The sequence below is a fragment of the Legionella sp. W05-934-2 genome, from assembly GCF_964199965.1.
GTDB lineage: Bacteria > Pseudomonadota > Gammaproteobacteria > Legionellales > Legionellaceae > JAFIFT01.
Window position 1 is genome coordinate 1 of sequence record NZ_CAXMZT010000014.1, and the last position, 57671, is coordinate 57671.

The window sequence follows — 57671 nt, forward strand, 5'->3', positions numbered from 1 at the left end:
TGAACGCCTTGGAATTGTTTAAAAACCGGGCTCGGGCTCGCTCACGCGCCCGGGCCCGATTTGTTCCGTGAAAAGTTGAGCATCACGTTATTGTTATAGGATCATGTTGGGAATCAAGGAGTGCAGATTTTAAAGATTGTCCTGCACAAAGATGATGATCATTAAGGCAGAATATTTTAATATTCCCTTAAGCAAATTGATCTAATATAAGCCGGATAAATTGTTAAAGTGAAAATAGCTCATGTCTTATAACAAAGAATTACAATGTCTGACTCGATATATTGCCATTCCCGAAATCAATGCCTGTTTAGAACTCGCCTATACTGCAAAGTTAACCTCAAATCCCATCCCTACTGAAATTGAGAAACTGCGTGGGGAGTTATTGCGTACAACGGAGACTTTGAGAAAATACAACCCGAAGTCTTGGTCTGCGTTGAAATCCGTCTACGTTGGGTTTACAAATTTATTCTTCTTGCCCTGCACCCCAAACCATTTCAAACAAGTAAACAATTACCAGTACAATGAAATCGAGATGAACTTAAAAAAATTGCTACATCAATTGGCATTAGCTTATCCAACCAACGAGAATGACCTAATTGATCTTGAACCGCTCCCTAGCAATTTTGATGAGCGATTTATTACCTTACATGGCTGCCATTATCGACTCAATAACCTCGTCGAGTGGGTAAGGCATGCAGGCCAATTCACCTATCCTGATACGAATAAAGCGATGGATGCCTTTGATAGGATAGCTTTGACGAATCAATGTGAAACACTTGGATTATCCTTGCAGCCCTACCCTAAGCATTTAGATATATTCAACGAGGTACTTAGCCAAGTCAGATTGACCTTTGAGGATATTCATACACTCAATGTCCCCTATTATCACGAAAACCATTTTTTGGCGTTGGTATTCCTGATAAAAAACCATCAATATACTCTTCAAAACGCCATTGCTGAGATACAAGGACTGCATGGTGAACAAGTATCAGCCCTGATGAATTTGTTTCATTTGGGTCTTCGAGGCGATCATTTAAGAAATCTAGACATTGAAGATGACGATTTCACAGCCCATCATGAAGCCGTTATCCAAATTCTTATTGAAAAATATGATTTTTCTTTGGAGGAAGCCCTTGCTTATGTATCCAACCGTAGTATGGATGAAGTTCAAGAGGTCTATTCATGGCCTAGTCAAAATCGAGTTTGCTGAATCGAATTCGGATAGGGTGTATGGATGTTAACACCAATTGTCTAATGCCCCCTTTTCTTTCTCAAGGTGATTTGATTTAATTCTCAGAGCACATACGCTACACTAATCATTTTCAATAATAGCAAAACTTAGGCAACACCACGTGAAATTGATATTTTCCCCTGAATTCAAACGCGCATTAGAAGCGTCTACCCCAACTTTTTTTGCCTATTTCCCACTCGGGCTTTTATTTGGTGTTCTTTTTACGCAAACGGAGTTTCATTGGCTTGGTGCCCCGTTGATGAGTGCATTAGTGTATGCTGGGGCTGTGCAATTTGTGGTATTAAGCATGATGACTAATGATGCGTCATTGTGGGCGATTTTATTGGCGAGTTTATTTGTTGCTTTTCGCAATTCGTTTTATGGCCTGAGCGTTTCAGAGCGTTTCAAACCTGCGCCGAGATGGATGAAACCCCTATTGATTTTTGGGCTAGTTGATGCAGCGTATGCGGTTTTTGTTAACCGACCTATCTACGATGACATTGATGATAGTTGGTTTTGTTTTTATACCACCTTGTTGATGTATGGATCTTGGGTTGGAGGCAGTTTTGTGGGCGCCTTGTTTGCAAAAGCCATTCCCGATGTCAGTGGCATGGGTTTTATCCTCACTGCGTTTTTCTTTTTAATTGTCTTGGAATATTTTAAAAAAAACCAATCGATCGATGCATTAATTATCCCAGTGATTGCTTCGACCATTGCTTGGTTAATAGTGCCCCAGTATTTCTTGTTAATCGCAATCAGCTTGTGCGCTGTATATTTGCACATCAAAGTCAAGGTGATGCATGGCTAATCAATATTGGATAGTCACTCTGTCGTTATCCACCGTCATCATCCTGACTCGTTCGCTGCCATTTCTCTTCAGCGACAAAATGGGTGATGCATTCAACAAAATTGGCAAATTGCTGCCCGGCTATATCATGTTATGCCTGGTTGTATATGAAATTCACCCAAAATCGTTCACCCAACCACCTTATGCAATTCCCGATATTCTAGGGCTATTTATGGTGTTTTTAATTTTTAAAACCATGCACAACATGGTTTTTAGCCTAATTCTAAGCTTTGTGGTGTATCTGTTGTGCAGGCATTGGCTCGGTTGATCGTTTCATTATGCCGACGTCCCTGTCGTGGCATGGATTTTCCTAGGAAATTGATTATTATTTATTCGATAACCTGACCGTCTCATCGGCATGGACAATCGTGGGTGCTGGGACTGCCTGAATGAACTTAACAACGCTAGCCGTTCGACTGTCCATATTATCATTGGCAAAATTCAATACTTCCGACCATGTGCTAATCTCGCCCGATGCCAATCTTCGCCGCATGATGTCAAGTGGGTTAAAGAAGACATTTTTCTTCACTTCTTTGTTATACAAATCACAAAATCGAGCAAATTTTTGTTCATCTTCACTAAAGATAGTGTTAGTTGGTGTTAGATTAGGGACCTGACAAAGGGTAATCAGTGCTTCCAACTCAAATGCAGTGTGGTCTTGCCAACCAAACAAACATAAGATAGCTTGCCACCAAGAATCCACTGTATGGAATAAATGATGCAAATTATCTGTTGGAGTGTGGGCGCGAGTCATAAAGTTTCTTGCCAGTTCATGATGACCCGATAGGTAAGCTTTCGCTTCACGGAGCAATTGCTGTCGATAAGGGTGTAATGCTTGCGCTTGTTTATCGCTTACCCTAGCGCCATGGGCAATGAGTCTTGCAATCCCTTTTATTGCATTATCTTTTTGGCTATTCACATTCATTTGAGCTAGGAGAAAATCAATGGCTGTTTGATGTGTCACATCCGCCTCATTCAAATTTAAACCGACCGCACTGGGATGGGTCAAGATAATCTCTAACAAATCGATGTTGCCTTGTTGCGCAATCAATAACAAGGGCGTGCATTGCTCATTCATGCAAGGATAAGAACGATTTTCTTTGGTTAATAATTGGATAAAGGCATGTCGGTTATTCTCTAAAATGGTGAAGTGTATCGGATGCAAGAACACTGTCTGGTTGTTCTTATCTTGCCTATAGCAAGTCGCGTTAATGTCAGGATGGTGTTTTACGATACGATCAAATTGCCGCTGATCACCACAATGAATGCCATATTCCAATAACGTTTTACCGTAAGCGTCTCGGGCATTAAAATCAACGGTTAAATTTAAAGCAGACTCCACCGCACGCATCGTTCCCGTGTAGACTGATTTAACCACTTGTTTTGCTTTGTTGGAGAAACCTTTTGCTTTCTCAATTTTGCCAATCTCATCCTCTAAATTAACCCCATCATTAGCATCCAACAGCGCACGGGCAATATCAAATTTTTTCAACCGCAATGCACGGTGCAGCGGGTTATTGTCCCGTAAGCTCACCTGTTTGGTCAAAATAAACTGAATAAAAGGCAGCATATTGGATTCACAACTATGCTTTTCAATAAGATAGTCTAATAAAGTCAGCTTTTCAGCATTGATTAAAAAGTAATTATCTAAAAGCTTTAGATCTTGATTAACCTTTTCTTTAAATGCATCCACACCGGATTCAATCAGGGCATCGTGGGTGTTGGGGTTGGTAATTAACATGAAATGCTCCATTTTTAAAAATGGGCAATATTAGCACATAGCAGCCTCGAAACAAAATTTACTTGCTTATTAGAACGATATTCTCCTTGCACCCGCAGATCTTTAAGGTAAGTCGTCGTTGCGAACGTAGTGAAGCAATCCAGAGCAGATTTATGTTTGAGAGATCGAACTGGATTGCTTCGCGAAGCTCGCAAAGACTGGCTGTTCAAAAATATTTTAATGTAAAGTAACATAAGGTCAATCAATATTATTTTTATTAAAAATCCCTTCTTAAGAACCAAATAAGCTTGCCAACCGTACCAACTGTCGCTTCCTACCCCAATTCCCCACAGGGCCCTTAAAAACACCAGCAATTTGGAAGCCGCAATGCAAACAATGACCGCTGTCATCTAGCTGATAATCTAAAATATCATACCAATCTCGCTCAATGATGCGTTGATGGCATTGTGGGCAATACGTGCTACTGCCCTCTGTGTCATGAACATTGCCTGTGTAGACATAATGTAATCCCGCGTCCAACGCAATTTTTCTTGCTCGCTCAAGCGTGGCAGATGGGGTGTGGGGCTTGTCTTTCATTTTCCAATCCGGATGAAAGGCGGTAAAATGGAGCGGAACATCGGGCCCCAGTTCGGTGATAAACCAATCGCTTAATTTTTCAATTTCTGCATTGGAATCATTTTCATCTGGGATTAATAAGGTAGTGACTTCAAACCAAACATTCGTTTCTTTTTTTAAATAGATTAAGGTATCCAACACCGGCTGAAGATGAGCACCGGTTAATTTATAATAAAATGATTCAGTGAACGCTTTTAAATCAATATTAGCGGCATCCATGTATTGATAAAACTCTTTTCGTGGCTCAGCGTTAATATAGCCTGCGGAGACAGCCACGGCTTGGATGCCTAATTGATGACACGCTTTGGCCGTATCCATGGCATATTCCATGAAAATAACGGGGTCATTATAGGTATAGGCAACGGAAGCACAATGGAGCGCTTTTGCTGCTTGGGCGATATCTTCTGGCATGGCTTTGTCGGCCAGGGTATCCAGATCACGAGACTTACTAATATCCCAGTTTTGACAAAATTTACACGCCAAATTGCAACCAGCGGTCCCAAAGGATAACACCGGGGTGCCAGGCAAAAAATGATTCAAAGGCTTTTTTTCGATGGGATCAATGCAATACCCGCTGGAGCGTCCATAGGTGGTTAGTTTGATCTGATCATCCATATTTGCACGAACAAAGCACAAGCCTCTTTGCCCTTCTCGAAGCTTACAATTACGTGGACAAACATCACACTGAATGCGTCCATCGACTAGTTTATGCCAATATTTGGTTGGAACGGTATCAAACATCAGACTCTCGAATTAAATAAAAATCACACCAGAAGAACCCAAAAAAACGAAATTCTGAATCTCGGGTATACTTACTATAATTATAGTATGGTTTAATGTTTTCAACCCAACCGATTCAGGATGTACTATGACCGATTCAACCATTCGCCTCCCGGCTGTTGCGGGGTTATTTTATCCAGGCGATCAACACACGCTGCAAACGATTGTGGATGATCTATTACAACAATCACCCCGCTTTACCTTACAACCCAAAGCCATGATCGTTCCTCATGCCGGCTATATGTATTCAGGCAGCACGGCTGCAAGGGCTTATTCGTCGTTGGATAAGTTTGCAGACACCATCAAAAAAGTGGTGATGCTTGGACCAGCGCATACGGTCTATTTCAAAGGCATTGCCTTGGATTCTGCCAATTATTTTGCAACCCCCCTTGGCGATATTCCAATCGATGAATCATTACGAAGGCAAGCGCTAAAATTGCCTTTTGTGCAATCGCTTTCCCAAGCCCACAGCAAAGAACATTGCCTTGAAGTGCAACTTCCTTTTTGCCAACGTGTCTTAGGTGATTTCACCTTACTCCCTTTTGTCGTCGGCGATTGCAGCAAAGAACAAGTCATGCAATTGCTTGATGTCGTATGGGGTGGACCAGAGACGTTGATTGTTATTAGCAGTGATCTAAGCCATTATTTACCCTATGCAGTGGCGCAACAAAAAGATAGCGAAACTTGCTTATTCATTGATTCGTTGGAAGAAGAAGCCATAGGCCATGATAGTGCCTGTGGCTATTATCCGCTAAGAGGGTTTCTAGCTTACGCTCGTCAACGGGGAATGGTGGCCAATCGTCTTGCCTTATGCAACTCTGGCGACACCGCCGGAGATAAATCTCGTGTTGTCGGCTATGCAGCATATCACTTTTATGAACAACTTCGCGTTAGCGATTATTGTGGTGAGGAGCTGTTAGCGTTAGCAAACCAAACCATTGAAGCCCAGGCGATAGAAGGGAGATCGTTTGAATATGAACCTAGCCATTATTCCGATGTCTTAAACCTTCTTATCCCTTCATTCATCACCCTCAGCAAACAAGGGCAACTCCGAGGATGTATGGGCAGCTTAAAAGCGCAGGATAATCTCGGCAGAAATGTGATTCATAACGCCCATCAAGCCGCGTTTGCTGACCCGCGCTTTGAACCAGTCCAAGGGCATGAAATAGAAGAGTTATCCATCTCAATTTCACTTCTTACCCCGCTTGTCCCCGTACAATTTAGTTCTTATGAGCAATTGTTAGAACAGGTGAGGCCCGGTATCGATGGCCTATTGCTGCAATACCAACACTATCACGCCACCTTTTTGCCGTCAGTGTGGGAAACATTACCCCGTAAAGAGGAATTCATCCACCACTTGTTAGTGAAAATGGGCTTGGCAAAAAATTTCTGGTCACCCCAGATGCAAGCTTGGACATACCAAACAGAGTATATTCAAGCAGCCAATACAATTGCCTGATTTTGTTCAAAGAAGGACTGACAGGTTGACCATTTGTATATTCCTCATTAACCCTCTATATTTAAAGAAAAATACAAGGATTAGGTTATGACCATACTATTCATCCTCATCGCAATCTTAGTGGCGTACGCCATTTTTGTTTATAACAAAATGATTATGCAACGGAACCAAGTCAAAGAAGGTTGGAGCGGCATTGATGTTCAATTAAAGCGTCGACATAATCTCATACCCAATCTGGTTGAAACCGTACAAGGGTATGCTGGCCATGAAAAATCGGTGTTTCAAGAAGTGACCGAACTGCGAAGCCAAATCCAATCAACCCATGATATCAATGAAAAAGGAAAGCTAGAATCGGCGTTATCGCTGGGATTGGAGAAATTAATCGCGGTTGCCGAAAATTACCCGGATTTAAAAGCAAACGAGAACTTCATCCATCTTCAACAAGAACTTAGTCAAATTGAAGATCAAATTCAGATGGCTAGGCGTTATTATAATGGCGCTGCCCGTGATTATAACACCACCATTGAAAGCTTTCCCCAAGTGATCATTGCCAATTTTTTTGGCTTTGGCCACTATGATTACTTTGAAATTGAAGACGATTTAGAAAAAGAAGTGCCGAAAGTTTCTTTTGGTAAACAAAAATCTGACGATAACAAGTCATGATCCGAACGTTCGTTGCAGTCACCTTATTGCTTCTAACTGGCTGGACACAGGCTCAAACCACTGTGATCAATCGCTATGATACGCTTTTAAGCGTTTTCAAAAATTCAGACATGACCGTCACAGAAACCATCAACATCACAACCGATGGCCAGCGAATCAAGCATGGCATTTTTCGCGACATACCGATTTACTATCAAACCAAACAAGGCGCTAATTTCAATATAGGCTTTCACCTCTTAAGTGTTAAACGCGACAACCAAGATGAGCCCTTTTTTATTCAGCAAAAAAGCAATGGTATTCGCATCTATATTGGCTCTAAAAACAGACTACTCCCACCCGGCACTTACACCTATGAAATTGCTTATGCCGTTGACCGGGCTATCGGCTTTTTTGACTCGCATGATGAATTATATTGGAATGTCACCGGCAATGGCTGGGATTTCCCCATCACCAAAGCAACGGCTCTGTTGATCTTGCCCTCAGACGCCAAAATCAACCGCGTCACGGCCTTTACCGGCGCGTTTGGCAGCCGCGCGGGGAATGTTGATATCAGCTTCCCTAACACCAATGAAGCACAATGGGTCACCCAAGCGCCACTTCCCCCTCATCATGGCTTAACGGTGGTGGCTGCTTGGCCTAAAGGAATCATCACTAAACCGAGTTTTGCTGATCAAATTGGCTATTTTGCCCGGGATAATAGTGCGTATCTCTTTGCCGGTCTTGGCTTAGTCTGCCTAATCGGATTTTATTTCATTGCTTGGTTCTATATGGGACGAGACCCGAAAGCAAAAACGATTATCCCACTGTTCGAACCGCCAGAAGGCTTATCCCCGCAAGCATTACGGTATATCAAAAAAATGCGCTATGACAATAAAATGTTTACCGCAGCCATCGTTAATATGGCAGTGAAACATCACCTGACTATCCATAAAACAGGGAAAAACTATACTTTAGAAAGAATTAATCCAGATCAAAACAACTTAAGTGTGGCTGAACGTTCCCTGAGCAATGCCTTATTTGAAACCCAATCAAAAATTGTCATCAGTCAAGATAACCAACCGACCATTGCAAAAGCCGTCGATTCGTTTAAGAAAAGCATGAAAGCGGAATTTGAAAATAAATACTTTATTCGCAATAGCGCCATCATCATCGTTGGTATTATTATCAGCCTTCTAAGCCTATTCCCCCTATTTCAGCAATATACTCAAATGCTTGTTCCCATGCTAGCTGGCGCTTTTGCCGTGGTTTTATTGATCCAAGCCTCTATTACCCTGCGTGAAAGTTATCAAGAGAATGGTTTGGGTTGGGCAACCCTCTCGTCGGCAGCCATCTCAACTTTTATACTCATCGCCATTTTCTTTTTCGTCGCCCAAGATTTTTTTCGCAGCGCTTTGTTACTAATGGGCATGGCTGGCTTGTTTGCTTTGGTAAATACGGTTTTTTATTATTTGATGAAAAGACCCACCATGCTAGGTGCTAAAGCTATCCACCACGCCAAAGGGTTTGAATTATTCCTAAAAGCCACCGAAGAAGACCGGTTAAATTTTCGCAATCCGCCTGATAAAACCCCCGAATTATTTGAAGCTCTGTTGCCGTTTGCCCTCGCATTAGGCTTAGAGCAGGCCTGGTCCAATCAATTTGCCAACATGCTTGCTAAAAGCCAATATCAGCCTAGCTGGTACACAGGCACCTATTTTGGCGATTTCAATCCCGCGAGTTTTTCTCAATCCGTGGGCAGTTCCCTTAGCAGCGCTATCAGTAGTGCCAGTGTCGCCCCAGGGTCAAGTTCCGGCTTTAGCGGCGGAGGTTCCAGCGGCGGCGGCGGTGGCGGCGGTGGTGGCGGCGGCTGGTAAACTCTAACCCCTTCAACGATCTCAAATTGATAAATCTAGTCAATTTATATTCACTTTGCCGTTATTATGTGTTATTATTCTGCCACCTGTGCATTATCTGATTACATAAGAGGCTTTATGGGCAAGTATCTGGATGATTTGGACAACAAACTAAAATTAACACATCAGGATGATTATTCCCGCTACCAATACCAGTCGTTTATGACTGGCCCTGAATGGCGCAATGTGGAAATGGCTGAAGAGTTTGCGCAATTTTTAAACGATGGCAACTCTTACTTCTTTTTCCCATTTTTCCGACAAACCGCTGGCTTATGGCGTGTATTTTGGCATAGCTTTCGCGCGGCACGTCAATATAATTCGTTTATGGAAGTGGCCACATCCGAATACATGCTCATGGATTTATTCGTTTGCATTTTCACCACCATGGAAATGCTGCCCAAAGGAATGATGTCGTTGCTGTTGTGGCCATTTTTGAATAAATCAAACCCAACACCAATGCAGCAACACCTAGCCGAAGCTGCCAAAAAATATGCGGCAGATTTACAAACCGTTCCATTTTATGATCATGACTATGATTCAATGCGTCGCGATCTAGCTCAAAAATATCAACAATGCCAACCTGTGTCCTGGGTCGATTGGTGGAGTTGGAAATACGTCTCCCTGGAACTTTTCGCTCGAAAATGGATTTCCAAACCATTGCAATGGATCTATTCGGCCGTACCCGAAGGCAAAGAAGGCGAAGAAGCAACACCGGTAACGCAAGTTCCCCCCGTGACAGATGCCATTGTTAAATTAAAATTACCAGGCCAAGTCCCAGAAGCGGAAGCAAAAAAAGCCATGACTGACAAGCTTAGTAACATACTCGGTGTGGCTGTGGTTGACAACCATGTCTTTGTCAAACCAACCAAAGAAGAAACGAATGAGACTAGTATTTATGCTTATGTCCGTGTACCACGCTATAAAGCATTCATTCAAACCGTTAAGGCCATGAAAGAAGAAGATATCCATTTACGTCGTATAGCGGGACAAGATCGCATCCAGATCAAATGTGAACAAACAGCGTCTGAACAATTGACTGATGAAGTGCCCGTTGCGGCAACGAAAAGCGATAACGAGGCTAAAATCTTGTATTCCTATGGTGATTGTTTACATGCCAATCGTCGAATATTAATGTTTGATGCACCGATTAAAAATTTAGATCAAACCTTGGATAAATTAGAAAGCCAAGACGGAACACGCATTGAATTTATCCATAATTTTTAAAAGAGGTTACTTATGTCGATTTTTTCTAAATTAATGAGAACCCCCTTAGGGCGCCTTTCCAGTATCCCTGCAGATTATATTGATGAAATTTATCTGAATGATACGGCAAACGGTTGGTTAAGTAGCTTAACCCGATTTGTGAAATTACGTCTCGTCTATACGTTTGCATTTATCCCGGCAGTATTTATCGACATGATAATCGCCTTACCAATCGCAAGCTTTTTTGCATTCCGCTCACTTTTTACCAGTGATGAAACACAGGATGCCCGCTTGGCAACGCAAAAGAAGTTCGCCACCATTTTTAGTAAATGTTTGTATGCACTATTGGCCACCTTACCCGGCCTTGTCAACCCGAAGTTGGTCGCATTTTACTTTACCTCAGAGAAAAATAACGACCAGGGTGTTCACGCAGGTGGCGGCTACTATCACAATGAAAATGCTCAATTGTCCAAACCCGATAGTGTTGACGACTTGGCAGCAATCATTAAAAAAGCCAATGAAAACGGCCACCAAGTGATTCCCGTTGGTGCTGGTCGAAGCCAAGGAAAACAGTTTTTACCGGCTGAAAATGGTAAAAAATCCGTGGTCATTGACTTAAGCGAACTGAATACCGTGTCCATTGATTCTCAATCTAAAACAGCCACCGTTGGCGCCGGAGCAAAATGGTCGGACATTCAACTACAAGCCAATAACCATAAGTTAGCATTGCAAGTCATGCAAGCATCCAACGTGTTTTCAGTCGGCGGTTCGATTGGTACCAACATCCATGGGTGGGATCATCACATGGGAATGCTATCGAATACCATCGAAGAAATGCAAGTCGTTACCCCAACCGGTGACATTAAAACGATCACACCACAAGATGAGTTATTCCATCAAATCACCGGCGGTCTTGGCTTATTTGGTATTGTCACCCAAGTAAAATTAAAATTAACCGATAATGAGGTTTTGAAAGAAACGGGCGTTAAAGTCGATCCCAAAGACTACGTGAAATACTTCCAAGACACCGTCCAAAATGACGATGACACGCGCATGCATTTATATCGACTCTCATTGGATCCAAATAACTTATTGGGTGAAGGCGTGGCAGTGAATTATAAGCGTGTGCCTGAAAAAACCAAGCCTGTCAAAAAAGATAACCTATCGATGGAGTCTCATACCGGCTCACGATTTAATATCGTTGTTGTTAACATTATGCGACGTATTGGGTGGCTACGCAAACTGTATTGGAACTACGAAAGCGGACGTGTTTTAGCCAACAAAGAAGAGCCTATTAGTCGTAATGAAATCATGCAACCGCCGATTAATGCCATGTTTAATTCATCCGTGAGTGAAAGCGAGTGGCTGCAGGAATATTTTTTACCCGGTGATAAGTTGGCTGGATTTTTACAAGAACTCGGTCAATTATTGACTGATAATCAGGTTGTCTTATTGAATGCCTCGGTTCGTTATGTGAAAGAAAATAACAACTCGCCCATGTCCTATGCCCAGAACGGTGATAAATTTGCCGTTGTTTTATGCTTTAATCAGTCGCTACAACCCGACCAGGTGATTAAAGCGCAAAAATGGTTACGCAAAGCACAGAATATGGCGGTGAACAACGGCGGTACCTTCTACCTGCCCTATCAGCATGTGACCAACCCAAAAGATTTCGCACAATCTTATCCCCGTGCACAAGAATCAATAAACGCCAAACAAACGGTTGATCCAAAGCATGTGATGGGTAGTGGCTTTGCAGCAAAATATTTGTCGAATACACCCGAGCCTGTGAATCACTTTAAAGTGATCATGCGCGATAAAGACACGTTTAATCAGTTTGCTGGCTTCTTAAAGGTGGTGCTAAAGCGAGTTGATTCTGACGCGTTATACCATTTGTTAAAAGACATCATGGAATATAAAGATACCCACGAAGAAATTTATCGGGAGCTTTGCCAACGCTTACCGGAAATTACGCCGGGTGCCCTGTCTGATATCGGCAATCAGTTGCAATCGTTGTCTGAAATCAAACATGATCTAGCAGAGCAAGCACAAACCCTGTTGCCTAGTGATCTGAAAGAAATCAATGGCATGGTTGAAATTGGCTATCCTGGTCGTTTTATCAATGGCTTTAAAAAGAAATACCACGTCACCGGCAATCTGGTGGCAATGAAAGAAACACAACCCGGCTTAATGGATTATATGCAAAGTGGCATTCCAACCTCTTACAAGCAATTTGAGCTATTGGATTATGCCAATCCTAGTTTGAAAGCCTTACCCGATAACAGTGCCGAAGTGATTACCTGCTATGTGGGCTTGCATCACTTCCCGGAAGAAAAAGTCGATGCTTTCTTAAAGGATGTGGCGCGCGTGTTAAAACCCGGTGGTCATTTCTTGTTAGTGGATCACGATTGTGACAATGAGTTAACCCTCAGTATGGCACATATGGCACATAGCATCTTTAACGCGGTGAATGGTATTTCCGTTGAAGAAGAATTAAATGAAACACGCCACTTCCATGCGATGTCATACTGGCAAGGTAAGCTTAAAGAAGCAGGACTTGCAGGCGACATAAAAGGTGCCGATGTGCCAATGATTCGCGAACATGATGCGAGCCGAAACCGCATGGTGAGTTTTGTTAAGCCATCCCCACAACTTCAAGCGATACAAAAATTAGGCGCACCTGAGCAAGATACCAGTTCAAAGTCACCTGTGACCAGTAGCCCTCAGTCTGTTCACCTTTCTGGACTTAACTTGTTTGCTTCACAAGTCCCTTCTGATCCAAAATCAGTCGAACAAGTGAACACTGATCAAGTAACTTACCAATAAAAGTCGCACTCCCGTCGTTGCGAGGAGTAAAGCGACGAAGCAATCCAGATCGATGCATCATTTGACATTGTTCTGGATTGTTTCGCAAAGCTCTTAACTAACTTCACAATTTGTTTATTATTTGAACTCATCGATCTTCTGGGCTGCTTCGCGTTGCTCGCAGTGACGACGAAGTTAGTTCAGTACGTTTTTCAAGATCTGTATAAAGGCTCGCAACGACTAACAATTATGTTTCTACCCAATCCTGAAGATACTTCAGGCCAAAGCCCTTCGATTCTATTAAAATAGGATTTGTCCAAGCCCAAAATTCCCGCTACACTAATCGCTATCACTCACATTTGGAAACGACGGATGGGCAGCCACCATAACCATGATCATCATCACCATCATCCGAGTGAATTTAATAAAGCGTTTTTTATCGCAACGCTTGCCAATAGCGTCTTTGTGGTCATTCAAATAACCTACGCCCTCATCGCCAATTCCAATAGCTTACTCGCCGATGGCTTTCACAACCTAGGTGATGTGTTAAGCCTTATTTTGGCTTGGATAGCAAACAGCTTGATACAGCGAAAACCCACCCAAACCGCCAGTTATGGGTTTAAAAAAAGCTCAATATTAGCTGCATTCGCCAATGGCGGACTACTCATTTTTACCTGCGGTATCATTGTCACCGAAGCGGCTTATAAATTTTTTACACCCGAGCCGATTGAAACCGGAATCGTCCTCGTCGTTGCCAGCATCGGCATCCTCGTCAATGGCGCTACCGCCTTACTCTTTTTAAAAGGCCAGCACGATTTAAATATTCGCGGTGCTTATTTACACCTGCTTTATGATGCCTTGGTGTCTGTTGGGGTGGTCATCGCCGCACTATTAATGATGTTAACCGGTTGGTTGTGGTTAGACCCATTAATGGGGTTACTTATCACCTATGTCATTCTTAAGGGCACTTGGGCCTTGTTTAAAGATAGTTTGCATTTAATGATGGATGCCGTGCCTAGACACATCTCTCTGGCACAGGTCAAATCCCTGCTTGAATCCTTACCCGGTGTCCAACAAGTGCATGACGTGCATATTTGGGCATTAAGCACCCAAGAAAATGCCTTATCCGCTCATCTTTGGATGCCTAAAGAAACCTTATCCGATCAAACCCGTGCTGCGTTAATCGAACAACTCAAAACGGAGCATCATATTCAACATGTGACCATTCAAGTGGAAAAAGAACTGCTATATTGCGAAGATAGCTGCACAACGCACAGCTCTTGCTCTTAAACACTACTCCTTTAATTTAATCCGTTTCACAATCTAACAATCCGCCATTAGCGTCAATGCTGTTTGATAACGCATGCCGCATCACATGGAAGCACGAGAAAGATTAATTAACCACAGTGTACATATTTAAACACGTGTGTTACTATCCGCCGTTGTGGTTATTTTATAGAGAGTTATTATGGCAGAACACTATATCCTTGATTATTCCAATGCAAAAGGCTTTTCACTTGTGACGAGTAAAAGTTCTGAGCCAACCGACTATGTGCACTTAGCGCTTGATTTTAAAGATAGTCCTACCCAGGAACATATCCAACAACTTGATAACACATTGAAAGCAATACGCTTTGATGATTTAGAAACATTAATGTTAAATGTTAATGCTATTTATTTTTCTAAACCTGATATAGGTGAAATTAAACCGATCGATCAAAAAGCTTTTGAAGAAGCACTTTTAAAGCTAATGAGTATCCTTACCGCAACAACAATTAATAATATACATGTTGAATCTCTTGACCGTTATAACCAAGCAATCATTATCGCTATCCTAAAGAACCTACCAAAGGCAATTGTTAAGCTTAATATTGTAGCGAAAGACTTAGTAGAACTTAATTTAGAAGAATTAAATACCGCATTAAAAGCCAGTCATTTAACAAATATTCTATTGGCTGGATCACTTTCCCAGTTAAGCGAAAAACAGGTTAACGAATTAGTGGCTAGTCTTCCACAAACAATACAAGAAGTTCGGTTATATAATGAGAATGGTTATGAAGATGAAAGAACCCAATTGTTTGCCAACTTAGTTAGCCAACGATCATCATCCATCAAACTAGAGTTGGTGAATAACCCAAATGACTTTGACTTAACCACAGCCTTAGCCAAGGGACTTAGTCAATTGTCAAAATCCATGGCACCGCATTTTACCACCGCTACAAATTATTTCTCTGGTTTGCTTAATAGCTGGACTGGGGCACCGACATCTATCGAACATACTGGGCATGTACCAACAACTAATGGAGAAACTATGAAATCACCTGTTGAAACTGAAGTGAAAAAATCACCCGTTCAAGAAGAAGTGAAAAAATCGCCTGTTCAAGAAGAAGTGAAAAAATCGCCTGTTCAAGAAGAAGTGAAAAAATCGCCTGTTCAAGAAGAAGTGAAAAAATCGCCTGTTCAAGAAGAAGTGAAAAAATCACCTGTTCAAGAAGAAGTGAAAAAATCACCTGTTCAAGAAGAAGTGAAGACATCGCCTGTTCAAGAAGAAGTGAAGACATCGCCTGTTCAAGAAGAAGTGAAAAAATCGCCTGTTCAAGAAGAAGTGAAGACATCGCCTGTTCAAGAAGAAGTGAAAAAATCGCCTGTTCAAGAAGAAGTGAAAAAATCACCTGTTCAAGAAGAAGTGAAAAAATCGCCTGTTCAAGAAGAAGTGAAGACATCGCCTGTTCAAGAAGAAGTGAAGACATCGCCTGTTCAAGAAGAAGTGAAGACATCGCCTGTTCAAGAAGAAGTGAAAAAATCGCCTGTTGAAGAAGAAGTGAAAAAATCACCTGTTCAAGAAGAAGTGAAAAAATCACCTGTTGAAGAAGAAGTGAAAAAATCACCTGTTCAAGAAGAAGTGAAAAAATCACCTGTTGAAGAAGAAGTGAAAAAATCACCTGTTCAAGAAGAAGTGAAAAAATCACCCGTTCAAGAAGAAGTGAAAAAATCACCTGTTCAAGAAGAAGTGAAAAAATCGCCTGTTCAAGAAGAAGTGAAAAAATCGCCTGTTCAAGAAGAAGTGAAAAAATCACCTGTTCAAGAAGAAGTGAAAAAATCGCCTGTTGAAGAAGAAGCGAAAAAATCACCCGTTGAAACTGACGTGAAGAAATCACCCGTTGAAACTGACGTGAAGAAATCACCCGTTGAAACCGACGTGAAGAAATCACCCGTTTCATCCTCCCTCGTATTCGGCTTTTTCAATGTGATGAAAAATGTGAGTATCGTGCTTGCTACTGTCGTGGTTGGTGGTTTAATCGGTGCGGCTGTTGGTTTAGCGGTTTCTACTATTGCCGCCCCTGTGGTTGCTACCGCAGTCGGTGTCGCTGCCGGCATGTTGGCAACATCGGTGACCCTTCCATCAATGTACCGCTTCTTTTCATCGACTAAAAATGCTAACGACGAAGATGTAAAGGAATTGCACAAAAGTCCATCGTTATAAACACCTCAGTCGTAGGTCGGGCCTTGGCCCGACGATTCTGTCAATCATTCCCCCAATCAAATAATTGTCGGGCCAAGGCCCGACCTACATTCAGAGCTGATCTCGGTTAATAATGACAAGTAGCGGTTGGCTGTGTGAATTTTTCAATCAGCTTAGCCCCATATTGGCTTTGCATATGAGCCTGATAACTTGGTAATTTTCGAATAGCTTCAGGGATCGTTTGCTCATAAAAATCCACTAACGAATCTTTTTCTTCTAAACCGCCCAATAAAAAGCTCAATGGCCTCATAACTTCAAAATAAGAATGATGCCCCAAAGCTATCGTCGATGCCGCAATCAAAATACCCAAGATTTGATAATCGAATTTTGAAAATGACATAATCGGCAAAAGCTTGGCGATAGCAATCCCTATTCCACCCGAAGCACCTGAAATCACCGGCAAATGATGTTTTCGCAACCATATCGCCATCTCACTGGTTTCGTTAGGTTTATAGAATCCGCGTGCAGGCGATTCATTTGCCCTTTTAAAATATTGCTTTAAATCCACTGGCGTATCTTCCCCTGATAAAATACCGAGAGAATGAGTCTTTTCTTCAGAATTATCGCCTTCATCCAATTCAATCACACCTCGATTTTTTGGGCAAAACAGCCATCCTGGTCTTAAGGTTTTTCCAATTAAATCCATGCTCAAACCTGGGTCTTTAAAAAGCGAAAGCTGGCATTTTTGGGCTAAAGAAAGGTCTTTTCTATTTGATAAACCCTGATATTTTGGAAAGGTAAGTGATCCAAGCCCCATGGCCAGTTCGGTAAACATTTTCAAAAACGTTTCGAATACTATCAGTGAATCACACGTTTTTAACTGTTCTAAATCCTTGATGCGTTTATCATACTCTTGCAGCGCTGAGAATACGGAAAACATCGTTCTATCAAATAATAGGTGTTTTGAGTTGAGCTTGCAAAATTGGTCAATGGCGGTGATTATGTTATCCATTAACGGCTTAAATAGTTCCACATGCTCTAGAAAATACTTAGCCATGTAACTTTCAAACAAACAAACATCAATCTCATTATTCTTATCATCAACAGGCATCAAATTTCCTTAGGCAATGGTAATGGATTATGAACCATATTTTACCCGAATCTGTCGACAAATTGTATTTTTATTTTAATCACACTGTACAAATATAATAAAATATGCTACCATGCAAGTCCTTGGTTCATTTATTGAGACGTATTATGGCAACAAATTACACCCTAAATTATACCAACGCCGATGGCTTCACCCTTAATGCTGAAGAGATCTCCGAAAAAACTCCCTTCGTTCGTCTAATCTTAGACTTTGATGACAGTCCTTCTCCAGAAAGCCTTGATACCCTTGCTGACGTAATTAAAAACGTTGAACCCAATGGCAAAGACGGATTGTTATTAGATTGCTTTTATCTTTGCCTAGGCGAAGGTGAAGAAGTTGGCACGATGAAGCAACTTGGTAAAGATGAAGAGGCATATGAGTTGCCGGTCTTAGATAGTAAATCTGTGCAAGATTTCATGGCAAAACTGATGAGCGTTCTTCCAAAAGGCTTTACCCAATTCCATGTGGAAGACATTGATGGTATCAATTCTGAAGCAATGATTCCCTTTTTGACTGGCTTACCAGAAACTGCAACCCATTTAAATTTAGCTGCCTGTAACTTAGATGAAGTGGATCAATTGGAATTCAATCAAGCACTTGCTTCTAAAAAATTAAACGTCATTTCTTTAGCTAGCGCCCTTGATGATTACAGCGAGGAAAAGCTGCAAAACCTGGTTACTGCACTCCCTGAAACTCTTGAAGAAGTTGTTTTACATGACAATGGGGTAGAAGACAATGACTGGAAAATGGGTCAATTGCTTGCTCAACTTCGACCAGCTATCAACGTCAAAAAAATAAAAGTTGCTCAGCCTAGTGAAAACACTAGTGAAAGCAAATGGGTAACTGCAGGTAATTTGTTGAGTGGCTTAGCAACAACGCTTAAAAATGGCTTTCTGTATTTAGCAAATGTTGGCCAACCTGGGATGGGTGAGTTACTTGAAGAAATGGGCAATTCACATAAGGTTGCTGCTGTAAAAAAATCACCTGTTGAAGAAGAAGCGAAGACATCACCTGTTGAAGAAGAAGCGAAGAAATCACCTGTTCAAGAAGAAGCGAAGACATCACCTGTTCAAGAAGAAGCGAAGACATCACCTGTTCAAGAAGAAGTGAAGAAATCACCTGTTCAAGAAGAAGTGAAGAAATCACCTGTTCAAGAAGAAGTGAAGAAATCACCTGTTGAACTGGAAGATTTACTAGCTTCACCTACTAAAAATACCGTTGAACAACCGCCCGTCTCCTCCTCCTTCCTACTTGGCTTTTTCCAAGTCATGAAGCACGTGAGCATTGCCCTTGCAGCACTCGTGATTGGTGGCCTGGTGGGTACCGCAGTTGGGTTAGCGGTGTCTGCCGTTGCAACACCGGCTGCTGGTATTGCCGCGGGTTTGGTTGCCGGAACTGGGGCAGCCGCACTGACCGTGCCTACGTTATACAGCTTCTTCCCATCTGCTCCGTCAAAAGCGGCTAAAGATGAAGAGGAAGAAAACGATTTTGGCTTTACCAAAATTTGACGATATATAAGCTGAAAGCTAGGAAACCTAATAAAACCCGGTGTTGTCCCTCCGACACGCCGGGTTTTTTTGTATTCTGGCCAAAAAAGGTATATGATTCACATAGAAGTATTTAAAAACAGAGGTTTGAAATGAAGCCAACTCAGCACAAAGAAAAAACCACCCTCAATTGGGTCACCACCTTATTTTTAACCATCAATCCAATGGTTGCCATTATCGGCACCATCGTATTAGGCTATTACCATGCGATTACCTGGCCTACGATTGTTCTTGGCTTGGTTTATGGCATTGCCACTGGCCTAAGTATCACCTGTGGATATCATCGTCTATTTTCCCACCGAGCGTATCAGGCGAAACTTCCAGTGAGGGTCTTCTTCGCTCTTTTTGGCGCCGCTGCATTTGAAGGCAGTGTGCTGGAATGGTGCACCGATCATCGCAATCATCATAAGTACACTGACACCGATAAAGATCCCTATAATGCCAAACGAGGTTTTTGGTATTCGCACATTGGCTGGCTATTTACATTAAATCCCAAAAAACGCGATTTCAGTAACGTCAAAGAGCTACAGGCCGATCCCTTTTTGCGTTTTCAGGATCGCTATTACATCCCCGTTGCCATTGTCATGGGCTACTTTGTTCCCATGCTCATAGCTGGCCTGTGGGGTGACGTGCTTGGTGGACTCATCATTGCCAGTGCCTTACGCATCGCGCTAAATCAACATATCACCTTTTGTGTGAATTCGGTTTGCCACATCTTTGGCAAGCAAACCTATTCTGACCATGTGACAGCAGTTGATAATTGGTTTACAGCCTTCTTCACTTATGGTGAAGGCTTTCACAATTTTCACCACAAATTTCCTTTAGACTATCGTAATGGCATTCGCGCTTATCATTTTGATCCGTCGAAATGGGTGATAAAAACCCTGTATTATCTGGGACTTGCCTCTAATTTACGCATGGTCAGTACCAAACGAATCGTAGAAAGTCGATTGCGCATGGATGAGCTACGTTTGAACGCTAAAGCAAAAACAGGTAATTTAGCCAATCTACTGCCTATGTTAACCCGAACTAAAGAATCCGTCCTAAACTCGTTGGGTAAATTAGAGGAGCTAGAACGAGCATATTCCAATTTAAAGGATAAAAAGGACGAGTTCATTCGCGAGCAAAAAGCCTTATACCGCCGCAAAAAACAAGAAATTAAGCAAACCATCAAACAAGCACGCCGAGACTTAAAGCGCTCATTAAGCATATGGTCCATAGCGTTGAAGCGGTCGTTGAGAACGGTGTAGTTCTTCTTGGGCGGTCAAGCCCTGAAGACATACTGCGGCTTGTCCCTGAGGGATCGACACGAATTTTTTATGTAATTTAATGTTTTTTAAAAGAATTTCCAATGCGTCCCGACGTGCCGCGACTCGTTCGCGGCATCCAGGAGATGCTTATTAGGGAACCAATAGTTCTGGTTAAAACGGAATATCGTGCTGGATACCGCGCATAAAGCGCGGTACGTCGGAAGTTTTAATTTCGTGTGGATCTCTCGGGGGGCAAGCCGCGGTACCTCGGCGTTTAGTAAGAAGCTTATGTATTAAAAAAAGTACCTACCCCTCATGGCCTGACCGACTTATCCCCCAACCGCCAAGCAAATAAAATCGCCATATACAACAAAACGTTAATGATTAGAAAGGTATGTTCATACGAAATTTGCTTGGATAAAATCCATCCGGTTAAGGATTGGAGGATAGGGGCGCTGCTCATTAATATCATGTTGGCTGTTGCCAAAGAAGCCCCTTGCGTTTCTTTGGTGGCACCTTCTTTCACCACCGCAAATATTTGAATGTACGTTGATGAAAAAAAGCCTAGGAAAATGCAAACGATTATCATCCAACCATAACTCAACGGAAGAAACAACATAATAGAGAATAAGATAGCGGTGATTGCGGCGAATAGAATTAATACTTGCCTACGAATCGCGTACCGCTGACTCAACCATGCATTCGTTGGGCCGCCAATCGCTATGCCAATAAACACCATTGATGATACGAAACCGCTCATGCGCAAACTGATAGCAGGGTATTTTTGTAATAAATACGGTATAGACCACATTGTCGCAAAAACATTAACAATGGAAACCGTGGCAAACCCATATAACGCCGCTAACCATAACCGCCCATTACCTAAAATTAACCGAAGCTTATGTTTACCATACGTGGGTTGTTTAATAATGTTCTTTTTTCGGCGTGGTCGGTCTTTTATAAAACAAAACACCAACATGCAAAGTAGTAATGCAAATACGCCTGCTATCTTGAGGGTTATTTGCCACCCGTAGCATTGCACCAGATAGGCCATCATCACTTCACCCAGTGCAACCCCTAATAGGGCAATGGTTTCAGCAATGCCGATGAGTAACGCAAAGTATTTTGGCCGAAACCAGGCAGCCGTGACGTAGAGCATCCCCACAAAGCCAAAGGCACTGCCTGCGCCCATCAACACCCGAGACGCCAACGCCTGGCTATAATTGGCGCTATATGCCAATCCCCAAATCCCACAAACAAGCAACAGTGCGGCGATATTTAAGACTTTTCTAACACCGTAACGGTCATACAATAATCCTACCGGAATTTGTAATAGCACGTAGGAAATAAAGAAGACACTGGATAAATAACCAACTTGCGCACGGTCAAGCTGAAAATCAACCATCCACGCTTTCGCCATGATGCCCGCAACGGTTTGCAACAGAAATTGAAACACCACAAAGCCTGTGACGATGAAGTAGTTGACCCAGGGGACATATTTTTTAGTCATCTTGATACACCCGAGATTCCCCCTTTTCCACGCAGGCTTGTAGCGCAGAATGACTGATAGCCGATGCGATTACTATGGGTTATTACCCGATGGTTTGCTATCAACCTGATGAATTAAGAAATCTAAAATTGCAAAGAAGCGGTCGACTTTGCCAGCCATGGATAAATCCACTTTGTAGCGGCCGTTAACAACCACCGCAGGCACCCCGCGAATACGATATTTAGCCATGGCTAAATTGCCCTGATTCACATCCGAATCAATGGTAGGACTGCGAAAGAAAGCACTTTCAGCGGTTTCTTTATCCACGCCTTGCTCAACAAAAAAATCAACCATGGCTTTATCGTTATCCAGCTTCTTTTTATCTTCTTGAACCGCTTTAAAAATAGCAGGCCCTAAGGTATCCAATTTATTTAATCGCTTGGCAGCATAATAGGCTTTTGCATACACATTCCATCCAGGTTGGAAGACAACTGGCACTTGTTGGAATTCAACCTGCTTACCCTGTTTATTGATAAATTCGTGCAATGGTTTATTTAATTGATAACACCACGGACAACCGTAGCTAAAAAATTCCGCCACTAAAACAGGCTTTCCTGGCTGAATTTTTGGGGCATCCGACAATACCTCATAATCCTTGCCAGCAACAAATCCTGCGGCCAAACACATCCCGGAAACCAGCGATAATACAAGTGCGACAACACGTTTCATAAATCCCCCAGCATTCATTTAATGGCCGGAAGTGTACCATGTTAACAACCGGTTGTCATGGTAAGCAACGCGCTTACCATCAGGACTTACGAAAAACCCCAATCTCTTCGTTATAAACATTTTTCAATTCGGTCATTTAGTTAGTCTAAACTCCCTCATCGAAAAATGTTTATGCCTCGATCTTGAGGTTTTTCATAAGTCCTGACCATTTAACAACAACCCAAGCCTTTGTTGTTTTTTTTGACCAATTGACTTATAATGCTTCGAGGTCAATTAATCGGTAAGTCCATGAAAAAGATTTTCATTCCCCTCCTCCTATTAATCGCTACCATCACGGGGCTTTATTTCTTTCACCCACAAACGCCAAAATCGGACAAACCGATAGTGACGCCCGTTTCCTTCAACGATTTACCGAACTGGGGTGGAAAATCTTTCAAACAATCGTTTCAGGTGTTTCGCAACAGCTGTGCCGTATTCATCAAACAAGATCCTAACAAGTCATTAGATACCGAGATTATCAATCTTTCTGTCAAAGACATGTTGCCAGCCTGTAAAAAAGCCTTATCTCAAAAAAAAATCACTTCCAAGCAAGCTGCTAACTTTTTTAAAACCTGGTTCCAGCCCATTGAAGTCAAGCAACCCGACAACAGCCCAACCGGCTTATTCACAGGCTATTACGCGCCTCTTTTATCAGGAAGCTTGAAAAAAACAGACAAGTACACAGTCCCTATTTATACGCTACCCAAATCGTTAATTCGATTGGACCTAAGCAAGTTTGATGCGAATCTTGACAAAAAGACGTTGGTAGGCCGTATCCAAAATAATGAGTTTCTTCCCTACCATGACCGAGAAGCCATCAACAAGGGCGCATTAAAACATGTACCGGTGCTTGTCTGGGTCGAAAACCGGGTCGACCGATTATTCTTAGAAATTCAAGGTTCGGGTATTATTCAGTTTGATAATGGCAAGCGCATGTATGTTGGCTATGCGGGTCAAAATGGCCAACCCTACACCGCCCTTGCGGGCGTGTTAATCCGTGAAGGGGTGATGACCAAAGATAATGCTTCCATGCAAGCGATTCGTCGCTATTTTGAAGAACACCCTGAAAACATAGATGGCTATTTAAACCAAAACCAATCGTTTGTCTTCTTTAAAGACTTAAAGCAAAAAGCAGCGCTTGGGGCACAAGGCATTGCCTTAACTGCTGGTTACTCACTAGCGGTTGATAGACGCTATGTTCCCATGGGACTTCCAGTTTGGTTAAGTACCTCTTACCCCGATAATGTCAATGATCACCACCAACCGTTCCACCGGTTAATGATCGCCCAAGATACCGGCGGTGCGATTAAAGGTCCTATTCGTGGGGATGTTTACTGGGGTGCCGGCGAAAAGGCCACCTACACAGCCGGCCATATGAAAAACCCGGGTCGATGGTGGCTCCTCATACCCAAACAACGATGGTCTGAGCAGCCAAAGCCTTCGCATTAAGCAGACTTTAAAGCAGAGTCCATTTCATCTTCTGATGACTGCGGCCATTGAACAGTCGCCAGTGTTCGCAGCAAACCAACCACTAAACAGCATTGTGCCGCATAATAGGTAAGCATAATGGCAAAAAAGTGCATTTGAGCATGATAAAAAAATTCATCCATAGCAACAAGGCAATCCGAAATGACAAATAATCCCGCCCCGATTGCGCATAATCGATGAACACGCATCGCCAAGAGTGTCATGGTTAATATAACCGCCATGTAAACTAACACGGGGATTAATTTATCACCGAGAAACGGCCATAGATAGACAATGAATAGTGCGGCACCGATTAGGGCAACACTCGTCCACAAGCGTGTGGATACTTGCTTTATCTGAGCATGTCTTGGCGATTTGAGAATCCGTTGATAGAGCATGATGTAGCTAACATGGGCGAATAAAAAAGACCCTAACCCTAATTCAAGTTGTTTCGCAAGTGGCAAGGTTAAAGCAATATCCCCTAAAGCGGATAAACACAAAGCGGCCATCAGTAAATACTTACCGTTAGAGGGCAATGTTGACAAAGCAACGATGAATAACAATGCAACAATAGGTAACGGCTTTATGAGGGTGTTAATGGGGAAAGGCCATGTCCCAAAACTACTTAAATAAATGATTGCCAATACTATAAATGAGGTATATCCCCAACGTTGGTATGAAGTCATCGCTTGTCCTTGTCTATCATGCCCTCTAGCTGCTAAACTTAAAATAATCAGGATCTAGGGGCGTTCCTAGGCTTTACTCAACCCACTTATCTATTCATTATGTCAGAAACTATTTTTATTGCCACTGCCAATCGAGGCAAAATCGCCGAATTTCAACAAATGTTAACCGATAAAACCATTGTTAGCTTTGTCGACACTAATTTCCCATCGCCAGAAGAAACGGGGTTAACCTTCATTGAAAACGCGCTCATCAAAGCACGCTTTGCCAGCGAACAAACGAAGCTTCCCGCTTTAGCCGATGATTCAGGGTTAGTGGTGCCCGCGCTACAGGGAGAGCCCGGCATCTATTCAGCTCGCTATGCCGGCGAAGATGGGAATCACGCTGCCAATATGGCGAAGTTATTGGAGAAAATGGATAACTTCCCACCTGAAAAGCGACAAGCGTATTTTGTCTGCGTGTTGGTCTATCTTCAACATGCCCATGACCCTATGCCACTGATTGCCGTCGGTGAAATGCAAGGTCGGATACACCACCACCCACAAGGCCAAGGCGGCTTTGGTTATGACCCCATTTTTTTTCTACCTGAGTACCAATGCACCGCTGCAGAAATAGCCCCCAAGCTTAAAAATGCCATTAGTCATCGCGGCAAAGCCTTAGCGATTCTTCGTGAGAAACTCTATGGGGGATAGCATTGAAACACTGCTGCATAAAGCGCAACATTGGCAACATCAACAACAATTTAACCAAGCGATTGACTGCCTAAAACGCCTTCTATCAATCGACCCCAATCAGGTTGAAGCCCTTCATCAACTCGGTTTAGTATATATTCAAACGGATGATATCGCCAAAGCCGTTGAGGTATTTGAAAAAACAGTAGCGCTCGATACGGATAACCCCAACGCCCACCATCATCTTGCCAATGCTTATAAGATCCAACATCACTTTGCAGAAGCCGACAAACATTATCAAATTGCCTTGTCTCTAAACCCTGACTATGTGGAAGCACACCATAATTATGCCGGATTATTGATGCACTATGACCAGTATCAAAGTGCCCTGCAGCATTTTCATAAAGCATTACAACTTAGACCCGATTTCCATGATGCGCATTTTAATTTAGGCTTATTATTCTTAAAGCAACAAAACTGGGACGCAGCAAGGCGCCAATTTAATAACGTCTTAGCATTAAACCAAAACAACCTAAAAGCCCATTTTTATGCAGGCGTACTGGCCTTACGAAACGAGGATTTACCGCTAGCAAAAAATCACTTGTTGCAGGTCATCAAAGACAACCCGGAGCATATTGATGCGTTAATAAATCTGGGGGTTATCGCCTTAAAGATGAAACAAGAACAACATGCCGTTGATTATTTTACCAAAGCACTGGCTATTGATAACCGTAAAGAAGAAGCTAAAAGTAATTTAGCGGCCACCTTTATCCATCATCACCGCTATGAGAATGCATTAATCCACTATTTGGAGTTGATTAACGACCATCCAAACAACCTCGAGTATCTCTATAATACGGCGGTTGCTGAAATGGCCTTAGGGCAACTTAGCAACGCGGAGAAGCATTTTCAGCAATGCCTAAGGCTCGATGCGAACCATGCGGCTTCGATCAATAATTTAGCCGCGATATGCATGCGTCTTGATAAAATTGACGAGGCAAAAGCATTATTAAACCGGGTACTAGAAATTCATCCGGATGATGTCATTTCAAAACACATGCTGGCCGCCATTAGCGATGAAAATAAACCCCAGCCGACATGCGTGGAGTATGCCAAAAATTTATTTAACAATTACGCGCTTTATTATGATAAACACGTGCAAAATCAACTTGACTATCAAGTTCCCCACGTATTTAAAACACTGTTACAAACCCATCATCTGACCCACTTCGACCGTGCTTTGGATTTAGGGTGTGGCAGTGGTTTATTGGCTGAGGCAATTCACCCTTTTTGCTCGGAAATAGACGGGGTGGACATTTCTGAAAACATGATTGAATTGGCAAAAGCAAAACAATACTATCATACCCTCTACTGCGATGAGATGATTCATCATCTGCAGAGTCATTCCCAAAAATACCAGATCATCTTTGCGGCCGATGTGCTACCATATTTTGGCGAGCTCGAACCACTGATGAATTTAATGGCTGATAGGTTAAACGATAACGGTTTTCTGCTGTTTAATACTGAAGTTTCAGAAACAAGGCCTTGGTATCTTCAAAAAACCGGACGGTTTGCCCATAGCCAATCCTATATCGAACAGATTAGCCAAGCCTTTAAAGTGCTCGATCTTCAATCCGTTTTTGGACGTAAACAAGCCAATCAATGGTTAACTGTCAATGTTTTCTTACTGAAAAAACTATAACACCGTGTGAAATTTTAACTATACCCATGATCATCCAAAACGCGAGGATTTATGCGCCGTTAACGTTTTGCAGGGCGAAAGAGAAAAAGTAGAAAACTCGCATTTTCAATGATCACAGGTATATAATTGATAATTGATGAAAACATGGCAAGGTATGTCACCCATGGTAAAACGCAGCAAGAAAGCCTGGCAAATAGCCGCAATAAGCCTCTCTTTTATATTCTTTATTGTCCTGTTATATATCGATCATAAAAAAGGACATGCCGATTATATCGGTGAATTACACCAACTGAACACTGAAATCCGCCAATCGTTTGACTCACAGATACAATCCCTGGTTGATAAATTGCCAACCCTTACTAACACCATCGCTCCTTTAAATCAATGCTCAAAGAAAACACTAGAAGCGTTAGGCAATTATGCCTTTGCCAATCCGCAATTGTCCACCATTGCGGTAAAAAGCAAAAGCCTTTCGAGCTGGTGTATTAGCCCCGAATTTCGAACGTTAATTCAGCCCAAATTAAGGGGTAACACAACCAAATTAATTGGCCCAGTCACCCACACCAAGACAAAGGAAACTTTCTTTATCCTCCAATATCCGGGAAATGATGACATTACCTATCAATTATATATCCTAAAATCCGTGCTATTAAATGCCATTAATCTCCCAAGCCCTTTGATTAACAGTACCGCTTTAATAACCAAAGATGAACGCATCCTCCTCGAAACAAACCCCTCGGTCAATGATGCAAATCAGCATGCTTCGCTAGAAAGCTCCGAACCGTCAAAACTCTTACCCAATATTCTTATCCATCTTGACGCCGATGAAGCATATATTCAAAGTGGCAATAGTAAAAAATTGTGGTCATTGCGACTTTTAAGCATTGCCGTTGCAGGGCTGTTTCTATTAGCTCTATTACTTCATATCAATCGTAGTTTTTCCTTAGAAAGCATCATTAAACAGGCACTGCGCAACGAGGAGTTTTACCCGGTTTTCCAACCCGTCATTGATGCAAACACCCGACAAATCATGGGTGCGGAGCTGTTAATCCGTTGGCAAGATAAGCATGGCGAACACATCATGCCCAATCAGTTTATCGAGGAAGCAGAGCACAGCGGTCAAATTGTGCCCTTAACGATCCAATTAATTGAGAGCGCGTTTCAAATGTTAGGCAATTACCTGCAGGAAAATCGTTCATTTCATTTAGGCATTAATCTATGTCATGCCCATTTTGCCGATGAAACTTGGCTACAAACGTTGATTGCCCTATGCCAGCAGCATGACATCGAACCCAGCCAAATCATGCTGGAAGTAACGGAACGAACGATTATGGATAGTGGGGAGCTGAATCTTTCTCAACACATGAAAGCGATGAAGGACAAGGGCTTTCAATTAGCTATTGATGATTTTGGTACCAGCCATGCAAGCATCAGTTATCTACGCCATTTTCCCCTTGACTACCTAAAAATCGACATGATGTATGTCCACGCCATTGGAACGGGTGCTGTCACCGAAGCCTTGCTACCACCCATTATTTTAATTGCCAACCAGTTAAACTTAAAGATAATCGCCGAAGGCGTTGAAACAGAGGAACAGTTTAACTACCTCAAAGAGCGCCAAGTTGATTACATTCAAGGATGGTATTTTTCCAAAGCGTTGGGCGCGGATGATTTGGTTAAGCGGATAGTCCATAGTGAGTCGGCTTTGCCGAGTGATTGATCCCCGGATTTCGGCTACGCCTTCATCCGGGCTTCGATTCTTAGGTCTCTCAATACAATACTTACGACACCAATTTGCGATAATCTTCGGCAATCGCTTCTGCATCGTGCGGTGCTGTGAAAAATGCGTTTAATTCACCTTTGGGATTAAAGACAATGATTGCCCCGCTATGCTGAATATCATAGTTTTCAGCAGGTTTCCCTTGCTTGGGCAATACTTTGGTATAAACCACGCCCATCTCACGAGTCATGTGTTTAATTTTAGCTTGGCTGCCCCGTGCCCCATAAAACCGCTTATCAAAAGATAGCACATAGTTCTTTAGTTTTTCTAAGTTATCCCGGGCAGGGTCAATGCTTATCATCACCACTCGCGGAGCGGGATGAATTTTCTTTTCCAGGATTAATCGATACGTTTTTCCGAGTTCTGCCATGGTAGTAGGACAAACATAACCACAATTGGTAAAACCAAAAAACACCATGGTCCACTGCCCCTTCAAATGCTCATTATCAAACGTCTGACCATCGGTTCCAGTCAGCTCAAACGTGCTAACTGGCCGAGGCTGCTTTAAATAGGTGCCATGAAAGGTGTTAGGATCAATTTCTTTTTTGAATTGAATATGTTGAAAGAGAAACACGCCTGCAAATAAGGCTGCCAATCCGATTAAGGCAACAACGGTCGCCGTTTTACGTGTTGAATTGAGAGACATAACAAATTCCTATAGATAATGATCAACCAGCAATAGAACAAATAATATCATTAAATAAACAATGGAGAAGCGAAAAGTCTGCATTGCTATGCGAGGTTGATGGTGACGATACAGCCGCCAAGCCCATTGCAAGAAGCGACCACTTAACAGGGTCGCGCCAACAGCGTAGACCAAACCGCTCATACCAACAGCATACGGTAATAATGTCACTGAAAACAATAACAGGCTGTATAATAATATGGATAAACGAGTAAAGGCAATGCCATGTGTCACAGGCAGCATGGGTATTTTGGCATCTTTATAATCGTCAAACCGATAAATGGCGAGCGCCCAGAAATGCAGCGGTGTCCAGGTAAAAATAATGAGAACTAACAAAAGGGCTTGGCCATCAAGGTGGTTGGTAACAGCAGTCCATCCCAATAAAGGAGGAGCCGCGCCTGCTAGTCCACCGATAACGATATTTTGTGGGGTAGCACGTTTGAGATAACCCGTGTATACCAACGCATAGCCTATCAAGGTCACAAACGTTAATATTGCGGTCAGTTGATTCACGTAGACCGTCAAAATAAATAAACCGATTGCGCCAATAGCAATGGCAAAGATTAGCGCTTGCTTCACGGTGACTCGGCCTTGAGCAACCGGCCGCTTTTTAGTACGTGCCATGATGGTGTCGATGTGGCGATCTAACATATGGTTGATCGCAGCAGCGCTACTTGCACATAAGGCAACGCCAATAAGTGCATTGAAAAATAAGGATGGCGCGATGCCCCCCGGTACGGCGAGGAACATGCCAACCACCATGGTTAACAGCATCAACGCCACCACTTTAGGCTTGCATAACTCAATATAATCACGCCAGTCTGTCAGTTTGGGCATCGAATCAACGATCATCCGTCCTCCTTTGCATCACGATAGCGAGCATAGCCATTAAGGAAGCTAACAACATGGCAGCGACACCATTATGAGCCACTGCCACGGGCAGCGGTAGTCGATACATGACATTGGCGATACCTAAGCATATTTGCATCACTAAAAGCAATCCTATAAAGATGGCGCAAAATCGTTGCAACTCATTATGGCTTGTTCGATAAATAAAAATTGACAAGCCAAACAGATATATCGCTGTCACCATTGCCCCAATACGATGAATCATCTGGATGGTAACACGTATTTCGCTATCTAACAGGCCGCCTTGATAATTTTCCCCAATTGACGTAAATAAATTAAACCCTTGGCCAAGATGCAATGAAGGCAGCCATAATCCGTTGCACTTTGGAAAGCCAACACAAGCAATACCAGCATAATTAGCACTCACCCAACCGCCCAGTGCAATTTGGCAAAATACCACAAAAATGCCACCTAATACCCAATATAATTGCCGCGTCAATTGGGTATCAGAAGGGTTGGTAATCTTGACGTTGTAGTAACAAAGCAAGGAAAAAATGGTCATGCCACCCAGCAAATGACTCATAACAACCACAGGTAATAATTTCATCGTCACAGTCCACATGCCAAGGGCTGCTTGTAAAATAACCAAACAAACGATGATAGCTGGCATTCGCCAATAAGCAAAGCGATCACGAATGCGAAGGTACAGTGCACGGATTGCGATCAATAATAATAAGAAAGCTAAACTACCCGCGACATAGCGATGGACCATTTCAGTCCATGCTTTCACTTGTTCCACCGGCACGTCTGGGAAGTTAGCCTGAGCGACTTGCAAGGCACTTGCTTTATGAGGCAAGACCATATGCCCATAGCACCCTGGCCAGTCGGGGCATCCTAAACCCGCATCTGTTAATCGTGTATAAGCCCCTAGCGTCACCACAACCAATGCCAAAAGCATGGCGCTAAATACACTATATTTTAACCACTTATCTTGAACCATAAGGTGCTCTACTGTTCAGCTAGTTTGATTAAATGCTTTAAGTCTTTGAATATCGACTTTTGTTGGGCATTTAGCGGGTAATATAAAACCATAAAATTGTGTGGATCAACAATAAATAAGCCTTTGAGGTAATTACGGATGGATAAATTCTCCCTGTCGGTCGAAGATAGGATTTGACTCGTCATCGCCATGTCTTTCATTTGGTTTTGTATGATTTTATCTGGAAGCAGTGAAGGATCCGTGACCATTAAGCGCAAATCAACCTCGCGAGACAGTCGCCCTAATGCCAGGCGGACGCGTGCTAATTTATCAAGCATGGCTAAACATCGCCCGCTGCACTGTTGATCAGAAACGAGCAACAAATGCCATTTTTTTTGGGTAAGGCTATCTAATTTAATCAACGGAGAGACGAGTTGACCCTTATTGCTAGTTTGACCAACGAGCCACTGGGGATGCTGATATAGCAATGCGGCTAAGCACCCTGGCAAAATAAACAATAGGAATAGCAATGCTAATTCCGTTGACTTGGTTCTATTCAGATTTTGCGTCATACTGCTTCTTTATAAAATAACTCAACATAACACCCAAACCAAAGGCCATAACGAACCATTGAATGGCGTAGCCAATATGCCGGTTTGGTGACATGGCTACAATGGGCCAAGCCCGAATGAAAATGTCACCCTCCGGTTTTAGCCGCAACGTGTAATTAGCCAGCGGTTGGGGCAATAAATTACTAAGCGCATCCATATCGATTTGTTCTAATAAATAACGTTCACCTTGGCGAATCTCAAGCTGCGGTCCTAGGCGCCATGAATTGTTTTTAGGGTAATACACATAGCCATTGAGGGTTGTTGACTGCGTTGGCGTTACAATTTTGGGTAATCGTTGACGCGTCACATCACCAGCTACCCAACCACGATTAACCAAGACAATCAAACCCTCAATGGTCTCGAATGGCGAGATAATATCATAACCAAACTGATGATGATAATGTTGATTATCCAGATATAACAACGGCGACAGATATCGACCTGTTAGTTTGATTGGCTGATACTGCGCAGGTTTGCTGTTTTTAGATAAAAACGTTGGTTTTTCATTCGCTAATTGCTGATGCTGTCGAACCATTTCCCTTTTTTGATCCGCTCGATGCATTTGCCAAAAACCCAAACGAACACAACTGATGATCGCAACGACCGTCAAAGAGAAAAAAATCCATAGTCTTGATGAAAAACGGGCCATAATGACAAAACAATGAAAATTTGACGGCAATGGTATCATAAAAATTTGCCAAAACGTAGTCTTGTTGGGATTCAATTAAATCCGCACGAAATGGTGTTCCCGCATTATGCAGCGCTAATGCGGGCAACGATTTCGACGATTTCCAATGATTTTTCTATTCCGGTGGAGGAAAGATTATCCCAATAGTCCTAACTTTTTAACTGTATCACGTTCTTCACGTAATTCGTTTAATGTGTTGTTAAATTTTGCCATAGCAAACGCATTAAGGGTGAGACCTTCCACCACTTTCGTGTGATAATAATCGGTAAAACTATCATGGGTGGTCACACAGGGGAATGAAAAGATTAACCCTTCATCCACGCCATATTCCCCTTGTGAACATTTGGCCATCGAAAACATTTCATTGGCCGTTGTTTCATTAATCAGATGACTGACCCCTTGAACAATGGCATTGGCAGCAGAAGCAGCAGATGATGCGCCGCGTGCTTTAATAATGGCAGCCCCTCGCTGTTGAACCGTGGTTAAAAAGTCATTTTCTAACCATTTCTGATCGCCAATCACTCTTGCAGCCGGTTGTCCATCAATCATCGCATTGGAGAAATCCGGGTACATCGTAGGAGAGTGGTTACCCCAGATCACCATTTTTGTGACTTCAGTAATATCAACATCCGCTTTCTTCGCCAACTGCATTCGAGCGCGAAGCTCATCTAACATGGTCATGGCATAGAAACGATCATTTGGAACATCTGGGGCAGCGTTCATAGCAATCAACGCATTGGTGTTACAAGGGTTACCCACCACAAATGTGCGTACATTCTGAGAGGCATTGTCATTAATCGCACGACCTTGTTTGGTAAATATGCCACCATTAATTTCTAACAAATCGGAACGCTCCATGCCTTGTTTACGGGGAACAGAGCCAACTAATAAAGCCCAGTTCACACCTTCCATGGCTTGATTGATATCGGAGGTATAGCGAATTGCTTTTAGCAAGGGGAAAGCACAATCTTCTAGCTCCATGACGACGCCTTCTAAGGCTGGCATCGCTTGCTCAAGCTCTAATAAATTCAATTCCACATCCACTTTAGGGCCAAACATTTGCCCAGAGGCGATTCGGAATAATAAAGCATAACCGATTTGACCTGCTGCCCCAGTGACTGCGACTCGAACGCGTTTATGGTTCATGATGTTTCCTTCTATTCTGATTGTTGTTTTAACCAATGTTGTACAATATATAACGCAGCAATGCTGCGGGATTCAGAAAAGTCAGCTTCATGCAATAACTGCTCTGACGTTTCAATTGGCCACTCAATTACCTCAATTGGTTCAGGTTCATCGCCTGGTAACACGGAGGGGTAGAGATCCGTGGCCAACACAACATCCATGTGCGCACCAAAATAACCTGGTGCCAAGCTCATTGAGCGAAGTAGTTTCAACTCACGCGCGGCAAAACCCACTTCCTCTTGTAACTCTCGATTTGCCGCCTCAAGCATCGTTTCGCCTGGATCGATCAATCCCTTCGGAAAGGCTAATTCATATTTTTCGGTTCCAGCAGCATATTCCCGAATCAAATAGAACGCATTATTGTCATTTATGGCGATAATAATAACAGCGCCCATGCCCGGACCATTGCCGCTGATTCGCTCAAATTGTCGAACAGCGCCGTTACTGAACTGTAAGTCCAATGCTTCAATTTTAAAAAGCTTTGACCGGGCAATCACTCGAGATTGGTGACAAACCGGTTTTTTTCTGGACATAAATTTATCCTGATTTAAGTCTTAATCATTATAATTAATTCTGCCAAAATTACCACCAGCACTGACATAAATCCTCGCGTTTTGAATGATCACGGGTATATGATAAAATTTAGCAAATGCTATAACGAACGATCCAATGCTACCAACAACGCTCTATATTCATATTCCTTGGTGCATCCAGAAATGCCCCTATTGTGATTTTAATTCTCATCGCAAACCCGAAACATGGCAAGAAGATCCGTATATCGATAAGTTACTTGCTGATTTAAAACAAGATATTTTACGCTTTGGGGTTCGGCAAATAGATGCCATTTTTTTGGGTGGAGGCACACCCAGTTTATTGTCTGGTCAAGCCATTCACCGATTACTAAAAGGTGTCGCCCAACAGTTGCCCTTAACACAAAATTTAGAAATTACCATGGAAGCAAACCCGGGTACAGCTGAGCAACAACGCTTTTTAATGTATCGCCAAGCAGGTGTCAATCGCCTATCCTTAGGCATCCAAAGCTTTTGCCCACAACAATTAAAAAATTTAGGAAGAATCCATAATGCCGAAGAAGCCTATAAAGCCATTGATATGGCCAGAAGTGCTGGATTTGACAACCTTAATTTAGACATCATGCATGGGTTACCCAATCAGACCCTTGAACAAGGGTTGGATGATTTAAAAAAAGCCATCGCCTTTCAGCCCAATCATATTTCATGGTACCAACTCACGTTAGAACCAAATACCCTCTTCTATAAAAAGCCCCCCAACCTCCCCAGTGACGATGCCTGTGCTGTGATCGAAGAAATGGGCTTTCATCTCCTTAGCCAGCAGGGTTACCATCGCTATGAGATATCCGCCTTTGCCAAGCCAGGACGCCCCTCGCAACACAATCTTAATTACTGGACTTTCGGGGATTATTTCGGCATTGGCGCAGGGGCACATGGCAAGTTGACCTCTCTGGATGGCACCACCATTGTCCGCACTCAAAAAAAACGACAACCAAACGATTATTTAAAAGCGGCGGTTGAAACCCTAGCACAATCCCATTCGCTGGAACAAGCCGATATTTTATTTGAGTTTATGCTTAATACCTCTCGATTACAGCAACCGATTCCCTTGGCATTATTTGCAGAGCGAACTGGGTTGGAAATATCCTTACTGAAAGAAGGTCTTGACAGTGCAAGCAGTAAAGGGCTGATTCACTTTCAAGACGACCACTGGCAAATCACTGAATTGGGACGTCGCTTCACCAATGATTTGCAATCCTTATTTTTACCTAGTTAATCGTTAAGTGCATATACCCACCCGCGAGCAATCCCTGTCAGCCTAACTGATTGGTATTACTATTTAAATGTCATTTTTTTCTTGCATATTGATTTAAAGTTGATATGATGCATGTGGCTCTATTTAAAAGGATGTAATTATGAATAAATTTCTTTCCCTTTCTGTTTTAACACTTTCCACGTCTATTGCTTTTGCGTCACATCTTGAAATTACTGGACAAGTTGATGTCAAGATTCCAGCCAAAGATAAGAATGGAGAGCAAAAAACCTATAAATTTAAGTTACCCAAATACAATCTAACACCCGAAGTACGCAATAAAATCAAAATGAAACTAAAGCACTACCCTTCTAACGTTTACCAACAAAAAGTGCCTAAGTTTGCCATGGAACTTCCACCTAAAGTTGATTTAGGGATGGAAGGAACACCCGTGCTAGACCAAGGGGCACATGGTAGCTGCGTCACATTTGCGGTATCAGGTGCTATCAATGCCACTTTAGGTGCTGGTGACTATGTTAGTCCCCTTTGCAGCCTTGAGTTGGGCGCAACACTGGCCATCAATGATGAAATTCCTTTCAGTGGTTGGAATGGTTCTTATGGTGATATCGTGTTGAGCCAGATGATGACATACGGTGTTGTTAGTAAAAACCATCAAAAATATCATGGTTGTGCAGGCGTGTTCACCTATCCCGAAGATGATGAAATGAGCGAAGGCCGACCAATGGATAAGGCCGAGTATATGAAAGCCAGTATTCCCATTAAAGATGTGGTCCAATGGGATATGTTGATGAGTGACTTTGGCATTCGCTTAACCAATCAAGATGGCATGTTTGATCCAGCTTGGATGGCCAAAGAAGAATTAGCCAAAGGTCACCGATTAAGCATTGGCATGCTTTTAGATGTCAATTATGGCATTGCAGGGGCGGTAGGAACGCATAAAGCGTACTATGACACTTGGATGATCACGCCTGAAATTATCATGGACGCAATAAGCGGTGATATCTATGCTGGTCATGAGCTTGTGGTCACAGGCTATGATGATAATGTCATCGTTTATGATGATAATGGCTATTACAATAAAGGGGTCTTTAAAGTCAGAAACTCCTGGTCTCCCTACATTGGTGATCAAGGTGATTTCTACATTACTTATGACCACTTCAATATTTTTGTAGGCGAAATGCACGCCCTTTACTTGAAAAAATAATCCTATCAGATCGCCCGTTCTTTCATATAACTTCCTTCATTTTTCCTTCTCCCCAGACATGGGGAGAAGGTGCCCGCAGGGCGGATGAGGGGTTACCGAATCGAAGTGGTTATTTTGATGGGTAGCACATTGTACTTGAGATGCTATTAGGAAAATTTGAAATTTGTTGTTCTCCCTTTTGCCCGGCATTGCCGGGCTTTTTTTTCTTTGCAATGCGGTTTAAAAAAGCGCATAATAACCCTTTTGCCGGTTTGCCATCATCATGAAAGATCAGCTTATTGCCTTGTTAGAACAAACCATTGATCAATTAAAAGTGGAAGGCTTTATTCCGGCCGAAACACAGTTATCCATTAAATTGGAGCGTTGCCGTGATAGCTCTCATGGTGATTTTGCATCCAATATCGCGATGATACTGGCAAAGCCCTGCCAAAAAGCACCCAAGCAGGTTGCCCAAACCATTGTTAATCGTCTAGCAAATCACCCACAAATACACAAAGTTGAAATTGCTGGGCCAGGATTTATAAATTTTCATCTCAAAGCAGACTCTTTAAATACTGTTATCGCGACTGTTTTAGATAAAAAGGAACATTTCGGGGAAAGCACAGTCGGCCAAGCTGAGCGTGTGCTGGTTGAATTCGTGTCTGCCAACCCCACAGGGCCTTTGCATGTGGGCCACGGTCGAGGGGCAGCGATCGGCGCATCGTTATGTAACCTTTTGAATTTTGCTGGTTATGAGGTAACCCGCGAATACTATGTGAACGATGGCGGTCGGCAAATGAATATTTTAGCCGTTAGCGTATGGATGCGTTATCTGCTGATGTTTGATGAATCCCTCCCTTTTCCCAGAAACGGGTATCAAGGCGACTATGTCGTTGATATTGCTAAACAATGCCTGGATGAAGTCAATGACCAATATGTTGTTGAGTGGGCTAAAATCAAGCCAAGCCTCCCTGCTGACGAATCCGAAGGTGGTGATAAAGAGCAATATATCGATGCGTTAATTCACGCGGCTCAACAGGCCATTGGCGAGGAAGGCTTTGGCTATTTCCATCACAAGGCGCTCACCGACGTTTTAGACGACATTAAAGAAGACCTCTCAGAATTTGGCGTTCATTTTGACCATTGGTACTCAGAAAAATCGTTGATGAGCAAGGGTAAAATTGATGATTGCATCGCAGATTTTAACGCCAAAGATCTGACCTACGAGCAGGATGGTGCGCTCTGGTTTCGTGCGATGGATTTTGGCGATGAAAAAGACAGAGTCATGCGTCGTGCTAATGGCCAAGTGACCTATTTTGCATCCGACGCAGCCTATCATTGGGATAAATACCAGCGTGGTTTTCAACGGATTATTGATTTATTTGGCGCAGACCACCATGGCTATGTTAGTCGTATTCGTGCAGCGGTTGAAGCACTCGGCCATGATCCGAAATCCATGGATGTGTTATTGGTGCAATTTGCAATCCTCTACCGAGGGCAAGAACGTGTGCAAATGTCAACACGCAGCGGTTCCTTTGTGACCCTTCGTGAACTACGAGAAGAAGTTGGTAACGATGCGGCGCGCTTTTTTTATGTCATACGCAAAGCAGAACAACACATGGACTTTGATTTAGAACTCGCGAAGTCAAAATCCAATGAGAACCCGGTTTACTATATCCAATATGCGCACGCACGAATCTGCAGTGTCTTTGCGCAACTAGAAAAGCGCGGTTATCAAGTCGACCAAAACCTTGGCCTTGATCATTTGCAGCTGTTAGACAGCGATTATGAACAAACCCTCATTCAAACCATTTCCCGTTTCCCGGAAGTGGTTGAGCGTGCGGCAGTTTTACGTGAACCACACTTGGTAGCCTATTATTTGAAAGAATTGGCAACAGCACTCCATAGCTATTATAATGCCATCATACTCTTGTGTGAGGATATCAATTTACGCAATGCCAGAATGTGCCTATTATTAGCCGTTAGGCATTGTCTCGCGAATGGGTTACAATTATTGGGTGTTAGTGCACCTAAGAGCATGTAAATGGTTGCAAAAAAAAGAACGTCACAACGCACATCAACAAAAACGCCACCCTCAGGCACGCTATCTTTAGTATTAGCCTTCCTGATTGGTTATGCTGTTGCTCATGTTTTTGATATCAATTTTATTGGTCGACAACTCGATCATGTGATGATTGAGAATAAACAACCGGCCATTCAACAAGCCCAGACAAAAGTAACATTACCCAAACCAAAATTTGAATATTATGCCCTCTTGCAAAAAGAAGGGGCTGCCAATAATCCAAGCAATCATAGTGATAAAAAGCAATCCACGATTGAAGTACGTGAAGCAAACCCATTAGCGCCTATCCGACAAGACAATCATACTTACATACTTCAGCTCGCCTCGTACTTTAAAAAAGAAGATGCTGAGCGAATGAAAGCCGAGTTAATCTTACAAGGTCGCCAAGCTAGTATTCAAGAGCATAAAAGCGACAACCGTACCATTTATCGTCTCGTGGTTGGACCATTCAAACGCAAAACAGAAGCAGAAAAAGAACAAGTTGATTTAGCAAGGCAGCTACACGTGATGGGAATGATACGGCAAACTCAGTTGTCCTAAGAGGAGTTGTATGCCACACCAATTAGTATTTACGCTTGGCATAACCTGCCAAAACTGTGTTGGCACAGTCAATATTGCCTTAAGAGAGTTAAATTTTTTAGAGCATGGCTTAAGCAACCAACGCATTGATCTTACTCAAAAAAAACTATTTATCGACTACGATCCAACCCAAACCCAATTCGACATCAAGGCAGTCCAGCAAAAAATTATTGATACCATAGATAGCTATGGTATTGAGTGCCAAATGCATGCTATCGAAAAACCAAAACGCTCTTATCACTGGCTACTGGGTGCTATCGGCTTATCAGCAGGCCTTGCGTTGATGATGTTGACCTTTTTCACGGGCGGATTAACACTCCCTTGGATGCTCGCTATAGGAATTGGTAGCTCGGCACTCACTGTCTTATTAGGGTATAACAGCTTTATCAATGCCTACGTTCATGCTCGCTATAGTCGAACCATGACCATGGATACCTTATTTACCATCAGTACCCTAACGGTATTGGCGGTATCACTCACGTCTATCTTTATTCCTGGGTTGCCCATAATGTTTGAAGCCGGGCTCATGTTATTTGGTTTTCGCCATATTGGCTTAGCAATCGAAGAAGCAATCAACCACAAAACCGGAGTACAACAAAACTTTACCGATCGCATTGCAAAAAAAATAAAGTTAACCACTGGCCAGACTATTGAGACAAGTCAGATTCAAGTGAATGACGAAATATTTCTCGCTAATGGACAGGTGTTGCCCGTCGACGGTTCTTTTATCAATGCGACACCTAACATTCGAAATGATATCCTGACTGGCCACGATCACCCCTACAAAACAACACCCAATCAAGTCATTAATGCAGGTGCTGTTATCGAGGATGCCAATCAAACTTTCATTTTCAAAGCCCATCAATCGGTTGGCAATTCCTATTTGGCTAAACTGGATAATTTATTACTTTCTGCCCAACAAAACAAAGCGCCCATTGAACAGTATACCGATAAATTGCTCAACTATTTCATACCGGGTGTCTTAGCGATTGCCCTGTTATCAGGCCTTGTCATTGGCTTTTGGATATCCCCCATCATGGCTGTGCAATGCGCTGCAACTGTTTTAGTCACAGCCTGCCCTTGCACCCTTGGCATGATTGTCCCCATGACCATGAAAATTGGCATGCAAAAAGGACTGAATCATGGCGTGGCGTTTCAAACGCGGGAAGCCATTGAGCAAGCCACTCATATTAATCAAGTGGTCTTTGACTTAAACGGCACACTAACCCAGGGCACTCCTCAAGTAAAACAATGTGAAATAAGCCCTTCTTTTCCAAACAATTTCCTATTTCAAATCCTGCTCAAACTGGAAAAAAAGGCAAGACACCCCGTCGGCAAATGCTTGGCAGCCTATGCAAAAACACAATGGCAAGGACTCGACAATCCCATATTCAACATGGCTGAAGTAGATGATTTGCATAATGGGCGCAAGCTTAGGATTACCATCAATGAACAGTCCCAGGAATACTGTATTGGCAATGCCCAATGTATGCGCGAACAAGGGATAGAACTCAACGAAAGCGACCACCAACCACGTATCTATCTCGCCGAGAATCAACGAATCATCGCTCAGTTTGTTGTCATCGACCCACTGCGCAAAGGCGCTTTGCAAGTAGTCAACCAGTTACAAAAAAGTGGTAAATCAGTTTACCTTTTAACCGGTGCCGATGATGCAACCGCTCATTTCTATGGTGGCTTGTTAGGCATTAGCAAAAGCAACCTATTCGCCAACCAATCACCGGAAGAAAAGCAATTGCTTATACAACGATTGCAACAAACAGGTCCTGTGGCAATGGTCGGTGATGGGGCAAATGATGCCGTGGCATTGGGCCAAAGTGATTTAGGCATTGCAATGCACTCCCATTTGAGTGATGCAATGACGAATCAACAAGCGAAAGTCCTCATTAGCGACTATTCGGTTCTACCCATCGGCCATCTCTTCCAAATTGCCCATCAAACCATGTCCACATTAAAACAAAATCTAGGCTTTAGCTTGGCCTATAACGTTGCGGCCTTGCTACTCACGGGTGGGGTGTTGACTGCTATTGGTTTTGCGATGAATCCAGCAGTCGGTGCAGGCTTAATGGTCCTACAAACCAGCATGATTCTGCTAAATACTTACCGATTAACCTATCAAGAGCTTCCCTCTCCACATCCTGCCGTCGTGGAAAGCGTCAGTTCGAATCGCACGCTATCGCAATTACAAGAAGCACCGGTTTATAATTTGGATCATCGGAAAAGCCCCCATGAAACGCTTGTTAGCGAGGTGGTTGAAACAATGCAGCCTGCCTGCCCGCAACCCACGCAAAAAGGGGGCAGCCATGATACTGACATAACACCAAGAGGATGTGGTTGTTGATTGTCGATTGTTTTAGGAAAGCGGGGGTGATTTCAACAGCCTTATCCATTACAATAATGCCTTTATTAAGAATAGCGGAGATATAATGCGCACCTCTGAATGGTTTGTTCCTACGTTAAAAGAAACCCCTAATGATGCGGAAATCGTATCGCATCAATTAATGTTGCGAGCGGGCTTAATCCATAAGCTTGGTGCAGGCTTATATACTTGGCTGCCGCTGGGTTTACGTGTTTTACGAAAAGTCGAAAACATTGTGCGTGAAGAAATGGACAAAGCGGGTGCTTTAGAAACATTGATGCCTGCTGTGCAACCCGCTGAATTATGGCAAGAAACGAAGCGTTGGGACACCTTTGGCAACCAATTATTAAAAATGCAAGATAATAGTGAACGACTTTATTGTTTTGGTCCAACCCATGAAGAAGTGATTACTGATATTATGCGCCATGAGTTGCGATCGTATAAGCAGCTTCCGCTCAATTTATATCAAATACAAACCAAGTTCCGAGATGAAATTCGACCACGGTTTGGGGTGATGCGCGCCCGAGAATTCATCATGAAAGATGCTTATTCTTTTAACCTAGATGATGCTTCGTTAGAAGAAAGTTATCAAAGCATGTACAATGCTTACTGTCGTATCTTTGAACGGATGGGATTAACCTTCCGTGCCGTGGAAGCCGATACCGGCGCCATTGGTGGCTCTAAGTCGCATGAATTTCAAGTCTTGGCAGACAGTGGCGAAGACATTATTGTCTATAGCGATAGCAGTGAATATGCCGCTAACCTAGAGCAAGCAACGTGTGTGTTACCCAATCCGAGTTCGCAAGGCACGAATCAAGCACTGACCAAAGTTGAAACGCCCAATGTCCGAACCATTGAGCAATTATGTCAACATCTCGCCTGCCAACCAGCGGAAACCATCAAGACATTAATTGTCAAAGGCACAGAATCCCCTTGGGTCGCCTTAATTATCCGCGGTGATGACACGCTTAACGAAGTCAAGGCGATGAAACTTGCGACCGTTGCATCCCCCTTACAAATGGCCACTGACGCCGACATGAAAGCGCTCAACTTGCCAGTTGGTTCGCTGGGCCCTGTTGGCTTATCCATGCCAATTATCGTCGATCATTTTGTGGCAGCGATGGATGAATTTATTAGCGGTGCCAATGAATGCGGCTATCACCATATACACGCTTGCTGGCAACGAGATGCGAAATACCACCATATCGCCGACCTACGTAACGTCAAAATTGGCGATAAAAGTCCCGATGGAAAAGGGTCCCTTAAAACCTGCCGTGGCATCGAAGTGGGACATGTGTTCCAATTGGGCGATAAGTATTCCAATGCGATGAAAGCAGAAGTATTAGATGAAAGTGGCAAGTTAATTCCGTTGAAGATGGGCTGTTATGGTCTGGGTATTAGTCGCGTGGTTGCCGCAGCGATTGAGCAGCACCATGACGACAAAGGAATTGTTTGGCCACAAGCACTTGCACCTTATCAAGTCGTGATTGTCCCCATCAACGGTCACCGCTCAGACCCGGTTCGAGAAGCATGTGATAATTTATACCAGCGCTTCATGCAACAAGGGGTGGAAGTGTTACTCGAAGACCGTAAAGAACGTCCTGGTGTGCTATTTGCCGACCATGACTTGATTGGCATACCCCATCGCATCGTCATCGGCGATAGGACATTAGCAGAAGGCAAAGCAGAATATAAAGCGCGAGTAGCTGACGAAAGCGAAATGATTGACCTAGACCGTATTGAATCATTTATCCTTGAGAAACTAATTGAGAAATAGCCCTAATCTCTTGTAGGTCGAGCCCAAACCTAATGGCACCTAGTTCAGGAAAAAGACTGAAGGCAACCAGTCATTTCGAGCGTCAGCGAAGCAATCCAGTTCGATCTCTGAACAGAAATCTGTTCTGGATTGCTTCGCTGACGCTCGCAATGACAGTGCTTTTAAGAAATCGCCCGGCAACAGCTCCACCAATGCTCTATATGTCTATGTTATTAACATATTGAAATATTGTTTGCATTTAATTTATTATCTTGATACCATTTGGTTCTTTTTTATCCATCTTGGATCATCTAAATACCTTTTTATTTGATTTCATCCAAGTGGATTTTGAATTTTTATCGAGAGAGTTAATGCAATGAAATGTTATTTTAATGAAATTACTTGGAATGATTCACCGGTTATTTGGAATACAGAGCCGGATAGCATGTTTGCCAGTTGTGATTATAATACGTTAGCGAACAACTTAGATCTGGATAGGTCTCAATTAAATGGCTATTTAGCAACATTTCCTGGCATTTTCATTGACGATAATATTGCCTATATCAACAGCCTAAGCTCATTCAAATTTCAACCCATCTCTCTTCTACAAACGAAACCAACATCAACTATGACAGACGCCCCTTTGTTATTTAAACGAAATAGTAACCCATTGAAATTATCAGAGACGATGAGAAAAGATCTACCCAAGCTCCCAGACCCGCATCTGGAAGTGATTCTAATGGGGCATCATGGCAATACAATAGCCTACCTCAAACTACAAGAAAACCGTATCAAGTTTCTCCATGACATACAAAAATTGCATTTACTCAATTCGAATAAACTCTATAGTTTAAGGGCTGAGTCCTATACCCTTATCCTTGGCCATATTCGTCAATCACAAATGCAAATCATTCATTCCCTATTTGATGAATTTTTATCCCCTGCTTTAAGAAAAGCCACCAATGATCAAAAAGATAACAAAGAATTGGAAGAGTTTTTTCAATCGGCCATCTTAAATGTGATGAATTTTGCATTTAATAAACAAAAAACGGTTTATGAAACCGTTGAAACTAACCCGTCGCCTGAGTTGGTGATACAGCATCGCAAGAACCGGCTAGCGTTAATGATGACTTTCTTTAATTTCTTTATCAACGAGATGCCAGTTGAAAGCTTGTCGATGAATCTATCCGAAAAGCAAGCCCTTCTATTATTTAAAATGAAAGCTGCGCTTTTAGATCAAAAACCAAAAATGAAAGAGAAATTAGACCAACTCGCATTATTAACCTTGTATTCAGGAATCTATTCTCAGCAATATGATAGTATGGTATTTGCTATATTAAATGGTTCTGAAACCGTTGATTTAGCCGCTCACAAAAAGGCGATTCGTGAGCGTTTGACAGGAAATGAGATGCTTGACGTGCTGTATAAGCAACTTCAGTCGAAGGGGTTACTGGGTGATACCCTGTTAAAGCCTATCCCTGAGATGAAATATATCCCGTTTGCTGATTTAGTGACAAAGATGTTTGAAGAGGCTAAATTAGGAAAACCGAGCAAGGAGGTTATTAATCGGATCCAAGACAATTTGATAAAAATCGTATTGGAATATTCGCCATCGTCTCTCGAAGGAAGCATCATTCAGCAAGATATTAAGTCCCAAGATATGCTCTACGTGGATGACTATTTTTACCAAAAATGCTTAGCCAGCAAATGGGTAGCGCCGACTGAAATACCCAAATCATCGGCAAAGTCATATATCGCCCCAAATCCATCATTATCACCGGTTAAATTAAGCCTAATTGACCAACCCGATTCACTCATCGATCACTTGCTGAACTGCTTTAAGTTAGCAGCGCTTGAAGGACATGCTTTGCCACCGTCAACTAATTATGTCAAAGGCATGTAAAATAACTATAACACGGCCTTTAATAGCCGTTGGGTGTAAGGCTGTTGAGGCTTAGTCATGATTTGGGTGACAGGCCCCTGCTCAACTAAGCTGCCCTTTTTCATCACCATCACATCATCAGCGAGGTAAGATACCACGCTCATATTGTGGGTGATGAATAAGTAAGCCATGTTATATTCTGCCTGTAAATCTTTCAATAAATTCAAAATCTGTGCCTGCACAGACACATCCAAGGCACTGGTCGGTTCATCACAAATCAATAAATGGGGGCGACAAGCGAGTGCCCTTGCAATGGAAATGCGCTGCCGCTGTCCGCCTGAAAATTGGTGTGGAAACCGATTTAAACAACTTTTAGGTAAATTGACTTGCTCAATTAATTCAAACAACCGCTTTTTAATTTTTGCAGAGGAATACCCTTGTGCGCGCATGCCTTCACTGATGATATCGCTAACACTCATGCGAGGATTCATGGAGGAAAATGGGTCTTGGAAAATAATTTGTGCCTGTTGACGGAATTGGCGTAACTGCTTTCGAGTCATTTTTTTTATGGATTGGCCATCGAAATCAATATCCCCTTGCCAATGAGTCAGCAGCATCATAATAGCGCGACTTATCGTGGTTTTACCACAACCTGACTCACCCACTAATGCCAACGTTTTACCACGATACAAATCAAACGATACATTGTCCACTGCCTGTAACCATCGACGTCGGCTTTTAAGCCACGATTTTTGTAGTGGAAACGTCACACTTAAATTTTGAACACTCAGCACTTTTGTATGATCCTCACGGCTAGCTGCAATATCAACATCGCTTATTTTAAGCGGCGGCAAGGATAGGGTATCCGGATACAAATGGCAGCGCACTTCCCCATCGTTGATTGGCTGCAAAGCTGGCTCAACACCCAAGCACGGTGGAAATTGATAGGAGCATCGCGGGTGAAATCGGCACCCTTTTGGCATGTCATCTAAGGTAGGAACACTCCCAGGAATCGCTGCCAGACGCTTTTGTCGATTGTGTAATGAAGGGATTGCGGCTAATAGTTGTTGCGAATAGGGATGTTTGACCTCAGTGAAAAAATCCTCTGCAGAGGCCATTTCGACTATTTGTCCTGCATACATCACACACACCTGTGAGGCCATAAACCGGACGACGCCTAAATCATGGGTTATCAACAGTAGACTCATGTGGTGCTGCTGTTGAATCCGTTTAAGCAATTTGAGAATCTGGGCTTGTACGGTAACATCCAATGCGGTGGTGGGCTCGTCTGCAATTAAAACATCCGGCTCACAAGCAAGGGCCATGGCGATGACAACTCGTTGCTTTTGCCCCCCTGATAGCTGGTGTGGGTATTGATTTAAACGATGTGCCGCTTCGGACATATCCACTTCTTCAAGGAGTTGTAACATCCGTTTGTTTAACGCGTTATTGCGAAGGGGTTGATGTGCTTTGATTGCTTCGGCTAGCTGTTGGCCAATGGTCAATACAGGATTTAATGCTGTCATTGGCTCTTGGAAAATCATCGCCACCCTTTTACCACGAATGTCGCGCATGTCCCTTTCTGGTAGCGTTAATAAGTCTTGGCCTTCTAACAAGACTTTACTTTGTTGGCCAAAATAGGCATTTTCCGGGAGCAACCGCATCAACGCCGAGGCCGTGATGGATTTCCCACAGCCCGATCCACCCAATAACGCAACCGTCTGCCCTGGCTCAAGTTCAAAGCGAACCTCATTGGTAGCCGGTAAAAAATGACTGACTTGTTCAAATTGAACGGATAAGCCATCGACCCTTAGATGGGACATGTATGAATATCCTTACTTAACAATGTATCGAAATATACCCCCAGAGCTAGCTCTTAGCATAGGCCTTAAACGACACTAACGTCAACTAGCAACCATAACACAGGTAAGGTATAATCGTTCTTTTTTTAAGAGAGCGATGATGAGACGGTTACTTGCTGCATTATTCCTAATTTGCATTGCCTGCCTAGGTCGTGCGGAGTCGACTGATCGATATTTAGTGGATGTCATTGTTTTTGAAAACAAAACGTTATTAGCAGATGCTGCTGAACAATCACTGGTTCCTGCTGTGTTGCCTCCTTCTGCCCACAGTATTCCACTTGAATTAGGGGATTATACAACACAACCCAACTATCATAATTTACCCCTCTCACAATCTGCCTTACAAAACACCTATTATGCGTTAAGTCGCAACCAAAATTATCATGTGCTTGCCCGATTCACGTGGCGCCAACCCATGGGTAGTCGCCGTGAAATTGATCTCCCTACCATCGGGAATAACCAATGGGACATTAGCGGGCGTATAAAAATCACCCCAAGTCGATTTCCATTCTTTAGCACCAACCTGTTGTTATCCAATGGCAGGAAAACCATTGCCCTAAGACATAACCAGCCATTAAAGCTCAAAGAAACGTATTACTTCGATCATCCCGTCGTTGGCATGGTTGTTCGCCTAACGCCCATCAAAGATGCATCGTCAAAATCGGCTTAAAATGCGGATAACTCGTTTGGCAAATGGTGAAAAAAGCTTCGGAGCGTAGTATTGGCCTGCAACCCGTTTGCTAATTTCATTGAGCGTCGGATAGGGAAATATTGCATCTGTCATCGACCGTAGGCTGCGTTTTTCTCGCATTAATTGAACCCAGGGCAACACTAATTCACCCGCATGAAGGCCGAGAATAGTGACACCCAACGCTTGGCCTTTATCATTGATCACCACTTTAATTATCCCCTCTGTTGCCCCTTCAGCGACGGCTCTGTCATTATCAACAAAAGCCGATTGAATCACAGAACAAGCGATACCTTTCGCTTGGCATTGCTGTTCAGTTAAGCCAATTTGGGCTAATTCAGGATGCGTGTAGGTCACGCTGGGTAAGTAGGTGCTGTCCCATTTGGCTGGTAATTTAAAGGCAATCTGTCGGAAAACCACACCCGCGTGGGCATTGGCCACATGGGTAAACTGTTGCTGTCCAATGACATCCCCGATGGCATAAATATGTTTTTGAGCTGTGCGTAATCGTTTATCGACCTGAATGCTACCTCGCTCAGTTATAACCCCTGCGTTATTCAAGTTCAGCCTATCGATATTGGGCTTTCTTCCGACAGCCACCAACACATGGGAACCTAATTCCGTGTGTTGCTGGCCATTTAGGCTATAAGTCACCTCAATCGCCTTACCTTTTTGGGCTATTTGCTCCATCTTCGATTGCAAGTAGAATGACACACCATGTTCTTTCATCACATCTTGGAGTGAGCCCACAGCTTGCCTGTCATCAAAGCGAAGCATTTGATCTGCTTCAAATAAGCTCACAGGCACACCCAACATCGCGAACGCTTGTGCCATTTCACACCCAATCGGTCCGCCACCAATAATCAGCATATGTTTTGGCTTTTCTTGCAAAGAAAATACCGTTTCATTGGTTAGATAAGGAACACTGTCTAATCCATGGATGGGTGGAACAAACGGTGACGAGCCGGTAGCTATGACGATGGTTTTTGCTTGATAGGCTTTGTCGCCTGCTTTTAAGGTATGCTCATCGAGAAAAGACGCATATTCGCTTATCACTGTCACCCCGAGACCTTCAAACCGTTCTACGGAATCATGGACAGCAATATGGTCAATTTTTTGCTGAACCGTTTTCATCACGGCAACCATATCCAATGACTTCTGGTTAAACTGGCAACCTAATTTTTCAGTTTGCCGTGCTTGCCAGCATTGTTTGGCCACCGCTAACAATGACTTAGAAGGGACACACCCATAATTCAAACAATCCCCTCCCATTTTATGCCCTTCAAATAAAACGGTTTTTAATCCAGCTTGGGCGCTGACAGAAGCCAAACTTAAGCCACCCGACCCCGCTCCAATAATGGCTAGATCATATTTTTCTTTTTGGCTCATTTCCCTCTTTCCTTCGTAATCGTTGATATAGAATGGGTAATAACGATAAGACAGCAAGCCCGAATAATGGCAATAAGATGGGTAAGGTAAAAATGACAGAAAAGTCAGGTTTTTGTCCTATTTCAAATAAATGATTCACCCCATTTCCCAAAGAAACGTAGACAAACGTTCCTGGGATAATGCCAACCAATGTTGCTAAAGCAAATAGCTTTCCATCCACGTTTAAAATAGCAGGGACGATATTCACAACCCAGAATGGAAATAAGGGAATCAATCTCAGTATTAGCAAATAAGAGAGGGCATTTTTCGCAAACCCGGCTTGCATTTTCTTTATCCATCCATGCGCATGTTTGCTTGCCCATTCACCGATGAAATATTTCACCGCTAAAAAGACCAATATAGCACCAAGCGTTGCACTCACCACCACAATCAATGTTCCCAAGATAGGACCAAACAAAAAACCACCGATTAACGTTAAAATCACCGCACCCGGAATGGAAATCGCAACAGACAACGCATATATCGTCATATAAAGGAAAACGCTTAAGGCGAAATGACTGTCAGACCAGGTTTTGATTTGATCATGATAGGTTTGGAAGGTAGACCAACTTAAATAGTTTGGTAAATTAAAATAAAACGCGAGCGCAAGTAACGAAAGAATGAGAAGCACAGGCCAGCTTCGTTTGAGAAAGTTCATATCCTTACGTTCCCTTTTTACCGGACAGTTTAAAAAAAACGTCGATAGCAAGGGGCCGTTTCAAGGAAACGACCCCCAATTGATGTTACTTAGACATTCTAACAATCAAGTCTTGCAAGGTGTCTTCGCTAGCCGCACCTGGAATGAATGCTGGCTCAGAGCCTTTCATATACGTGCCATTCGGTGTTTTGGCGATTACGAAGGCTGGCGTACCCATTAGCATCATTTTTTCAGCTAGGGCTTTGTTTTGAGCAAGTGTTTCAGTGACCTGTTTACTTTGCATGTCTTTTTTCAACTTACTCATATCCAAGCCCACTTTTTTGGCTTCGGCAAAAATTTCTTTATCGGTGAGACGCTTTTGCTGATTAATTAAAGCCTCATGAAATGGTTTGTATTTTCCTTGCATGGCAGCAGCCAATGCAGCGCGAGATGCCACTTCGGATGTTTTGCCGAATATGGGGAATTCTTTATAGATAACCCTTAGGTTTTTATCCTTTTCAAGGAGGGAATCAATGACCGGTGCCATTTTTTTGCAATGCACGCATTGATAGTCAAAAAATTCAACTAACGTGACATTGCCTTTCGCATTGCCTAAGGTGGTTAATTGACCACTAAATAATTGGGAGGCATTATTCTCAATGGCAGCGCGTGCTTGTTGACGCATATTATCTTGTTGCTTTTTTTGCAAAGCTTGTGATGCTTCAATGAGAACTTCTGGATTACTCACCAAATAATCATGGACTACTTTCTCAATTTGTTTTTTCTGTTCACTGGTCATCGGCTTTTCAGCAGCCATTGCCATGGGCGATATGGATAAAGCACTAATTAAAGCGGCAGATGTAACAATATTTGTTAATTTCACGTCAATCCCCTTTATGAAAAATAAATAACGCACTCTTTATAGCATATTCCCTGCCTAAATGTCTAAGATTTCACGTGGTGGATATGAAGATAATCGCCATATTGCTTTAACCATTGGCGATGTGATTGGTAGGCTTTATCAAAACGGGCCACTATTTGCCAGAATCGTGACGAGTGATTATGCTCAACCAGGTGGCAAAGTTCATGAACGACAACATAATCAATGACATCGAGGGGTGCCATGATAATGCGCCAATTATAGTGAATCGCTCCTTTGGCAGAACAACTTCCCCAACGGGCACGATACGACTTAATTTCGATTGAACTGGGAAAATGACCCAGCTTTTGAGCATAAAAATGGGTTTTCTCCATTAAATAGGCGGTTGCTTGTTGACGGTACCAGTCACTGAGTCGTTCAAATAAGTGTTCAGGGCTGTACAATTTCGTACTTCGCATCGTGAGATGCTGATCATCGGAGAGATAAATCGCATCCGAGTTACCCGTCTCAATACGCAGTGGGTATCGCTTTCCTTGATAGAGAAATAATTCGCCAGGCTCAATCCGTTTAGACGTTTCTTGGATAGCAGTTTGTTGCTTCGCTAACGCCCGCTCAATCCAAGCCCTTTTATTTTCTATAAGAAGCTGCACATCAACGGCAGGCATTCTCAAAGGTGCATTTACCTGAACGCGACCTTCTTTTACCAAAATGGTGATACTTTTACGCTGCTTTCTGCGCTTAACGCTTACCTCACACCAACCCGTATCCAGCGTCGTTTGGTCATTCATCGATTGGGACCTTCCATTTTTGTCTCTATTCACCTGCTCAATTAAATTACGGGGAAAAGTCACCCATTTTTAACAACTCTTAGAATGGCACATCCTCTTGCTTCGATAAATTAGCATAGGAAAGCACCAACCACTTGGTGCCATGCAAATCAAAATTCACTTGCACGCGCTGATGGGCACCGCTGCCTTCAAACGCCAAAATGGTTCCAGCGCCGAACTTGGCATGATAGACCGTCTCTCCCAAACGAAAACCACAATCCGGATGCATGGCGCTTGAAAAGGAATTGCCAGAGGTTGTCGGTGTGAAGGCTTTTTGACTTCGCAACGAGTCAATGAGCGCCGATGGTAATTCATGGAGAAAGCGCGAAGGGCGATGGTACTCTTCGCGACCATACTGCCTTCGGATTTCCGCGTAGGTTAAAATTAACTGCTCCATGGCCCTTGTCATTCCCACATAACATAACCGCCGTTCCTCTTCTAATCGACCGGCTTCCTCATGCGATTGCTGGCTCGGAAATACCCCCTCTTCTAAGCCGATGATAAAGACATAAGGAAACTCAAGACCTTTGGCAGCATGCAATGTCATCAGGTGGACAGAAAGTTCATGCGCATCGGCTTGCATCTCCCCCGATTCCAGTGATGCGTGGGCGAGAAATCCCCCTAGTATCGTCAGGGTTTCATCAACATCGCCGCCTTCTTCGAATCGAAACTGCCTGGCTGCGCTGACTAATTCTTTTAAGTTTTCTAGCTTCGCTTCGCCTTTATCCCCTTTCATATTTTCATAAAGCGTTTCCAAGCCACTGAGTTGAATCACGGTTTGAACTTGTGTTTCAAGGGTGTCAGACGATAAATCATGACGCATTTGTTTAATCAGGGTTAAAAACCCAGCTAAGGCATTGGCAGCCCGGGTGGGTAGTCGGTTTTCATCGAGGTGTATCTCGGCCGCCTGCCATAATGACATATCATTTTCTCTGGCTTCAACTCGCAAACTATCCACCGTTTTCTCACCAATTCCCCGTGTGGGTAAATTGACCACACGTTCAAAGGCTGTATCATCGTGTTCATTCAACATTAAGCGCAAATAAGCAAGGGCATCTTTAATTTCAGCGCGCTCAAAAAAACGCATGCCGCCATAAATTCGATACGAAATCCCTGCTCTGATTAATGATTCTTCCATTACCCGGGATAACGCATTCGAGCGGTATAAAACCGCAATTTCGTCGGGACGCGTGCCTTTATCTAAAATCTGTTGTATTTTTTCAGCAACAAATCGCGCTTCTTCAATTTCATTGAAGGCTGAGAACAACATGATTTTTTCGCCATCACTGCCTTCGGTCCATAAGTTCTTTCCCATGCGGCCTTGATTATTGCTAATTAAATGGTTGGCTGCCTGTAATATAGTTGCTGTGGAACGGTAATTCTGTTCCAAGCGAATGGTATCGACGTGAGAAAAATCACGAACAAATTGCTCGATATTTTCAACTTTCGCCCCGCGCCAGCCATAAATGGATTGGTCATCATCACCCACGGCCATCACCGCCATCTCATCGCCGGCTATAAGCCTTATCCATGCATATTGAATGGTATTGGTATCTTGAAATTCATCCACTAAAATCGCTTGAAATCGCTGACGATAGTGGGCAAGAATCGTTGGGTTATCTCGCAATAGTTCATGTGCTCTAAGCATCAATTCAGCAAAATCGACAACCCCAGCAATTTGGCAAGCTTGCTCATAAGCCAAATAAATTCGCTGGAGCGTTTTCTCAGGACCATACGAGAGCGTTTGAATGTGCTTAGCACGAATGCCTTCATCTTTTTTGTTGTTAATATAGGCTTGTGCTTTTTTGGGAGGCCATTGGTCAGGATCCAGGTTTAACGAAGCAATGACTCGTTTCACCATACGCAATTGATCATCACTATCGAGAATATGAAACTGCTCAGGTAAGTTTGCTTCTTTAAAATGACGACGCAACAAGCGGTGGCATAGCCCATGAAACGTTCCCACCCAAAATCCCATCATTGGAATATCAAGCAATTCTTGTAAGCGCGCCTTCATCTCACCTGCGGCTTTGTTGGTGAAAGTCACCGCAAGGATGGATTGGGGAGATAATTCCATTTCAGCAATCAGCCAGGCAATCCGGCTCACCAACACCCGTGTTTTACCACTGCCCGCACCGGCTAAAACCAACATATTGCCTAATGGCGCGGTGACCGCTTCGTATTGCTTATCATTTAACCCATGTAACATCGATAATTGAGACATAACGCACAAATTCAAAAATTCGAAAGACCTGCATTATGATAAATTTAGCCTAAAATGACAAATGTTGTATTTCGGAAACGGTGAGGGCGCGCAAACGTCAGGTTAAGTCACCATGCGTTTTAATAGTTCGACTTCTCTTAGCAAGGAAGGAGTGCTTTACATTTTAGTCTATTTTGAGATAATGGTTTTTTTTTGCCCGAGGATACCATGGCTGGATTTCTACCTTATTGGATTGCCAATCCCTTAACCAATTTTTTTGGAAACCGTATCGACTTCTCCAATTTTGGTCGCTCCACTCAAGAAAAAGGGTTGTCCCCGTCGAATTATTCCACCCAACAATTATTGGATAGGGCTTTCATTTGGGGGGGCATTATTGTTGGTGGCGCAGCGGGCTACTTCTTGAAACAACAACTCCAAGAAGAAGGCAGTCCTTATGCCACAGCACTCTCTATCACCGCCGGTGTATTAGCGGGCTTTTTCCTTACCCACGCTAAGGTTAGCCAGGCCCGTGTTAGCCATCGGATGCATTTGATAGAACAAATAAATGGAATCGAATCGGGGATTAAAAACTGTTTAGATTCGTATCTCACTCGTTGTGATGAAGACGACAGAGCACCAGTGCGAGCAAACATAATGTCATTAATTGAGGATATCAAGCAGTATTCACTGAGCAATCAAGAACGCTCCAATGCGACCTTAACCTTACTAAAGCGCAAAGCGGGACTTGAACATCTTTTGACGTCATTGACAGAAGATAAGCAAGATAGTGGTGTTGATTCTAAACAAATCGCTAAATTTTGGAAACAGGAAAGGCAAATATTATTAAATTCGATTATCGAAGGCCCTGTTGACATACAAAGCTTCACTCAATCGAACACCCACTCAATGTAATATCAAGCTGTCGGGCCAAGGCCCGACCTACAATTTTTGTTTTCCTCGGCTCATAGCTCGTAGGTTGGGCTTTAGCCCAACGATAAATGTGTTCCTTCCCCTCACTTTTTAAAATTCCCTGCTACACTTGTTAAGGTAACAAACTTATCTTTTTCAAACGACAATGGAGATCATGATGAAAAAAGGTACTCAACTCGCTCTAGCAGCGATTTTAGGCAGCACGATGGCAAGTGCTGCCAATGCAGGTCAAGTGGATGCTTTTGATATTGGAAAAGTGTTTGACGATGGTTTTAGTTTATATATCCAGCCCAAAAATCTGATTGGCCAACATGTGAAAATGATCGGTCAGAATAATAAAATCACGGGGAAATTTGTGGTGATGAATGCAACCGTCAACTGCAGCGGAAGTGACAAAACCATTACCTTAATGTTAAAAAATAAAGATACCGGAAAATCCGAAACCATCACCAAAAATATTAAAAGTAACAGCAGCGAGTTGCTTTGCCAAAGCCCCGTTGGCTACAATTAATCGCTCCCCCGAGTAAGCATCAGCTTACTCGGGAACATTTCTTAGGATACCTTCACTTGCAAAACCTCAGATTTCTTAGCTAACCAGTCAGCTACGTGTTGCAAATCATGACCTGCCTGGTTTATTTGAGCTAATACAGACGCTTTGGCAGTTCCCCCATGCGCTGAATGGGCTTCAACGACTTGCTCGCAAGCTAGGCAAGCATACACGTCCTCTTCGAAAGCGGAACAAAAAGACATTAATGTTGAGAGCGGTAATGTGAGTAACGTTTGATTTTGCTCCAAACAATGACGAACTAACTGCCCCGTCACTTCATGGGCTTGTCTAAAGGTTAGTCCTTTTTGAGTTAGGTAATTCGCCAATTGTGTCGCATTGGAGAAGTCATTTTCGACCGCAGATAACATGGTTTCTTGCTGAATGGCCATGGATTTTAGCATCTCAGGATAAATGGTCAGGGTATTGGTGAGTGTTTTTACCACATCAAACAACCCTTCTTTATCTTCTTGCAGATCTTTATTGTACGCTAATGGCAAACCTTTCAGGGTTGTTAATAACCCCATCAAGGATCCATAGACCCTTCCCACTTTTCCTCTTGCTAATTCTGCCACATCCGGGTTTTTTTTCTGCGGCATCATGCTACTACCGGTGCAAAACGCATCATCTAAGGTGATAAACGAAAATTCTTGACTAGACCACAAGATTATCTCTTCACTTAACTTGGATAAATGCATCATAATCAAGGAGGCATCGAATAAAAATTCGGCGATGAAATCGCGATTACTCACCGCATCCAAGCTGTTTTCATACACACCATCGAAATTGAGTAACGATGCGACATACGCCCTATCCACAGCCACCCCGCTGCCAGCTAAAGCCCCCGCTCCCAAGGGACTGATATTAACACTGGCAAATAAATTTTTTAAACGCTGGATGTCTCGAATAAACATAAAGCAATAGGCCATCATATGGTGGGCAAACCGAACGGGTTCTGCGCGTTGCAAATGGGTATAACCCGGCATAATCACATCGATATGGGTGTTTGCCAACTCCATGAATGCCATCGCTAATTGATGCAGTAATCCGATGTTTTGCAGGAGGTGATAACGCATATATAAATGTAAATCGAGCGCCACTTGATCATTTCGACTTCTTCCAGTGTGTAGCTTTCCTGCCTCCTCGCCAATGAGCTCAAACAACAATCGTTCGATATTCATATGAATATCCTCATCAGCCACCGAAAAACTGACTTCTTGTCGTTTAATCCTATCGTGAATGGTGACTAAGCCATGACGAATCTTGTTAGCTGATTCTTCACTGATTAAATGACATTTTCCCAGCATAGTCACATGGGCAAGACTGCCTTGAATATCAAATTCCGCTAATGCTTGGTCAAATTGAATCGAAGCGCAATACTCATCAACTAACGCATGGGTTTCTTGATTAAATCGGCCGCCCCATAATTTCATGACTCTACCCCTTGGTGATTAACAATGGCGTTAACCTGAGAAGGTAATCCCCAAATTTTAATAAATCCGGTAGCCGCCTGATGATCAAATTTATCACCCGCTTGATACGTGGCTAGGTCCAGTTGATATAACGATTGAGCGGATTTTCTGCCAATCACAACTGCGTTTCCTTTGTGTAATTTCATCCTGACAACGCCATTGACTGTTTTTTGTGTTTCATCGATAAAGACATTGATTGCTTCAAATAACGGTGAAAACCACAGGCCGTCATAGACAAGATTTGCAAACTTTTGCTCAATAATGGCTTTGAAGTGCATCATATCGCGGGTTAAGCAGAGCGATTCCAGTGCTTGGTGTGCTTTAATTAATGTT

At 42.9% G+C, this 57671-nt stretch carries 47 protein-coding genes (1 of these 47 running past the window's edge); 26 read left to right on the forward strand and 21 right to left on the reverse strand.

The features are described 5' to 3' along the window. The first annotated feature begins 241 nt into the window (after nucleotides 1-241). The 3 genes from AB3348_RS13730 to AB3348_RS13740 all read left to right on the forward strand — a co-directional run bounded on the left by AB3348_RS13730 (nucleotide 242) and on the right by AB3348_RS13740 (nucleotide 2346). Nucleotides 242-1210, forward strand: a complete 969-nt coding sequence (locus AB3348_RS13730) for a hypothetical protein (protein WP_367608180.1) — start codon at nucleotides 242-244, stop codon at nucleotides 1208-1210. A gap of 142 nt (nucleotides 1211-1352) precedes the next feature. Continuing rightward, nucleotides 1353-2039, forward strand: a complete 687-nt coding sequence (locus AB3348_RS13735) for an AzlC family ABC transporter permease (protein WP_367608181.1) — start codon at nucleotides 1353-1355, stop codon at nucleotides 2037-2039. Continuing rightward, nucleotides 2032-2346, forward strand: a complete 315-nt coding sequence (locus AB3348_RS13740) for an AzlD domain-containing protein (protein ID WP_367608182.1) — start codon at nucleotides 2032-2034, stop codon at nucleotides 2344-2346. The genes AB3348_RS13735 and AB3348_RS13740 overlap by 8 nt, the downstream gene beginning before the upstream one ends. A gap of 57 nt (nucleotides 2347-2403) precedes the next feature. Here the strand turns inward: AB3348_RS13740 and AB3348_RS13745 are convergent, their stop codons facing one another. Continuing rightward, entirely contained in the window at nucleotides 2404-3819 is a 1416-nt protein-coding gene (locus AB3348_RS13745; protein ID WP_367608183.1) for a hypothetical protein, read from the reverse strand. 270 nt (nucleotides 3820-4089) lie between these two features. Next, nucleotides 4090-5175: an AmmeMemoRadiSam system radical SAM enzyme gene (amrS, locus tag AB3348_RS13750; RefSeq protein ID WP_367608184.1), complete on the reverse strand. Its 1086-nt coding sequence runs from the start codon at nucleotides 5173-5175 to the stop codon at nucleotides 4090-4092. A gap of 127 nt (nucleotides 5176-5302) precedes the next feature. On the opposite strand from amrS, the gene amrB reads away from it, so the two are divergent. The 7 genes from amrB to AB3348_RS13785 all read left to right on the forward strand — a co-directional run bounded on the left by amrB (nucleotide 5303) and on the right by AB3348_RS13785 (nucleotide 16720). Next, nucleotides 5303-6673 carry an AmmeMemoRadiSam system protein B gene (gene amrB / locus AB3348_RS13755; RefSeq protein ID WP_367608185.1) on the forward strand — a complete coding sequence of 457 codons (1371 nt, stop codon included), beginning with the start codon at nucleotides 5303-5305 and terminating at the stop codon, nucleotides 6671-6673. An 87-nt stretch (nucleotides 6674-6760) separates the two neighbouring features. Continuing rightward, the gene (locus AB3348_RS13760) at nucleotides 6761-7336 is read left to right on the forward strand and encodes a LemA family protein (protein ID WP_367608186.1); all 576 of its coding nucleotides are present in this window, start codon (nucleotides 6761-6763) and stop codon (nucleotides 7334-7336) included. Further along, entirely contained in the window at nucleotides 7333-9189 is a 1857-nt protein-coding gene (locus tag AB3348_RS13765) for a DUF2207 domain-containing protein (protein WP_367608187.1), read from the forward strand. Before AB3348_RS13760 ends, AB3348_RS13765 begins: the two co-directional genes overlap by 4 nt. Nucleotides 9190-9306: 117 nt before the next feature. Next, nucleotides 9307-10452, forward strand: coding sequence for a hypothetical protein (locus AB3348_RS13770; RefSeq protein WP_367608188.1), 1146 nt, complete (start codon nucleotides 9307-9309; stop codon nucleotides 10450-10452). A gap of 12 nt (nucleotides 10453-10464) precedes the next feature. Next, on the forward strand, nucleotides 10465-13257 hold the full coding sequence (locus AB3348_RS13775) for an FAD-binding protein (protein ID WP_367608189.1): 2793 nt from the start codon (nucleotides 10465-10467) through the stop codon (nucleotides 13255-13257). Between the two features lie 351 nt (nucleotides 13258-13608). After that, the gene (locus AB3348_RS13780) at nucleotides 13609-14526 is read left to right on the forward strand and encodes a cation diffusion facilitator family transporter (protein ID WP_367608190.1); all 918 of its coding nucleotides are present in this window, start codon (nucleotides 13609-13611) and stop codon (nucleotides 14524-14526) included. Between the two features lie 178 nt (nucleotides 14527-14704). Then, nucleotides 14705-16720, forward strand: a complete 2016-nt coding sequence (locus AB3348_RS13785) for a hypothetical protein (RefSeq protein WP_367608191.1) — start codon at nucleotides 14705-14707, stop codon at nucleotides 16718-16720. Nucleotides 16721-16826: 106 nt separating this feature from the next. Here AB3348_RS13785 and AB3348_RS13790 read toward each other — a convergent pair whose 3' ends face one another. Then, nucleotides 16827-17810, reverse strand: coding sequence for a hypothetical protein (locus tag AB3348_RS13790; RefSeq protein ID WP_367608192.1), 984 nt, complete (start codon nucleotides 17808-17810; stop codon nucleotides 16827-16829). A 146-nt stretch (nucleotides 17811-17956) separates the two neighbouring features. Between AB3348_RS13790 and AB3348_RS13795 the strand changes: the two genes are divergently transcribed. Together AB3348_RS13795 and AB3348_RS13800 are read left to right on the forward strand one after the other, a co-directional pair. Beyond that, nucleotides 17957-19357: a hypothetical protein gene (locus AB3348_RS13795; RefSeq protein WP_367608193.1), complete on the forward strand. Its 1401-nt coding sequence runs from the start codon at nucleotides 17957-17959 to the stop codon at nucleotides 19355-19357. Nucleotides 19358-19488: 131 nt separating this feature from the next. Further along, nucleotides 19489-20646, forward strand: coding sequence for a fatty acid desaturase (locus AB3348_RS13800; RefSeq protein WP_367608194.1), 1158 nt, complete (start codon nucleotides 19489-19491; stop codon nucleotides 20644-20646). Between the two features lie 313 nt (nucleotides 20647-20959). Here AB3348_RS13800 and AB3348_RS13805 read toward each other — a convergent pair whose 3' ends face one another. Further along, complete coding sequence (locus AB3348_RS13805) at nucleotides 20960-22156, reverse strand: MFS transporter (protein ID WP_367608195.1); 1197 nt, start codon at nucleotides 22154-22156, stop codon at nucleotides 20960-20962. Between the two features lie 72 nt (nucleotides 22157-22228). After that, the gene (locus AB3348_RS13810; RefSeq protein ID WP_367608196.1) at nucleotides 22229-22864 is read right to left on the reverse strand and encodes a thiol:disulfide interchange protein DsbA/DsbL; all 636 of its coding nucleotides are present in this window, start codon (nucleotides 22862-22864) and stop codon (nucleotides 22229-22231) included. Between the two features lie 288 nt (nucleotides 22865-23152). Between AB3348_RS13810 and AB3348_RS13815 the strand changes: the two genes are divergently transcribed. Continuing rightward, nucleotides 23153-24352 (forward strand): murein transglycosylase A, encoded by a 1200-nt coding sequence (locus AB3348_RS13815; RefSeq protein WP_367608197.1) that lies wholly within the window; start codon nucleotides 23153-23155, stop codon nucleotides 24350-24352. Here AB3348_RS13815 and AB3348_RS13820 read toward each other — a convergent pair. Then, complete coding sequence (locus AB3348_RS13820) at nucleotides 24349-25056, reverse strand: lysoplasmalogenase (RefSeq protein WP_367608198.1); 708 nt, start codon at nucleotides 25054-25056, stop codon at nucleotides 24349-24351. The two genes, AB3348_RS13815 and AB3348_RS13820, sit on opposite strands and share 4 nt — an antisense overlap. A gap of 99 nt (nucleotides 25057-25155) precedes the next feature. Here AB3348_RS13820 and rdgB point away from each other — a divergent pair, with 99 nt between their 5' ends. From rdgB to AB3348_RS13835, 3 genes are all read left to right on the forward strand, one after another. Continuing rightward, the gene (rdgB, locus tag AB3348_RS13825; protein ID WP_367608199.1) at nucleotides 25156-25746 is read left to right on the forward strand and encodes an RdgB/HAM1 family non-canonical purine NTP pyrophosphatase; all 591 of its coding nucleotides are present in this window, start codon (nucleotides 25156-25158) and stop codon (nucleotides 25744-25746) included. Continuing rightward, a complete protein-coding gene (locus AB3348_RS13830) occupies nucleotides 25736-27427 on the forward strand; it encodes a tetratricopeptide repeat protein (protein WP_367608200.1) in 1692 nt (563 codons plus the stop codon). The genes rdgB and AB3348_RS13830 overlap by 11 nt, the downstream gene beginning before the upstream one ends. 136 nt (nucleotides 27428-27563) lie before the next feature. Further along, nucleotides 27564-29147, forward strand: a complete 1584-nt coding sequence (locus AB3348_RS13835) for an EAL domain-containing protein (protein ID WP_367608201.1) — start codon at nucleotides 27564-27566, stop codon at nucleotides 29145-29147. A gap of 61 nt (nucleotides 29148-29208) precedes the next feature. Here AB3348_RS13835 and AB3348_RS13840 read toward each other — a convergent pair whose 3' ends face one another. The 7 genes from AB3348_RS13840 to nudE all read right to left on the reverse strand — a co-directional run bounded on the left by AB3348_RS13840 (nucleotide 29209) and on the right by nudE (nucleotide 34737). Then, nucleotides 29209-29853 carry an SCO family protein gene (locus AB3348_RS13840; RefSeq protein WP_367608202.1) on the reverse strand — a complete coding sequence of 215 codons (645 nt, stop codon included), beginning with the start codon at nucleotides 29851-29853 and terminating at the stop codon, nucleotides 29209-29211. Between the two features lie 9 nt (nucleotides 29854-29862). After that, nucleotides 29863-30744 (reverse strand): heme o synthase, encoded by an 882-nt coding sequence (gene cyoE / locus AB3348_RS13845; protein WP_367608203.1) that lies wholly within the window; start codon nucleotides 30742-30744, stop codon nucleotides 29863-29865. Further along, nucleotides 30734-31741 carry a heme A synthase gene (locus tag AB3348_RS13850; protein ID WP_367608204.1) on the reverse strand — a complete coding sequence of 336 codons (1008 nt, stop codon included), beginning with the start codon at nucleotides 31739-31741 and terminating at the stop codon, nucleotides 30734-30736. Before AB3348_RS13850 ends, cyoE begins: the two co-directional genes overlap by 11 nt. 8 nt (nucleotides 31742-31749) lie before the next feature. Beyond that, a complete protein-coding gene (locus AB3348_RS13855) occupies nucleotides 31750-32292 on the reverse strand; it encodes a hypothetical protein (RefSeq protein ID WP_367608205.1) in 543 nt (180 codons plus the stop codon). Beyond that, nucleotides 32273-33019, reverse strand: a complete 747-nt coding sequence (locus AB3348_RS13860; protein WP_367608206.1) for an SURF1 family protein — start codon at nucleotides 33017-33019, stop codon at nucleotides 32273-32275. Before AB3348_RS13860 ends, AB3348_RS13855 begins: the two co-directional genes overlap by 20 nt. 135 nt (nucleotides 33020-33154) lie before the next feature. Continuing rightward, nucleotides 33155-34165: a malate dehydrogenase gene (locus tag AB3348_RS13865; RefSeq protein ID WP_367608207.1), complete on the reverse strand. Its 1011-nt coding sequence runs from the start codon at nucleotides 34163-34165 to the stop codon at nucleotides 33155-33157. Between the two features lie 11 nt (nucleotides 34166-34176). After that, entirely contained in the window at nucleotides 34177-34737 is a 561-nt protein-coding gene (gene nudE / locus AB3348_RS13870; protein WP_367608208.1) for an ADP compounds hydrolase NudE, read from the reverse strand. Nucleotides 34738-34873: 136 nt separating this feature from the next. On the opposite strand from nudE, the gene hemW reads away from it, so the two are divergent. From hemW to AB3348_RS13905, 7 genes are all read left to right on the forward strand, one after another. Continuing rightward, nucleotides 34874-36010 carry a radical SAM family heme chaperone HemW gene (hemW, locus tag AB3348_RS13875; RefSeq protein ID WP_367608209.1) on the forward strand — a complete coding sequence of 379 codons (1137 nt, stop codon included), beginning with the start codon at nucleotides 34874-34876 and terminating at the stop codon, nucleotides 36008-36010. 139 nt (nucleotides 36011-36149) lie between these two features. Next, complete coding sequence (locus AB3348_RS13880; protein WP_367608210.1) at nucleotides 36150-37211, forward strand: hypothetical protein; 1062 nt, start codon at nucleotides 36150-36152, stop codon at nucleotides 37209-37211. 262 nt (nucleotides 37212-37473) lie between these two features. Further along, on the forward strand, nucleotides 37474-39234 hold the full coding sequence (argS, locus tag AB3348_RS13885) for an arginine--tRNA ligase (protein ID WP_367608211.1): 1761 nt from the start codon (nucleotides 37474-37476) through the stop codon (nucleotides 39232-39234). After that, entirely contained in the window at nucleotides 39235-39813 is a 579-nt protein-coding gene (locus AB3348_RS13890) for an SPOR domain-containing protein (protein WP_367608212.1), read from the forward strand. A 10-nt stretch (nucleotides 39814-39823) separates the two neighbouring features. Further along, on the forward strand, nucleotides 39824-42211 hold the full coding sequence (locus tag AB3348_RS13895; protein WP_367608213.1) for a heavy metal translocating P-type ATPase: 2388 nt from the start codon (nucleotides 39824-39826) through the stop codon (nucleotides 42209-42211). A gap of 85 nt (nucleotides 42212-42296) precedes the next feature. After that, nucleotides 42297-44006 (forward strand): proline--tRNA ligase, encoded by a 1710-nt coding sequence (locus tag AB3348_RS13900; RefSeq protein WP_367608214.1) that lies wholly within the window; start codon nucleotides 42297-42299, stop codon nucleotides 44004-44006. A 355-nt stretch (nucleotides 44007-44361) separates the two neighbouring features. After that, complete coding sequence (locus AB3348_RS13905) at nucleotides 44362-45888, forward strand: hypothetical protein (protein WP_367608215.1); 1527 nt, start codon at nucleotides 44362-44364, stop codon at nucleotides 45886-45888. Between the two features lie 5 nt (nucleotides 45889-45893). Here AB3348_RS13905 and AB3348_RS13910 read toward each other — a convergent pair whose 3' ends face one another. Beyond that, a complete protein-coding gene (locus AB3348_RS13910) occupies nucleotides 45894-47690 on the reverse strand; it encodes a dipeptide ABC transporter ATP-binding protein (protein ID WP_367608216.1) in 1797 nt (598 codons plus the stop codon). A gap of 136 nt (nucleotides 47691-47826) precedes the next feature. Here AB3348_RS13910 and AB3348_RS13915 point away from each other — a divergent pair, with 136 nt between their 5' ends. Beyond that, complete coding sequence (locus tag AB3348_RS13915) at nucleotides 47827-48399, forward strand: CsiV family protein (RefSeq protein WP_367608217.1); 573 nt, start codon at nucleotides 47827-47829, stop codon at nucleotides 48397-48399. Here the strand turns inward: AB3348_RS13915 and AB3348_RS13920 are convergent. The 5 genes from AB3348_RS13920 to uvrD all read right to left on the reverse strand — a co-directional run bounded on the left by AB3348_RS13920 (nucleotide 48385) and on the right by uvrD (nucleotide 54413). Continuing rightward, the gene (locus AB3348_RS13920; protein WP_367608218.1) at nucleotides 48385-49806 is read right to left on the reverse strand and encodes an NAD(P)/FAD-dependent oxidoreductase; all 1422 of its coding nucleotides are present in this window, start codon (nucleotides 49804-49806) and stop codon (nucleotides 48385-48387) included. The genes AB3348_RS13915 and AB3348_RS13920 overlap by 15 nt on opposite strands. Further along, nucleotides 49784-50503: a TVP38/TMEM64 family protein gene (locus AB3348_RS13925; protein WP_367608219.1), complete on the reverse strand. Its 720-nt coding sequence runs from the start codon at nucleotides 50501-50503 to the stop codon at nucleotides 49784-49786. Before AB3348_RS13925 ends, AB3348_RS13920 begins: the two co-directional genes overlap by 23 nt. Before the next feature lie 85 nt (nucleotides 50504-50588). After that, a complete protein-coding gene (locus tag AB3348_RS13930; RefSeq protein WP_367608220.1) occupies nucleotides 50589-51365 on the reverse strand; it encodes a DsbA family protein in 777 nt (258 codons plus the stop codon). A 62-nt stretch (nucleotides 51366-51427) separates the two neighbouring features. After that, nucleotides 51428-52150, reverse strand: a complete 723-nt coding sequence (locus tag AB3348_RS13935) for a M48 family metallopeptidase (protein WP_367608221.1) — start codon at nucleotides 52148-52150, stop codon at nucleotides 51428-51430. Nucleotides 52151-52229: 79 nt separating this feature from the next. After that, nucleotides 52230-54413, reverse strand: coding sequence for a DNA helicase II (gene uvrD, locus AB3348_RS13940; protein ID WP_367608222.1), 2184 nt, complete (start codon nucleotides 54411-54413; stop codon nucleotides 52230-52232). A 207-nt stretch (nucleotides 54414-54620) separates the two neighbouring features. Here uvrD and AB3348_RS13945 point away from each other — a divergent pair, with 207 nt between their 5' ends. Continuing rightward, nucleotides 54621-55304 (forward strand): hypothetical protein, encoded by a 684-nt coding sequence (locus AB3348_RS13945; RefSeq protein WP_367608223.1) that lies wholly within the window; start codon nucleotides 54621-54623, stop codon nucleotides 55302-55304. Nucleotides 55305-55476: 172 nt separating this feature from the next. Further along, on the forward strand, nucleotides 55477-55833 hold the full coding sequence (locus AB3348_RS13950; RefSeq protein ID WP_367608224.1) for a hypothetical protein: 357 nt from the start codon (nucleotides 55477-55479) through the stop codon (nucleotides 55831-55833). Nucleotides 55834-55874: 41 nt separating this feature from the next. Here AB3348_RS13950 and argH read toward each other — a convergent pair whose 3' ends face one another. Together argH and AB3348_RS13960 are read right to left on the reverse strand one after the other, a co-directional pair. After that, a complete protein-coding gene (gene argH / locus AB3348_RS13955; protein WP_367608225.1) occupies nucleotides 55875-57299 on the reverse strand; it encodes an argininosuccinate lyase in 1425 nt (474 codons plus the stop codon). Continuing rightward, nucleotides 57296-57671 carry the 3' portion of an argininosuccinate synthase gene (locus tag AB3348_RS13960; protein WP_367608226.1) on the reverse strand. It continues 833 nt past the right edge of the window, so the window shows 376 of its 1209 coding nt (coding positions 834-1209); the start codon falls outside the window, past its right edge; it ends in the stop codon at nucleotides 57296-57298. The genes argH and AB3348_RS13960 overlap by 4 nt, the downstream gene beginning before the upstream one ends.

Bases quoted from the DNA above. Each gene is read 5' to 3' on its own strand.
- AB3348_RS13730 (WP_367608180.1), top strand. From the start codon at position 242: ATGTCTTATAACAAAGAATTACAATGTCTGACTCGATATATTGCCATT.
- AB3348_RS13740 (WP_367608182.1), top strand. From the start codon at position 2,032: ATGGCTAATCAATATTGGATAGTCACTCTGTCGTTATCCACCGTCATC.
- AB3348_RS13745 (WP_367608183.1), bottom strand. From the start codon at position 3,819: ATGTTAATTACCAACCCCAACACCCACGATGCCCTGATTGAATCCGGT.
- amrS (WP_367608184.1), bottom strand. From the start codon at position 5,175: ATGTTTGATACCGTTCCAACCAAATATTGGCATAAACTAGTCGATGGA.
- amrB (WP_367608185.1), top strand. From the start codon at position 5,303: ATGACCGATTCAACCATTCGCCTCCCGGCTGTTGCGGGGTTATTTTAT.
- AB3348_RS13760 (WP_367608186.1), top strand. From the start codon at position 6,761: ATGACCATACTATTCATCCTCATCGCAATCTTAGTGGCGTACGCCATT.
- AB3348_RS13765 (WP_367608187.1), top strand. From the start codon at position 7,333: ATGATCCGAACGTTCGTTGCAGTCACCTTATTGCTTCTAACTGGCTGG.
- AB3348_RS13770 (WP_367608188.1), top strand. From the start codon at position 9,307: ATGGGCAAGTATCTGGATGATTTGGACAACAAACTAAAATTAACACAT.
- AB3348_RS13775 (WP_367608189.1), top strand. From the start codon at position 10,465: ATGTCGATTTTTTCTAAATTAATGAGAACCCCCTTAGGGCGCCTTTCC.
- AB3348_RS13780 (WP_367608190.1), top strand. From the start codon at position 13,609: ATGGGCAGCCACCATAACCATGATCATCATCACCATCATCCGAGTGAA.
- AB3348_RS13785 (WP_367608191.1), top strand. From the start codon at position 14,705: ATGGCAGAACACTATATCCTTGATTATTCCAATGCAAAAGGCTTTTCA.
- AB3348_RS13790 (WP_367608192.1), bottom strand. From the start codon at position 17,810: ATGCCTGTTGATGATAAGAATAATGAGATTGATGTTTGTTTGTTTGAA.
- AB3348_RS13795 (WP_367608193.1), top strand. From the start codon at position 17,957: ATGGCAACAAATTACACCCTAAATTATACCAACGCCGATGGCTTCACC.
- AB3348_RS13800 (WP_367608194.1), top strand. From the start codon at position 19,489: ATGAAGCCAACTCAGCACAAAGAAAAAACCACCCTCAATTGGGTCACC.
- AB3348_RS13805 (WP_367608195.1), bottom strand. From the start codon at position 22,156: ATGACTAAAAAATATGTCCCCTGGGTCAACTACTTCATCGTCACAGGC.
- AB3348_RS13810 (WP_367608196.1), bottom strand. From the start codon at position 22,864: ATGAAACGTGTTGTCGCACTTGTATTATCGCTGGTTTCCGGGATGTGT.
- AB3348_RS13815 (WP_367608197.1), top strand. From the start codon at position 23,153: ATGAAAAAGATTTTCATTCCCCTCCTCCTATTAATCGCTACCATCACG.
- AB3348_RS13820 (WP_367608198.1), bottom strand. From the start codon at position 25,056: ATGACTTCATACCAACGTTGGGGATATACCTCATTTATAGTATTGGCA.
- rdgB (WP_367608199.1), top strand. From the start codon at position 25,156: ATGTCAGAAACTATTTTTATTGCCACTGCCAATCGAGGCAAAATCGCC.
- AB3348_RS13830 (WP_367608200.1), top strand. From the start codon at position 25,736: ATGGGGGATAGCATTGAAACACTGCTGCATAAAGCGCAACATTGGCAA.
- AB3348_RS13835 (WP_367608201.1), top strand. From the start codon at position 27,564: ATGAAAACATGGCAAGGTATGTCACCCATGGTAAAACGCAGCAAGAAA.
- AB3348_RS13840 (WP_367608202.1), bottom strand. From the start codon at position 29,853: ATGTCTCTCAATTCAACACGTAAAACGGCGACCGTTGTTGCCTTAATC.
- cyoE (WP_367608203.1), bottom strand. From the start codon at position 30,744: ATGATCGTTGATTCGATGCCCAAACTGACAGACTGGCGTGATTATATT.
- AB3348_RS13850 (WP_367608204.1), bottom strand. From the start codon at position 31,741: ATGGTTCAAGATAAGTGGTTAAAATATAGTGTATTTAGCGCCATGCTT.
- AB3348_RS13855 (WP_367608205.1), bottom strand. From the start codon at position 32,292: ATGACGCAAAATCTGAATAGAACCAAGTCAACGGAATTAGCATTGCTA.
- AB3348_RS13860 (WP_367608206.1), bottom strand. From the start codon at position 33,019: ATGATACCATTGCCGTCAAATTTTCATTGTTTTGTCATTATGGCCCGT.
- AB3348_RS13865 (WP_367608207.1), bottom strand. From the start codon at position 34,165: ATGAACCATAAACGCGTTCGAGTCGCAGTCACTGGGGCAGCAGGTCAA.
- nudE (WP_367608208.1), bottom strand. From the start codon at position 34,737: ATGTCCAGAAAAAAACCGGTTTGTCACCAATCTCGAGTGATTGCCCGG.
- hemW (WP_367608209.1), top strand. From the start codon at position 34,874: ATGCTACCAACAACGCTCTATATTCATATTCCTTGGTGCATCCAGAAA.
- AB3348_RS13880 (WP_367608210.1), top strand. From the start codon at position 36,150: ATGAATAAATTTCTTTCCCTTTCTGTTTTAACACTTTCCACGTCTATT.
- argS (WP_367608211.1), top strand. From the start codon at position 37,474: ATGAAAGATCAGCTTATTGCCTTGTTAGAACAAACCATTGATCAATTA.
- AB3348_RS13890 (WP_367608212.1), top strand. From the start codon at position 39,235: ATGGTTGCAAAAAAAAGAACGTCACAACGCACATCAACAAAAACGCCA.
- AB3348_RS13895 (WP_367608213.1), top strand. From the start codon at position 39,824: ATGCCACACCAATTAGTATTTACGCTTGGCATAACCTGCCAAAACTGT.
- AB3348_RS13900 (WP_367608214.1), top strand. From the start codon at position 42,297: ATGCGCACCTCTGAATGGTTTGTTCCTACGTTAAAAGAAACCCCTAAT.
- AB3348_RS13905 (WP_367608215.1), top strand. From the start codon at position 44,362: ATGAAATGTTATTTTAATGAAATTACTTGGAATGATTCACCGGTTATT.
- AB3348_RS13910 (WP_367608216.1), bottom strand. From the start codon at position 47,690: ATGTCCCATCTAAGGGTCGATGGCTTATCCGTTCAATTTGAACAAGTC.
- AB3348_RS13915 (WP_367608217.1), top strand. From the start codon at position 47,827: ATGATGAGACGGTTACTTGCTGCATTATTCCTAATTTGCATTGCCTGC.
- AB3348_RS13920 (WP_367608218.1), bottom strand. From the start codon at position 49,806: ATGAGCCAAAAAGAAAAATATGATCTAGCCATTATTGGAGCGGGGTCG.
- AB3348_RS13925 (WP_367608219.1), bottom strand. From the start codon at position 50,503: ATGAACTTTCTCAAACGAAGCTGGCCTGTGCTTCTCATTCTTTCGTTA.
- AB3348_RS13935 (WP_367608221.1), bottom strand. From the start codon at position 52,150: ATGAATGACCAAACGACGCTGGATACGGGTTGGTGTGAGGTAAGCGTT.
- uvrD (WP_367608222.1), bottom strand. From the start codon at position 54,413: ATGTCTCAATTATCGATGTTACATGGGTTAAATGATAAGCAATACGAA.
- AB3348_RS13945 (WP_367608223.1), top strand. From the start codon at position 54,621: ATGGCTGGATTTCTACCTTATTGGATTGCCAATCCCTTAACCAATTTT.
- AB3348_RS13950 (WP_367608224.1), top strand. From the start codon at position 55,477: ATGATGAAAAAAGGTACTCAACTCGCTCTAGCAGCGATTTTAGGCAGC.
- argH (WP_367608225.1), bottom strand. From the start codon at position 57,299: ATGAAATTATGGGGCGGCCGATTTAATCAAGAAACCCATGCGTTAGTT.